The following is a 56,371-nucleotide window of genomic DNA, read 5'->3' as shown; positions in this document are numbered from 1 at the left end:
CTGTCAACGGTCATGACATAAGTCCAGTTCAGAGGTGGACCGAAGGCTGCGAAAAGGTTTTCGTGATCTTGCGAAGCGTTGGGACGCAGGGCGGTCAGGGCAGCCGGCCCGCGATGCCGTCGAGGACGAAGTCGAGCCCGATCGCGAAGCGTTCCTCCGGCGTGGGACCGGCCGGATGGGTGAGCCATTCCGTGAGGTGGGGCAGGTGGCCGTCGGCGGCGGCCAGTTCGCGGAGCGCCGCGATGGCGGCGTACAGCCGGGCGTCGTCGTCCAGGCCGTGGCGCCGCTCCTGGCGGGCCTCCTCGCTCTCCTGCAGGGCGCTGCCGAAGACGTGCCTGTCGATCAGCGCCGCGTAGGTCATGGCCTCGCCGACGGTCGCCCCCTGCCGTACGAGGACGGTGAGCATGAATTCCAGCCTGCGCATCATGTGCGGACCGGCCGGAGGGCGGGCGTGGACCAGCACGGAGAACCATGGGTGCCGCGATGTCATCCTCCGGGTCTCCAGGGCGAGCGTGCGCAGGTCGCCGCGCCAGTCGCCGTCGGGCTCACCGGGCAGCGGGATCTCGGCCGTGGCCGCGTCGAGCATGAGGTCGAACAGGCCCTCTTTGTTGTGCACGTGGCGATAGAGAGCCATCGGCGAGTACGGCCCGAGGTGTGCGGCGACCGCCTTCATCGTCAGGCCGTCCAGTCCTGCCTCGTCGGCGACACGGATCGCCGCCGCCGTGATCTTCTCCCGGTCCAGCCCGCGCCTGCGCGGCGGCGGCTGCCGGCATCGTGCGGGCGTACGTGTACTGGAGCCAGGTCGAGCCCGAGCCGGGCCGCTACCGCTGGGAGGTGGTCGACGCGTTGCTCGGCCAGCTCGACGGCGACGAGGAGGTGTGGATCACCCTGTGCTCCAGCTCCCCGTGGGCGACCCGGACGCCGACCGACTTCCTGCCGCCCTCCCCCGCGAACGACCTGAACGCCTACGCGGAGTTCGTACGCCGGGTGGTGGGCCGCTGCGCCGGCCGGGTGCGCTACTGGCAGTGCGACAACGAGCCGAGCAACACCGACCTGCTGTGGGCCGGGACCGCCGACGAGTACGTCGCGCAGCTCAGGGTCATGTACGCCGCGGTCAAGAAGGCCGACCCCGCGGCCGCCGTGGTGCTCGGCGGGTGCGGCTACGACGTGCTCTCCGGCGGGGCGGGAAGCGAGCCGTGGCGCTTCTTCGAGCAGGTGCTGTCCGGCGGCCGTGACGCCTTCGACCTGTTCGACGTGCACCTGTACGGCGACGCCGCCGCGGTCCCCGCCCACATCGAGGCGGTGCGGGAGCTGATGCGCGCGCACGGCTGTCTCAGGCCGGTGGTGGTGGGCGAGTACGGCGCGCCCGTGCCGTTCGAGTTCCCCGACGCCCAGGCCGTCATGTACGAGGTGTTCGCCGAGGCCTTCGCGGGTCAGCCGGCCGTGCAGAGCACGAGTGAACTGGCCGCCAGGGCGCGGCAGGACACGCCCGAGCGACGGGCCATGGCCGCGTTGTACGCGCGGATGCCGCAGCTGCCGCCCCGGCTGGGGATGTTCATGGAGGGGTGTTCCCCCGAGCTGGAGGCCAGACGACACCGGATCAACTGCCGCCAGCTCGTCGCGTGCACCCTGCAGGCGCTCGCCGCCGGGGTCCGCCGCACCCTCTACTGGAACCTCGCGCCCGAGGTCCCCGGACCGGCCGATCCCCTGCAGATCATGCATCTGATGTTCGGCAAGCTCGCCATGCTCGGCTACCGGGACGGCGAACTCGCGGTCCGGCATCCGGCGGCGGACACCTTCGCCCTTCTCGCCGCGCAGCTCGCGGGGGCCCACCGGGCGACCCGGGTGCGCCCCGACGATCCGCCCGGCCTGTACGCGTTCGAGGTCGAGCGTGCCGAACGGGGGCCGCTCCTGGTGCTTTGGGACCGGCGCGACACGGCCGACGACACGGCCGACGGGGAGGCCCGGCCGCCCGTCGCCGTCTCCTGGCCCTGGCCCGCCTCCACCGCGACCGCCGTGGACGCGTTCGGCGAGCCGCACGCCGTCGAGGTCCGCGACCGGCGGCTGCGCGTGGCCGTCTCCGGCACGCCGGTGTTCGTCAGCAGAACCTGATCATGACGAAATCGGGGCGACGGACTCCCGTTCGACCAGCGTGACGTCCATGAACAGGGTGGCGGGCGGTGCGGGCTCCGGGTCCCGCAGCCGCCGGATCAGGCGCCGGGCCGCTTCCGCGCCCATCTCGTAGACCGGCTGGGCGATGACGCTCAGGGCCGGGGAGACCAGCACGGTCCAGTCCAGGTCGTCGAACGCCACCACCGAGAGCCGGTCGGGCACCACGACGCCGAGGTCGCGGATCGCGCGATAGGCGCCGACCGTCATCAGGTTGTCCACCGTGAAGATCGCCGTCGGCGGGTTCTTCAGCGCGAGGACGCGCTTGGTCTGCTGGTAGGCGGCCTCGGCGGCGTAGGTGCCGGTGCGCCGGACCAGCTCGCGGCGCACCGGGACCCCGGCGTCCCAGTGGGCCCGCAGGTAGCCGAGCAGCCGGGCCTCGCTCGGGCTGAGCTCGCCCAGCGACACCTCGGCCTCCGGGGTGAGGAACCTCGCCCAGTCCTGCTCCCGGGGCTGGCGCAGCTCCGTGACGATCGCGACGCGCCGGTGGCCGAGGTCGAGCAGCCGGCGTACGGCCTGGTAGGCGGCCTTCATGCCGTCCACGATGACGGCGTCGGCCTCCAGCCGGTCGCTCACGCGGTCGAACAGGACGACGGGCGTGCCGCCGCTCTGCGCCTGTGCCAGATGCTCAACCTGCTTGACGTCGGCGGGCGCGCAGATGATGCCGTCCACCTGCTTGTGCAGGAGCAACTGCACCGCCTCACGCTCGCTGGCGAGGTCCTCGTCGCTGTTGGTGACGAGGGTGCTGAAGCCGTTCTCGTGCGCGACGTCGGAGATCCCCCGCAGCGCGCGGGCGAAGAAGGGACTCTCGATGTCCGCGCACACGACCCCGATGGTGTCGGTCCTGCCGGTGCGGACGCTGGCGGCGAGGCGGTTGGCGCGGTAGTTGAGCTGCCGCGCCGCCTCCGTCACCCGCCGCCGGACGTCCTCGCTGACACTTCCGTAACCTCCCAGCGCGCGCCCCGCGGCGGCCGTGGAGACACCGGCCAGCGCCGCCACGTCCGGGAGCGTCGCCCGCCGCGGCCTGCTGGATGCGGTCACGGATCCTCCTCTTCCCGGTCTCGGTCGCCGCCGGCGGGATCCCGGCCGTCATCGCGTTCGCGGGCGCGCCCGGGAAGCGCCGGCGGCTCGCCCATCAGCGATCGGCCGCAGCGAGATTGTAGTGATCCCGCGCGGCGCGGGCGGTGATCCGCCCGCTGCGCAGGTCGGCCTCCACGGCCTCCCTCGGGCGCAGCGCCGGGTCGCCGAACCCGGCCCCCCCGCCGGCCCGCAGGCTCACCACCTCGCCCGGTGCGGCGACGTGCTGCCCCTTCGCCGGCAGCGGGGTCTCCTCGCCGTCCTCGCGGATGAGGACGATCGAGGCGGCGGTGCCGGGCAGGCCGCCGTCGAGCCCCTGCGGAACGTGACCGGGGTCGCTCTGTTCGGCCTCGGAGAGGAACTGCATGGGCCCGTCGGAGATGTTCCGGTAGTCGGCGCGGATGCCCAGGCCGCCCCGTGTGCGCCCCGCGCCGCCGCTGTCGGGCCTCAGCTCGTAGCGCTCGACGCGCAGGAGGTAGCTCGACTCGATCACCTCCGCCGGGATGATCGCGCAGTTGGCCATGTGGACGTCGACCGCGTCCGCGCCGTCGTGCGAGGCGGTGGCGCCCGCGCCGCCCGCGACGTTGGCGAGCAGCACGACGCCGTCCCCGGTCTTCGGCGAGGCCGACTCGCAGATCAGCACCGGCCAGCCGACGAACCACTCCGCCGACGCCCGGTGCGGGGCCGCCGGGGCCAGCGCCCGGGTCATGACGGACGCCAGCCGCTGGGAGGCCAGGTGCCGGTCGCCGACCGCGGCGGGGAAGATCGGGTTGACCGCCGAGCCCTCCGGGGCGTGGATGGTCACCGGCTCCATCGACCCCTCGTTGAACGGCACGTCGTCGGGCAGCAGGCACTTGATCGCGTAGTGCACGACCGACCGCGTCGTGGACGTGGGAATGTTCATGCCGCCGGGCATTTGCGGATCGCAGCCGGAGAAGTCGACGTGCGCGCCGTCGCCCTCGATGGTGACCGTGACGGCGAGGCGGACGGACGCCCCGGGGTTGATGCCGTCGTCGTCCAGCCACCCCTCGGCCCGGTACGTCCCGTCGGGCAGGGCCGCCAGCTCGGCCCGGGTGCGCTCGGCCGTGTAGCCGATCAGGTCGTCGATCGCCGTGACCAGCGTGTCGGTGCCGTACCGCTCGGCCAGGCGGGCGAAGCGGCGGGCGCCCGAACGGGCGGCGGCGACCTGGGCACGCAGGTCGCCGTGGTTCTGCTTCGGGTGGCGGGTGTTGGCCGTGATGATGTCGCGGACGTTCGGCTCGGGGACGCCGCGCACCTCCAGCTTCACCGCCGGCAGCATGACGCCCTCGTAGAACGCGCTGCGGCTGGTGGCCGCCGCCGTGCCGGGCACGACCCCGCCCCAGTCGGCGTGGTGCGCGATGGCGCCGGTGAAGCCGATGAGCCGCTCGTCGCCGTCGAAGACCGGGACGAACAGGTTGAGGTCGTTGGTCTGGCAGGCCCCCAGGTAGGGATGGTTGCTGAGGAAGACGTCGCCGGGGTGAATGTCGTCGTCCCACTTGTCGAGGCAGGCCCGCAGCGCGGGGGACATCGAGGCGAGCAGTGTCGGGATGTCCAGCGCGGCGGCGAGCAGCCGGCCCGACCGGTCGAACACCGCGCAACTGTAGTCGCGCATGTCCTTCACCACGACGCTGAGCGCGGTGCGGCGCAGCGCGGTGCCCATCTCCTCCGCGACGGTCTCCAGGGCGTGCCGGATGACCTCCGTGGTGATCGGGTCGGTTCGTCTCATGCGGAGGTTCCCTTCACAGTCAGGACGAGGTTGCCGTCGCCGTCCACGCGCACCCGCGCGCCGGGCGGCACGACCGTGGTCGCCTCGCGCTCCTCGATGATCGCCGGGCCGCTGAACGCCGCCCCCGGCGTCAGGTCCGCCCGCTCATACACGTCGGTGTCGACCCATCCGGCCCCGCGGAAGCAGACCCGCCGTACGGAGGCCGGGGCGGGGGTGGAGGGCGCCTCCTCCGAAGAAGCGGCGGCCGTGCGCGGCAGCACGCCGTACACCTCGACGCCGACGGCGACGAGCTCGACGCGGGCCTCCTTGTCGCTGTGCCCGAACTCGAACTCGTGCTGGGCGTGGAAGCGGTCGAGCGCCTCGGCCAGGCTCTGCGCGTCCACGGCCCCGGGCCGCAGCAGCACCTCCACGTCGTTGTCCTGCCAGGCGTAGCGGAAGCGGGCCAGCCGGTTCTCGGTCCGTCCCGTGGTGAGCGACTCGACCCGGGAGAGCCGGTCGCGGGCCCGGTCGAGCAGGCCGGTGAACAGCCCCTCGATCTCCTCCGGGCTCAGCGTGTCCACCGGCGTGTCCACGGTGAGCGAGAAGTCGTACTTCAGGTCACTGGTGGCCAGGCCCAGCGCCGAGAACGTGCCGGGGTGGCGCGGCACCAGCACGGTCCTGATGTCGACCATCTCGGCGACCGACAGCGCGTGCATGGGACCGGCCCCGCCGAAGGGCAGCAGCACGAAGTCGCGCGGGTCGTAGCCGCGGTTGACGCTGACCACCCGCACGCCCCTGGCCATGATGGCGTCGGCGACGTCGAGGATGCCCAGCGCGGCCTCCTCCAGGCCGATCCCGAGCGGCTCCGCGACGTGCGTCAGCACCGCCTGCCTGGCGGCCTCCACGTCGAGGGCCATCTCCCCGCCGAGGAACCGCGCGGGGTCCACCCGGCCGAGCACTACCTGGGCGTCGGTCGTCGTGGGCCGGGTGCCGCCGCGTCCGTAGCAGGCGGGCCCGGGGACGGCGCCCGCGCTCTCCGGTCCCACCCGCAGCAGCCCGGCCGCGTCCACCCGGGCCAGCGACCCTCCGCCGGACCCGATGGTGTGGATGTCGAACTGCGCGACCTGCAGGGGCCGCCCCTCGAACTGCGACGACCGGTCCAGGCGCGGCCGGCCCTCGTGGATCAGGCAGATGTCGGTGGACGTGCCGCCCATGTCGAAGGTGATCTGGTTGGCGTACGCCGGGTTCTCCGCCACCCGGGCGGCGGCGAGCACCCCCGCCGCGGGGCCGGACAGCACCATCTTGTGCGCGGCGGCCGACGCCTCGGCGGCCGACATCACGCCGCCCGAGGACTGCATCACGAAGAACGGGCAGGTGACCTTCTCGCTGTCCAGTCCGGCCTCGACCGCCGACAGGTAGCGCGCCACCAGCGGCTGCAGCGCCGCGCTGATCGCGGTGGTCGACGCCCGGGGATACTCCTTGATCTCGGGCGCGACCTCGGAGGAGACGGCCACGTGCAGGCCGGGCAGCGCGGCGGCCAGCCGCTCGGCCACCCGGCGCTCGTGGGCGGGGTTGCGGAAGGAGAACAGCAGCGTGATCGCGCACGCCTCGGCGCCGCTCGCCGCGACCTGGGCCACGACGCGGTCGATCTCCTCGTCGGTGAGCGGGGTGACGACCCCGCCCAGCCGGTCGAGCCGCTCGCCGATCTCGAAGACCATGTCGCGCGGGATCACCGGTTCCGGCTTGACGACCCCGAGGTCGAACAGCGCGGGCCGAAGCTGCGTGCCGATCTCCAGGACGTCCCGGAAGCCGCGGGTCACGATCAGCGCGGTGGGCGGGAGCTTGAACTCCAGGAGGGCGTTGGTGGCGACGGTGGACCCGTGCGCGAACATCCGCAGCGCGCCGGTGTCGACGCCGCGGGTGCCGCGCGCGGCGCGGACGCCGTCGAGCACGCCGCCCGCCTGGTTCTCCGGTGTGCTGGGGACCTTCTCGACGAGGACGCGTCCGTCGTCCCCGATGACCACGACGTCGGTGAAGGTCCCGCCGACGTCGATTCCGAGGCGTTGGCTCACTTCTTTCCTGCCCTGTAGAAGTACGCGCTGACGGCGGGGTCGTTCATGTTCTCCTGGGTGGCCACGACCGCGTCGAGGCTGACCGACTGCGGCTTGGTGCCGTCCTTGAGGTAGGCGGCGAGGTCGGAGACCGCCCTGCTGCCCATGTCGCCGGGCTTCTGGATGATCAGCGCCGCGACCAGGCCGCGCTTGAGCAGGCTCACCTCGTCGGGCGAGGCGTCGAATCCGACGATCTTGACCTTGTCGCTCCTGCCCGCGGCCTGTACGGCCTGGGCGGCGCCGAGGGTGGGGTTCGTCCAGTTCGTGAAGATGCCGGCGAGGTCGGGGTAGCGCTTGAGCACCGCGCTCACGGTTCCGGCGATGGTGGTGAGGTCGGTTGCGTCGTAGCGCTCGGCGACGTACTCGAGTCCGGTCTGCTTCAGCCCCTCCTGCCAGCCCTTGAGGCGGGCGTCGGTGCTGGAGGTGCCCGGGGTGTAGCCCTCGAAGGCCACCTTGCCCTTGCCGCCCAGCAGCTTGTCCATCGTCTGGGCGGCCAGGCGGCCGGCGGCCTCGCCGTCGGAGGTGACGGTGGCGAGGCGGGCCGACGGGTCGGCGACGTCGGCGTCCACCGTGATGATCGGGATGCCCTGCGCCATGACCTGCTTCATCGGCGCGATCATCGCCTTGGCGTCCAGGGCGGACATGATGATCCCGTCCGGCTTGCGGGCGGCGACGGACTGCAGGAGCTGGGTCTGCGAGGCCACGTCGAGCGTGGACGGCGCCTGCCAGCTGAAGTCGAAGCCCTGCTTCCTCGCCTCGGCCTCGGCTCCGGCGACCAGGGTGAGGTAGTAGGGGTCGAACTGGTCGTTCAGCAGCATGACGATCTTCTTGCCGGCGGCGCTCCCGCCTCCGGCGCCGTCGGCGGACGAGGTTCCGCCGCAGCCGGCCAGCAGGCAGACCGCCAGCGCGCTCGCGGCCAGGGCGGGGATGGTTCGCTTCATCGGGTTCCTTCGGGATGAGGGGTGGGTGCGAGCGAGGAAGCTCATGTGCGCTCCTGAGCGCGGATCTTGACCTGGTCCACGTAGACGGCCACGAGCAGGACGACGCCGACGGCGACGTTCTGCCAGAACGGCTGGACGTCCATGATCACGAAGCCGCTCTGCAGGACCGCCGGAATGAGCGCGCCCACCACGGTGCCGGAGATCCGGCCCCGTCCCCCGAACAGGCTCGTCCCGCCGATGACGACGGCGGCGATGGCCGACAGCGCGTCCCCGGAATGGCTGGTGATCGACGCCGTGCTGAACCGCGCGACGTCGAGGACGGCCACGATCCCGCACAGGGCGCCGGTGCCGACGTAGAGCAGGACCATGTGCCGCCTGACGTTGACGCCGGCGCGGCGGGCCGCCTCCAGGTTGGCGCCCATCGCGTAGGTGTGCAGGCCGAAGCGGGTCTTGGACAGCACGACCCAGAAGACCGCGGTGACCACGGCCGCGATCACGATGGACCACGGGATGACCCCGAACAGCTTGCCGAGGCCGAACGACGACTGGAAGGGCAGCGGCACGTTCTGCACGTTCTGGCCGTTCGTCCAGACGCTCGCCAGGCCGAGCACGATGCCGCCGGTCGCGAGCGTGGCGATGAACGGGGGGATGCGGAGCTTCACGGCGAGCAGGCCGTTGACGGCTCCCCAGCCGGCGCCCACCAGCAGGCCGCAGACGATCGCCACGGTGATCGCGACGCCGAGGTTCGGATAGTGGAAGTCCGCCGCCTGCGCCGCCGTCCCGGCGAGCGCCCCCATCACCTTCGCGACGACGACGGCGGAGAAGATCGTGATCGAGCCGATGGACAGGTCGAGCCCGCCGGCGATGAGCAGGAACGTGATGCCGCACGAGAGGATGAGCAACTGCGAGGCCGTGAGCAGGATGGACTCTGCGTTGCTCAGCGACAGGAACGTGCCCGCCGGAGTGACGATCGAGAAGACCGCCACGATGGCGATCAGCAGCAGCAGGATCGTCGCGTCGGACAGCCACTGGGGGCGCGGCACGGCCCTCCTGCGCGGCGCGCCCGGCGGCGTGGTCTGCGGTGTGGCCGGCGGTGTGGTCTGCGAAGCGAGGTCGGTCATCGCGGTTCTGCCGCCCTTTCCTCGGTCGGGCTGAGGGTGTCGGCGCCCGTCATCGCCCTGATCAGATCGGTCGAGGTGACGTCGGACATGCGCGCGGTCAGGACCCGCCTGCCGAGCCGCAGGACCGTGCAGCGGTCCGCGACGCGGAAGACGTCGGGCAGGTTGTGGGAGATGAGCAGCACCGGCAGGCCCTTCTCGTCCCGGATCCGCCGGATGAGCTCGAGGACCGATTCGGTCTGCGCCACGCCGAGCGCCGCGGTCGGCTCGTCCATCATGATCAGGGCCGAGCCCCACATCGCCGCCCTGGCCACCGCGACGGCCTGCTTCTGCCCGCCCGACATCGAGCCGACCTCGGCGCCCAGGTCCTGGATCTTGGAGTTGAGCTGCCGCAGGTGGGTGGCGGCCTCGGCCCGCATGGCCTTGCGGTCGACGAACCCCAGCCGGCCGAGCAGCCCCGGCCGGGAGGGCTCGCGGCCGAGGAAGAGGTTGGCGTCCGGCGGCAGCGTCGGCGCGAGGGCCAGGTCCTGGTAGACCGTCTCGATGCCGGCCGCCTGGGCGTCCCTCGGGCCGGTGAACCGGTGCGGCACGCCATTGATCTCGACGGTGCCCTCGTCCGGCGTCACCGCTCCCGCGAGCACCTTGACCAGCGTCGACTTGCCCGCGCCGTTGTCGCCGAGCAGGGCGTGGATCTCCCCGGGGGCGATGTCCAGGTCGACGCCGCGCAGCGCCTCGACGTGGCCGTACCGCTTGCGAACGCCGCGCACGCGCACCGCGAGGTCGGCGCTGTCGTCGGCGCTGTCTTTCATGGGGTCTCCTCCGGTGGATAGAGGGCGTCGAGATCGGCGGGGTAGCCGTAACCGCCGTGGTGACGGCAGACCGAGGCGGCGTACGCGGCCGCCCGCGCCATGGCGACCTCGGCCGGGGCCGCGGGCAGCGCGACCAGCAGCTGCGCCGCGAAGGCGTCGCCGGCGCCCAGCGTGTCCACCACCTCGGTGGGGACCGCCGGCTGCCACACTGTACGTCCCTCCGCGGCCAGCAACGCGCCCTGATCTCCGCAGGTCACGACGGCGAACCGGGGTCCGAGCGCGAGGACCGACGCGGCGAACTCCGCGCACTCACGCCGGTCGAGCCGGGGCCGGGAGAAGAAGGCGATGCCGACCGAGGGCAGCAGGTCCCGCGCGTACTCCATGTCCTTGTACGAGAAGTCGAAGGAGACCTTCGTGGCACGGGCGATGTCGGGGAGCTGCTCCTCGACCAGGCTGGTGTGTCCCGTGTGGACGAGGTCGAACGACGACAGGTAGTCGAGGTCCGCCGAGCTCAGCCGCAGGCCCTCCGTCGGCGGGACGTAGTCGACGAAGGTCCGGTTGCCGTCGGCGTCGAGCTTGACGTCGGCCCGCGGGGTGGGGTGACCGCCGTACCGGGACCATCTGGCCTCGACCCCCTCGGCGGCCAGGCTGTGCCGTACGAGGTCGCCCGCCGGGTCGGCCCCGATCGAGCCGAGGTAGGCGGTCTCCGCGCCGAGGCGCCCGGCGTGGACCGCGACGTTGCAGGCGCTGCCGCCGGGGAAGACGAGGCCGAGGTCGAGATATCTGTCGACGACGTTGTCGCCGACTCCGCACAGCCGCATCTCAGTACGCCATCTTGTGCATGTAGCGCCGCTCGTCGAGCGAGTGACCGGTGACGGACTCGTAGTGGTCGGCCAGCCGGGTGGCGACGTTGGCCAGGACCGGGGCCGACAGCTCCGGCCGGGCCGCCGCGGGCACGCCGGGCAGTTCGAGAGCGGCCGAGTCGAGCGTGAAGACCCGGGAGGTCACCGTGGGGGCGAAGGCGGCGACCCGGTCGGCCATCGCCTGGGTGCGGTCCTCGCTGCGCAGGAGGATGAGCGGCGCGTCGCCGACCACCATCTCGAACGCCCCGTGGAAGAAGTCGCCGGACGCCACGCAGACCGACTTCTTCCACTGCATCTCCATCAGGTAGCAGACCGAGAGCAGGAAGGCGACGCCGTACGCGTTGCCCCCGCCGACCACGAAGGTCAGGTCGGCGTCGGCGGTCTCCCGCGCGATCGTGGCCGACAGCTCCTCGTGCGCCTCGGTGGCGGCGGCGAGCGCGTCGGGCAGCGCCGCGTAGCCGCGTTCGAGGGTCTCGTAGTCGAGGTCCGCGCCCTCGATCCGGAGCAGTTCCTGCACGAGCTGCCCCAGCAGGACGTGCTTGGCCGCCGTGATCGTCTTCTCGCTGTGGTAGGTGAACGCGGCGTCCCCCAGCTCGGCGAGCGGGTTGTCGTCGTCGGTCGCCACCGCCACCACGTACGCGCCCGCCTCCTTGGCCAGGCGCGCGGCGGCCACCGTCTCGGGGGTCGCGCCGGAGTGGGAGGAGGCCACCACAAGCGAGCGCTCCGACAGCCGGGGCGAGGGGGAGGCCAGGAACTCGGCGGCGTTGATGTTGTGGCTGACCAGCCCGGTCGCCGAGGCGGACAACGAGGCGTGCGCCGGCACCGAGGAGGCCCAGGAGCCGCCGCAGCCGAGGAAGAACACGTCCGTCACTCCGCGCGAGGCCGCCTGCGCCGCCACCTTCGCGGCGACGCCGCGCTGGTCGACCGCTCCCCCGATGACCTCCCTGAGCTGGGGGTCGACGGGTCGCAGGCCGGGTTTGGAAGTCATGGGGACACTCCGCAAGTAGAACGTTCTCACTGACCGGTACGCGAACGTGTAGAACGTTCTCACCGGGATGGTGAGAAGGTTCTCAACACCGCCGGGGAGCAGTCAAGGGTTCACCGCGTTTTTTGACCCCGGAAACGGAGGCCGCGTGCGGAACGTGCCGTCCCGCCGGCCGGCCCACCTGGGGCTCCCCCGCCCACGCCGCACTGCGACGCCTCATCGCGACGACCCGCTGAGCGTCCGGGCCGTGTCACATAGCAGGACCAAGGTGATGTCGATCACATAAAGGGATCTTGTCGGCATACGGGCATGCATGGTGATTTACGGAGGGTTTCCACACCCCCCTCTGGAGGCTCTCCGTGCTGTTACGAGCAGCCATCGCCGCGGTCGCCGTGACCGCGATCGGCGCGGTCCCGGCCCGCGCGGCCACCGGCCCGGCCATCACCGTCGACCAGGGACGGACCCAGCCGGTCTTCTCCTACGCCGACGCCGTCCGCGAGCACGTCTACGTCGAGTCGAGCGTCGACAGCGACTCCGACGGCCGCCTCGACCGGGTCAGGGTCGACATCATCAGGCCCAGGGAGTCGGGGCCCGGGCTCAAGGTGCCGTCGATCATCGACGAGAGCCCCTACTACGACAACTCCGGACGCGGCAACGAGTCCGAGCGCAAGGTGTACGACGCGGCGGGCGAGCCCGCCAAGTTCCCGCTGTTCTACGACAACTACTTCGTGCCACGCGGGTACGCCGTCCTCAACGTCGACATGGTCGGCACCACGAAGTCCGACGGCTGCCCGGACGTGGGCGGCAAGGCCGACGTGCTGGGCGGCAAGGCGGTCGTCGACTGGCTGAACGGCCGCGCCCCCGCCTACCACGACGACGGCTCCCCCGCGCCGGCCGACTGGAGCACCGGCAAGGCCGGCATGATCGGCAAGTCGTACGACGGCACGCTGGCCAACGCGGTGGCGGCGACGGGGGTCGAGGGCCTGGAGACGATCGTCCCGATCTCCGCCATCAGCTCCTGGTACAAGTACCAGCGCTCCAACGGCGTGATCTACAACTACAACTACATGTCGTACCTGTCCCGCGTGATCGACACCGACCCGGCCGCCAAGTGCGCGGCGAAGCGGGCTCGACTGGACGTCGACGCCGACGACGCCACGGGGAACTACAACGGCTTCTGGGCCGAGCGCGACTACGTCGCCGGGTCGCTCGGCGACGCGTCGAAAGTGCACGCGAGCGTCTTCGTCGTGCACACGGTCAACGACCTGAACGTCAAGCCCGACAACTTCTCGGTGTGGTGGCAGGCGCTCGCCGACCGGAACGTGCCGCGCAAGATCTGGGTCGGCCAGTATCAGCACGTGGACCCCTTCGACTTCGAGGGGCGCCGCGACCTGTGGGTCGACACGCTGCACCGCTGGTTCGACCGCTGGCTGCTCGGCGTGGACAACGGGATCATGCAGGAGCCGCGCGCGGACGTGCAGGTCGGCCCGGCCGAGTGGATCACGCAGCGCGACTGGCCGACGCCGGCCGCCTCGACCCACTTCTTCCGCCCGTCCGCCGACGGTTCGCTGAACCTCAACCCCGGCAAGAACAGCGAGACCGCGAGCTTCACCGACATCCGCCAGTCGGAGGACGCGATGGTCGCCGACGTCGGCACGGCCAAGCCCGGACGGGTCTCCTTCACCACCGGTGAACTGCCGCGCGACCTGCGCATGTCGGGCACGCCCGAGGTGGACCTGCGGGTCTCGCTCGACAAGCCGACCTCGAACCTGACCGCGCTTCTCGTCGACTTCGGCGAGGACACCCGGGTCGACTGGCGCCGTGGGCAGGGCATCACCACCCTCACCCAGGAGGACTGCCACGGCGACAGCACCGCCGCCGACGACGCCTGCTACCGGAAGGTCGTCACCAACCTGGCCACGCGGCCGCTGGAGGTCGTGGCCCGCGGCTGGATCGACCCGCAGAACCGCGACTCGCTCTCCGAGTCCTCGCCGCTGACCCCCGGCACGTACGCGCAGGTCAAGTGGAAGACGCTGCCGCAGGAGTACGTCTTCAAGAAGGGCCACAGGATCGGGCTGGTGATCGCCGGCACCGACTCGAACTACAGCGGCGAGCGGGCCACCGGCACGACCGTCACCATCGACCTGCACAAGAGCCGGGTGGAGATTCCGCTCGTGCTCGGTGTCGGCCACGCGCTGAACGGCGGCGACATTCCCACGGACAAGGGCACCTGGCACGGGCCCCAGCAGATCGACCTGCCGGTGCCGGACAACACGCTCTACTGATCCCCTTCCCCTGACCGTCCTCTGACGCCGGCGCCGGGACCCTCGTCCCGGCGCCGGCGTCGAGCGGTTCAGTGGTTCCCGCCAACGTCGTAGTGTCATGACATGACCGAGATCGTCGTGGAAGACGGCTCATGGACGGTCGATGTCGAGGCGGTGCGGATCACCCCCGGCAGCGGCCGCGACGTCCACGAGGTGCGCAAGGCCCTCGGGGACCTGGCGGTGCCGTTGGAGGCCGTGGCGGGAGCCGTGTTCGAGCCCTCGCGCAAAGGCGGGCACCTGCGGCTGCGGCTGCGGCCCGGGGCGGACCCGCTGACCGAGGTGGGCGCCGGGCTGCTGGCCGCTCCCGCCGACCCCTACCGGCTGGCGGTCCCCAAGGAGCGCAGGGCCGCGGCGGAGTACATGGCCGGCGAGATCCGCGATCTGGTGCAGCTGGCCCAGGTGCCGGAGCAGCCCTGTCCCGAGTTCCTGTTGCCCGGCCCGGCCGTGCCGATCAGCGCCACGGCCGGTGACGGCACCGTGAGCTTCGACGGCGTACGGGTCCGCCTGGAGTGGACGGGATTCGCCAAGTCGATCAAACAGGCGGCCGGCGCGCAGGAGTTCCGGCTGTCGGATCTGACCGGCGTCGAGTGGAAGCCGCAGTCGGGCCTGGCCTACGGGAGCCTGCGTTTCCATGTACGCGGCGAGGGGCCGACCGGCCGGCCGGAGGAGGACCCGCGCTGCCTGTCCTGGGGGGTGCAGCGTTTCGGAGGGACCAGCGTGCTCGTCGGGGCCGCCGTGCTGGCGCGGCTGGCCCGCCACACTCCGGAACCGCCCGCCGCGCTCTCACCCTCCGAGCCCGACGGCCGCGACCTGCCGAGCCGTGACCTGTTGATTCGGCGGCTCGCCGACCTGGGCGAACTGCACCGCAGCGGAGTGCTGACCGACGAGGAGTTCAGCACGGCGAAGAAGGCGCTGCTGGACCGCATCGCCGAACTGTAGGGTCCGGTCGCCGCGCGGTCCGCCGGAACGGCGTTTCGACCTCTCCTGATCGGCAAGCTGGTAGATCCAGGGTCAAGCCGACGGGAGAGGTCACCGTGCGTTTCCACGCCGACCTGCACATGCACTCCAGGTACGCCTACGCGTGCAGCAAGAACAGCGACCTGGAGCAGCTGACCTGGTGGGCCCGGCGCAAGGGCGTCACGCTCATGGGCACGGGTGACTTCACCCACCCGGCCTGGCTCGACCGGCTGCGGACGGCTCTGGTGCCGGCCGAGCCGGGGCTGTTCCGGCTGCGCGACGACCTCGACCGCGAAGTGGCGTCGACGCTGCCGGGCAGCGTGGCCGATGCCCCCGTGCGGTACATGCTGTCGGTCGAGATCTCCACCGTCTACTCCCAGGGCGGCCGCTCCCGGAAGATCCACCACCTCGTCTACCTGCCCGGATTCGACCAGGTCGAGGAGTTCGACCGCGGCCTCGCCAAGGTCGCCGACCTCGGCGTGGACGGCCGGCCCACCGTACGCATGAGCTCCCGCGACCTGCTGGAGGCCGTCCTGACCTGCGGCGAGGGCGCCTACCTGGTGCCGGCGCACGTCTGGACGCCGTGGTTCGGCGTGCTCGGCTCGAAGTCGGGGTTCGACAGCCTCGAGGAGTGCTTCGGCGACCTCACCGAGCACGTCTTCGCGCTGGAGACCGGCCTGTCCGCCGACCCCGCGATGATGCGGCAGGTCTCCGGACTCGACGGTTATCGGCTGGTCAGCTACTCGGACGCCCACTCACCGCCCATCGTCGGCCGGGAGACCACGATCTTCGAGACCGACCTGGACTACTTCGCGATCGAGCGGGCTCTGCGCACCGGCGCCGGCCTGTGCGGCACGACCGAGTTCTTCCCCGAGGCGGGCAAGTACCACGTCGACGGCCACCGCAAGTGCGGCGTCCGGCTCGACCCGGAGCAGACGCGCAAGCTCGGCGGCGTCTGCCCGGTGTGCGGCAGGAAGCTCACGGTCGGCGTGCTGAGCAGGGTCGAGGACCTCGCGGACCGCCCGGCGGGCAGGAGCCCAGGAGGCGCGGCGGGCTTCCGCAACCTCGTCCCGCTCCCGGATCTCGTGGCCGAGACCCTGGGGGTGGGCCCGAAGAGCAAGAAGGTGGGCGTGGAGACCGACAGGCTCGTGGCCGCGCTCGGACCCGAACTCGCGATACTCGGCGACCTCCCCCTGGCCGACATCGCCGCCTGCTCGCCGCGGCTCGCCGAGGCGATCGGCCGCCTGCGGAACGGCGAAGTGACCAAGGACCCCGGCTACGACGGCGAGTTCGGCCAGATCCGCACCCTCGGCTCCCCCACCTGATACGGCCGCCAAACGCACACGGGCAGGGCCCGCGAAGACGGTCATCGCCGCGCACTCGCCGCGCGGCGGGGTCAGAGGTAGGTGATGCCGGTCAGCTCCTCGGCGGCGGTCCACAGGCGCCGCCCGACACTCGGGTCTGCCGCCTCCGTGCTGGGGCGGACCTCCACGACCCGGCCACGCATCTCCCAGAGGCCGGACGGTCCGAAGAACTGGCCGCCGCGCACCCCGGGCGCGGTCGCGGCGAAGAGCTGGGGCAGCGCTCCCCGCTCGGCCGGCTGCGTCGCCAGCAGCCCGCCTCGGGCGAAGATCCGCCCGAGCCGGCCGCGGTGCTCCCAGGCCCGGGGGGTGAGGTTGCTTCTGGACAGCCCGGGGTGGGCGACGACGCTGACGACCGGTGAGCCCGCGGCGCGCAGGCGGCGGTCGAGTTCGAGACCGAAGACGGTGGTGGCGAGCTTGGAACGGCCGTACGCGCGACTGGCGTTGAAGTCGCGCCGCGACATCAGGTCGTCGAAGTCGAGGTGGGCGTTCTTGTGGGTGATCGAGCTGAGGCTGACCACCCGTGCGGCGTCCGCCCGGCCGAGGTTGTCGAGCAGCAGGCCGGTGAGGGCGAAGTGGCCCAGCATGTTGGTGCCGAACTGAAGCTCGAACCCGTCGGCCGTCGTGCGGGCGGGGCCGAGGAGGACCACGCCGGCGTTGTTGACCAGCAGATCGACCGCCGGGAAGTCGGCGGTCAGGTCCTTCGCGAACGCGTGCACCGACGCGAGCGAGGCCAGGTCGAGCTCCCGCACCTCGATCTCGGCCCGTGGCGCGGAGCGCCGGATCGCCTCGGCCTCCCGCTCGCCGGCGGCGGTGTTGCGCACGGCCATCACGACGTGTGCCCCGTGCCGGGCGAGTTCGGTCGCGGTGACCAGGCCGAGTCCCGAGTTCGCGCCGGTGACGACGGCGACCCGGCCGTGCTGATCGGGGATGTGATTGGCGTTCCATTCGGTCATGGGGACGACGCTAGGACGGGGCCGCCGGGATTCGGTCGTACGCGTTTCCCTGGGAACGCCAGACCTACCTTCGGCACGGACCGCACCGGCAGACTGTCGCTATGGCTGTCGACCACCCGTACGCCCGTGAGCTCGGTGACTTCCTGCGTGCCCGGCGCGGCCGGTTGCGCCCGCAGGACGTCGGGCTGGAGCCGGGGCCCCGGCGCAAGGTGGCCGGCCTGCGGCGCGAGGAGGTCGCGCTGCTGGCCGGGCTGAGCACCGATTACTACCAGCGCATGGAGCAGGGCCGCGAGGTGCGGCCCTCTGACCAGGTGCTCGACGCCATCGCCTCCGCGCTCGACCTCGACGACGAGGAACGCCGGCATCTGTTCACCCTCGCGCGGGCGGCACGCCGTCCGGCCGCCGTCCGCACACGCCGGACCCCGGACCGCGTGCCGGACAGCACCCGGCGCCTGCTGCACGTCATGAATACTCCCGCGGTCGTGCTCGGCCGGCACCTCGACGTGCTCGCGTGGAACACGCTCGCCGAGGCGCTGCTCGGCGATCCGGACACCCTGCCGCCGGGGCGGCGGAACATGCTCATGGCGCTGTTCGAGGATCCCGGGACCCGTGCACGCTGCCCCGACTGGGAGACGACCGCCTTGCAGTACATCGGCATGTTGCGCGCCGCCGTCGCGACCGATCCGACCCACCCGCGCGCCACCACGATCATCGGCGAGCTGAGCATCCGCAGCGCGGACTTCCGCCGGCTCTGGGCCCGGCACGAGGTGCGTGAGACGGTCCACGGGACGAAGCTGTTCCGGCACCCTCAGGTCGGGGAGCTCACCCTCGACTGGGACGTCTATCCCCTGCCCGGCAATCCCGGACCGGTCCTGCTCGTCTACACGGCCGAGCCCGGCACCGCCGACGACGAACGAATCCGGCTGCTCGCGTCCCTGCACGCCACCCGGGTAGCGCGGAAAGCCCAGGCCGAACGGCCTGGGCTTTCGGATGTGGTGCGCCGCCAGGGACTCGAACCCCGGACCCGCTGATTAAGAGTCAGCTGCTCTAACCAACTGAGCTAGCGGCGCAGAGCTCTTAGAGGTTATCGCAGCCCTCACAGCGAGTCCAAATCAGAGCAGCACAGTCCAAATCAGAACGGCAAGGATCGGGCTAGAGTAGAACAACATTCGGTAGCAGCGGTTGGGAGCGCACATGTGGTTCGCCTCGCCTGACGAGGTCCGGGGGCGGCTGGCGGCCGTCGACTACCTTGCCGACGACGGCATCGCGACATCGGTGTTCCTGGCCGGGGCGCTGGGCAAGCCGCTGCTGGCCGAGGGACCGGCGGGAGTGGGCAAGACCCAGCTCGCCAAGGCCGTGGCGGAGGCCACCGGCGCGCGGCTGATCCGCCTGCAGTGCTACGAGGGCCTGGACGAGGCGCGGGCGCTGTACGAGTGGAACTACAAGAAGCAGCTGCTGCGCATCCAGGCCGACGACGGCGCCTGGGACGACATCTTCTCCGAGGAGTTCCTGCTGGAGCGCCCCCTCCTGAAGGCGATCAGGAGCGAGGAGCCCACCGTGCTGCTCATCGACGAGACCGACAAGGCCGACGTCGAGGTCGAGGGACTGCTGCTGGAGATCCTGTCCGACTACCAGATCACGATCCCCGAGCTCGGCACGATCACCGCCGCGCGCCGGCCATACGTCGTGCTGACCTCGAACGCGACCCGGGAGCTGTCGGAGGCGCTCAAGCGGCGCTGCCTCTACCTCCACCTCGACTACCCCACGCCGGAACGGGAGCGTGACATCCTGCTCGCGCAGGTGCCCACGCTGCCCGCGGGCATCGCCGACCAGCTCGCCCGTACGGTGGCCACGCTGCGGGCGCTGGAGCTGAAGAAGTCGCCGTCGATCGCCGAGACCGTCGACTGGGCGCACACCCTGCTCGCGCTGGGCCGTACGGAGCTGGACGAGGCGCTGATCGGCGAGACGCTGGGCGTGGTGCTCAAGCACAACTCCGACCAGGTGCGGGCCGCCAAGGAGCTCGGCCTGCCGTCCCGATGACGACGACTCCGGCGTCCCTCGTGGATCGGCACGTGGGGTTCGTCCACGCCCTGCGGGAGGCCGGGCTGCCGGTCTCCCCGGCCGAGGGGCTGGACGCGGCCCACGCGCTCATGGTGATCGACCTGGCCGAGCGGGAGACGCTTCGTGAGGCGTACGCCGCGACGCTGGTGAAGCGGCGCGCGCACCGGCCGGGCTTCGACCTGCTCTTCGACCTGTGGTTCCCGCCGGTGATCAGCGGCACCGACGGCACCGCCGCCGAGGACGCCGAGCTGCCCGAGTTGCGCGAGCGGCTGGCGGAGCTGCTGACGGGCGATCCGGCCGATCCCGCGTTCCGGGAGTTCGCCCGGGCGATGGTCGGGCGGTTCGGGCAGGTCCAGGCGGCCCCCGGCAGGCAGTCGTGGTTCTCCTTCCCGGTGCTGCGCGCGCTGTCGCCGGAGACGCTGGTGGCCCGGATGCTGACGGCCATGCTCGACGAGCGCGGCGGCCTGCCGGAGAAGGTCGCCCGGCGGCACATCGCGCGGACCACCGAGGCGTTCACGGAGGCGGTCGCCTCCGACGTACGCCGCAGGATCGCCGAGGAGTCGGGCGTCGAGAAGATCGCCAGGTCGGCGGTCCGGCCGCCGATCGACCAGGTCGACTTCCTGCGCGCGACCAAAGAGGAGCTGGCCCGGCTGCGCCGGGAGGTCTATCCCCTGGCCCGCCGCCTGGCCACCCGGCTGTCGATCCGGCAGAAGCGGGGGCGGCGCGGGCGGCTCGACTTCCGGCGCACCGTGCGGGCCTCGCTGTCCACGGGCGGAGTGCCGCTCACCACCCACCTGCGCCCGCCCCGCCCGCATCGGCCCGAGCTGGTCGTGTTGTGCGACGCCAGCGACTCGGTCTCCACGTTCTCGCACTTCACGCTGTTGCTGACGTTCGCGCTGCGGGAGCAGTTCACCAAGGTGCGGGCGTTCGCGTTCGTGGACACGGTGGACGAGATCACCGGTTTGTTCGCCCCGGGCGCGGACGTGCTGGACGCCATCGCACGCCTGACGGAGGAGGCCGACATCGTCAGGTTCGGCCGCACCGACTACGGCCACGTCTTCGAGCGCTTCGCCGAACGCTTCCCGGACGCGGTCGGTCCCCGGACGTCGCTGCTGATCCTGGGCGACGCCAGGTCCAACTACCAGACCCCGGCGCTGGGCAGGCTGAAGCGGTTGGCCGGCCAGGCCAGGCACGCCTACTGGCTCAACCCCGAGCCCCGGGCCCAGTGGGACACCGGGGACTCCCTCGCCACGTCGTACGGCTCGGTCGTCCCCATGCACGAGTGCCGCAACGTCGCCCAGCTCGCCGCGTTCGTCGAGACGCTGGCTTGAATCGAGACCCTTCGCCCGAATCGATTCCGGCCCGCGTCCGCGTGCTCAGCTCATGCGGCGCAGGATGCGGGCCGCCGTACGGGCCAGCAGTTCGATCTGCGCCTCGGTGAACTCGGCGGAACCGTGGGTGCGGATCCAGCGGGCCACCCTGCCCGGGTAGGCGACGGTCAGCCCCTCCCCGTACAGCACGCCTCCCCTGGCCTTGATCTTCCCGCCGTGCACGGCGAGCACCGGGGCGATGGAGACCTCGATGCCGGTCTCCTTGGTCAGCAACGCGGCCATCGACCCGGCGGCGGAGATGAGCCCCTTGGCGACCGAGGTGCCGAACTTCTCGTCGAAGAACAGGCGCTCGCCGTACCGCGCGATCAGGGTGTCGGGCGACCACGCCTCGTTGTCCACGATCCAGACGCCGCCCGGCCCGATGACGAGGTGGTCGATCGACGCCTCGCCGGGCACGGCCCGGCCGTCCATCACCCGGTAGCCGTGCCGGCGCAGCCCGAGACGCAGCAGCCGTCCGGTGCGCACCTCGCCGCGGCGCTTGCCCCGCCACACCGCCGTACGCTCGTGCAGGCGCCAGGCGATGAACAGGTCCGTGCCGCCCGCGAGGGCGGCCAGCCCGAGGCCGGCGGCGAACATGTTCAGCCCAAGCCGCGGGCCCACCAGGTTGCCGACGACGAACCCCGCGAAGGTGATCGCGGCCCGCACCCGGATCCGGTTCTTGCGTCCGGCGAACCAGAACGTCTCGTACAGGTTCTGCGGCGAGGCGCCGGTGAACTTCTCGTCCCTCGGGACGTAAATGGACCCATTGGGCACGCGAACCCCCCACACTAGGCATGCGCTTTCTCCGGGATACCCGAGCGGGAATCCCAACCCTCCTAAGGTGAGGGAAGTAGCGCAATTACGCCAGTGCCGACGCTTGACCGACCAGTCGGTATGCTTGACCCGAGAGACGAAGGAGGTCGGCATGACCCGCCGCGCAGCTGGAGAGCATCGCGTAGCCGGAGAGCGCCGCGCAACGGGGGATCGCGTGAACGGGGAGCGCCCCGGCAACGGGTCCCTGGAGGAGCCGGTGCGGCAGCGCCTGCTCGCCGAGGCCACCCGGCTGTTCGCCGAGCGGGGTTTCGAGAGCACGTCGGTGCAGGAGATCGTGGCGGCGGCCGGCGTCACCAAGGGCGCCATGTACCACTACTTCGATTCCAAGGACGACCTGCTCCACGAGATCTACGCCCGGGTGCTGCGCCTGCAGATGGAGCGCCTCAACCGGTTCGCCGACGCGGAGGGCCCGGTGGCCGACCGGCTGCACGCGGCGGCGATGGACGTGGTGGTGACCACGGTCGACAACCTGGACGACTCCAAGATCTTCTTCAGGTCGATGCACCAGCTCGCGCCGGAGACGTACAAGAGCGTGCGGGCCGAGCGGCGGCGCTACCACGAGCGGTTCCGCGACCTCGTCGTCGAGGGGCAGCGCGACGGCGTCTTCCGCGACGACATCCCCGCCGAGATGGTGGTCGACTTCTTCTTCGGCTCGGTCCACCACCTCGGCACCTGGTATCACCCCGACGGCCCGCTGACCGGCCAGGAGGTCGGCCGCCACTTCGCCGACCTCCTGCTCAACTCCCTGCGCCCCTGATTAGGGGACTTTGATCACGCGGGCGCCGGGAGGTCCGCAGGGCCGGCCAGCGCCTCACGGTGGTCGCCCGGCGTGCCCAGCGCGATCTGGTCGGCCTTGGCCCGCTTGAGATACAGGTGCGCCGGGTGCTCCCAGGTCATCCCGATGCCGCCGTGCAGCTGCACGCACTCCTCGGCGGCGTGCACCGCCACCGCCCCGCAGTGGGCCTGCGCCACCGCGACGGCCACCGCCGCGTCGTCGCCGAGCGGTCCCGCCGCGGGCGCCTCCGCCAGCCGGGCGGCCGCGTTGCGGGCCGCCGCCCTGGCCCCGACGACCTCCAGCCACAGGTCGGCCAGCCGGTGCTTGACCGCCTGGAACGACCCCACCGGCCGGGCGAACTGCCGGCGTTCCTTCACGTACGCGACCGTCGTGGTGAGGCACCACTCGGCGACGCCGAGCTGTTCCGAGGCGAGGAGCCCGGCGCCGCGCACCAGGGCCTCCCACACCCACGGCACCTCCAGCCCGTCGGCGCGGGCGACGATCCGCGCCGGCGCCGACGCGAACGACACGGTCGCGATGGGCCGGGTCAGGTCGAGCGAGGTGACCGGCGTGACCCGGACCTCCGGGGACGCCTCCACCGCGCACAGCCCGGTGCCCTGTGCCAGCCGTACGGGGACGAGCAGGACGTCGGCGACCTCCGCGCCGATCACCCCGGTGACCGTGCCGGTCACCGTGCCGTCCTCTCCGAGGGTCGCCAGCGGAGCCGGCGGCGCGTACGGCGAGGCGGCGAACGACACGGCGAGCGCGGCCGTCGCCTCCCCGGCGGCCAGGCGTCCCAGCAGTTCGCCCGCCGCCTCTCCGCCCGTTCCTTGTCCGGCGGCTACCAGCAGGGCCTGGGTGGCGAGCACGGCGCTGCTCAGGAACGGCACGGGCGCCACGGCGCGGCCCAGCTCCTCGAGCACGACGGCGGCCTCGCGGGCCGAGGCGCCGCCTTCATCGGAGGCAGCGCCGCCGAGCTCCTCGGGGATCAGCAGCCCGGCCACACCGATGTCGCGGGCCAGCGCCTTCCACAGCTCCGCGTCGTACGGCGTGCCGGACTCCGCGCGGTCGAGCACGGCGGACGGGGAGCACTTGTCGGCGAGCAGGTCGCGCACGGCGGCCCGCAGCTCCTCCTCCACCTCCGTGTACAGCAGCGTCATCGGGGGAGGTCCTTCCAGGCGACGTCCTTGTCGGCGCGCGGCTCGGCGGGCAGGCCGAGGACGCGTTCGGCGATGATGTTGCGCAGGATCTCGGAGGTGCCGCCCTCGATCGAGTTGCCCTTGGCACGCAGGTAGCGGTAGCCCGCCTCGCGGCCGATGAAGTCGACCTTGTCGGGGCGGCGGAACGTCCAGTCGTCATAGGCCAGGCCGTCCTCGCGAAGCATCTCGACCTCGATGCCGGACAGCTCCTGGTGCAGCCGGGCGAAGGCCAGCTTCATCCCCGACCCCTCCGGCCCCGGATGCCCGGCGGCGAGCTGCTCGCGCAGCCGTACGGCTGTCAGGCGCATGACCTCCGAGTCGACCCAGAGCTTGAGCAGCCGCTGGTGCAGGTCGTGGGTGCGCAGCTCGGGCCGGGAACGCCAGGTCTCGGCGACGACGCCCATCATCGTGCGGCGGGCGGGAGTCCCGCCGATCGCCACCCGCTCGTTCATCAGCGTGGTCTGCGCGACCCGCCAGCCGTCGCCCACCTCGCCCAGCCGCAGCGCGTCGGGCAGCCGCACCGCGGTGAGGAAGACCTCGTTGAACTCGGCCTCCCCGGTGATCTGGCGCAGCGGGCGCACCTCGACGCCTGGGGCGTGCATGTCGCACACGAAGTAGGTCAGCCCGCGGTGCTTGGGCACGCCCGGGTCGGTGCGGGCCACGAGGATGCCCCAGCGGGCGGTGTGGGCGCTCGACGTCCACACCTTCTGGCCGTCCACCACCCACTCGTCGCCCTCGCGTACGGCGCGAGTGGCCAGCGTGGCGAGGTCGGAGCCGGCGCCGGGCTCGCTGAACAGCTGGCACCACACCTCCTCGCCCGTCCACAGCGGCCGCAGGAAGCGCTTCTTCTGCTCCTCGGTGCCGAAGGCGAGGATCGTCGGGGCGGCCATGCCGAGGCCGATGCCGATCCGGCCCGGCTGGTTGTCGGGCGTGCCCTTCAGCTCCCGGTCGGCCACGGCCTGCAGCTCCCGGGGCGCGCCGAGCCCGCCGAGGCCCTCGGGGAAGTGCACCCAGGCCAGCCCGGCGTCGAACCGGGCGCGCAGGAACTCCAGGCGGTCCATGGCCGCCGGGTCGTGCTCCGCGAGGAAGGCTCTGGCGCGCTCGGCGACCGACGCCTCATCCCATGCCACGAAATATCAACCCCCACCACATATCAGCGCATGTATTTCTTGAGCTCGCGGTAGGCCAGCGACCGCTTGTGGACCTCGTCGGGGCCGTCGGCGAACCGCAGCGAGCGCGCGCCCGCCCACAGCGCCGCCAGCGGGAAGTCCTGGCTGACACCGCCGGCGCCGTGCGCCTGGATGGCCTTGTCCAGGATCCACTCCACGGTCGCCGGACCGGCGATCTTGATGGCCTGAATCTCGGTGTGCGCGCCCTTGTTGCCGACCGTGTCCATCAGCCAGGCCGTCTTCAGCACCAGCAGGCGCAGTTGCTCGATGCGCACCCGCGACTCGGCGATCCAGTCCTGGATCACCCCCTGCCGGGCCAGCGGCTTGCCGAACGCCTCCCGCGTCAGCACCCGGCGGCACATCAGCTCCACGGCCCGCTCGGCCATGCCGATGAGCCGCATGCAGTGGTGGATGCGGCCCGGCCCGAGCCGCGCCTGGGCGATGGCGAACCCGCCGCCCTCCTCGCCGATCAGGTTGTCCACCGGCACCCGTACGTCCTCGAACACCACCTCGGCGTGGCCGCCGTGGTCGGCGTCGTCGTAGCCGAAGACGGTCATGCCGCGCCGTACGGTGAGACCGGGCGTGTCGCGCGGGACGAGCACCATGCTCTGCTGACGGTGCTTGGGCGCCTCGGGATCGGTCTTGCCCATCACGATGAAGACCCGGCAGCCGGGGTTCATCGCGCCGGTGATGAACCACTTGCGGCCGTTGATGACGTACTCGCCGCCGTCCCTCCTGATGGAGGTCGCGATGTTCGTCGCGTCGGAGGAGGCCACCTCGGGCTCGGTCATCGCGAAGGCCGACCTGATCTCGCCGGCGAGCAGCGGCTCCAGGTATTCCTTGCGCTGCCACTCGCTGCCGAACTCCGCCAGCACCTCCATGTTGCCGGTGTCGGGGGCGGCGCAGTTGGTGGCGGGCGGCGCGATGGCGGGCGACCTGCCCATGATCTCCGCGAGCGGCGCGTACTGCAGGTTGGTCAGCCCCGCGCCCTGCTCGTCCCGGGTATCGGACCGCGGAAGGAAGAGGTTCCACAGGCCGCGCGAGCGAGCCTCGGCCTTGAGGTCCTCCAGCATCGGCGGCGGGCTCCATCCGCTGCCGGCCGCCTGTTCGTGGAAGGCGTGCTCGGCCGGGTAGACGCACTCGTCCATGAACTCCAGCAGCCGTTCCCGGTAGCGGTTCGTGGTCGCGTCGAACCCGAAGTCCATCAGACCTCCATGAGCCCGCGGGCGACGATCGGGGCGACCTGGTCGCCGACCTCGGCGAAGCCCTCCCCCACCGTGAGCCCCTTCGTGTATCGGAAATGGATGCCCTCGGCGATCACCGCGAGCTTGAAGCAGGCGAGGCCGACGTACCAGCCGAGCCGGGACAGGTCGCGACCGGACGCCTCCCCGTAGTGGGCGGCCAGCTCGGCGCTGGGCGGCACCTCTCCGGCCGATCCTCGGTCGAGCGAGGAGACCTCGCCGTACAAGAGGAACAGCGCCAGGTCGGTGAGCGGGTCGCCGAGCGTGGACATCTCCCAGTCGAGCACGGCCCGCACCTCGCCGTCGGCGACGAGCGTGTTGCCCAGCTTGAAGTCGCCGTGCACGATCGCCGGCTCGCCGGAGGCGGGCACGTCGCGGGCGAGCCGCTCGTAAAGGTCGTCGATGCCGGGCACCTCCCGGCTGCGCGAGGCGTCGAGCTGCCGCTTCCAGCGGGCGACCTGTCGCTCCAGGAAGCCGTCGGGCTTGCCGAAGTCGCCGAGTCCCACGCGCTCGGGGGTGATCGAGTGCAGCGCGGCCAGCACGTCCACCAGCCCGTGGGCGAGGGCGGGGGTGAGCGGCGGCTGCCCGCCCTCGACGTGCTCCATCACGTAGAAGGACGCGCCGACGACCTCGGGGTCCCGGCACAGATGGTAGGTGCGCGGCACCGGGACGCCCGTTTCCTGGAGCGCGCTCATGACCCGGTATTCGCGGCCCATGTCGTGCGCCGTCGCCAGGACGTGTCCGAGCGGCGGCCGCCGCACGACGTAGGTGCTCGTGCCGTCCCTGACGACGTACGTCAGATTGGACTTGCCGCCCACGATCAGCTCCGCGGTGAGCGGCCCTTCGGTCAGGCCCTCGCGCTGGAGGTGCTCGGCGAGGCGGGTGAGGTCGAGGCCGGGCGGGTCAGCGTTCACGCCGTCAGCGTACCGACCAGACGGTATGCATGTCGACATGGTCACGGCGAAGTGGTCCTCGCCGTTCCGCCCCAAGTGGCCATCCGCTCTCGGCGCAGGTCGGCGATAACGTCGGGCGCATGACCGCGAAGATGCCCGCGCCGGCCGTGCTCGACGGCCGCGTCGTACGCCTTGAGCCGCTCGCCCCCGGCCACGTGCCCGACCTGTTCCTCGCCGCGCAGGACGAGGAGGTCTGGCGGCACCGGCCGGAACCCGTGCCGCAGACCGAGGAGGACATGCGCCGCCTGGTGGACAATCTGCTCGCCGACCCGCGCACCACCCAGTTCGCGGTGGTCCTCAAGGAGACCGGCCGGGCGATCGGCTCGACCGGCTACTGGGACGTCGGCGGCTTCAACGAGAGCGTGGAGATCGGCTCCACCTGGTATGGCCGGGCCTACTGGCGCAGCGCCGTCAACACCGAGTGCAAGGTCCTGCTGCTCGACCACGCCTTCGCTCTCGGCTTCGTCCGCGTGGTGCTGAAGACCGACATCCGCAACCTGCGGTCGCAGGCGGCCATCGAGCGCATCGGCGGCGTGCGGGAGGGCGTGCTCCGGAGGCAGTACCGCCGCCAGGACGGCACCTGGCGCGACAGCCCCCTCTACTCGATCCTCGACGACGAGTGGCCGGCCCACCGCGCCCGTCTGCTGGCCGCCCGGCACTGACGGTCACGTCATGACCGGCGGGGCTCACGTTCCTGTGGCGATGCGGAGGAGCTCCCGGAAGGCGGCGTCGAGCTCTTCGAGGGTCGGCACGTCCCCCGCCCCCACGACCGCGTCGAACAGCAGCCCTTCGACGTAGGCGACCATCTGCCGGCCGTGCCGCACCGGATCGGGCGAGCCGGCGGCGGCCAGCGCCGCGACGGCCTGCTCCCGGAACCGGCGCCCCATCTCGTCGTATACCTTGCGCAGTTCGGGGCGCCGGCTCGCCTCCAGCGCCAGCTCGTATCGCGCGATCGTCGTCTCGCGGTGCACGGTGATCGCCGCGTGCATCGTCGTCGCCATGAGTCCCGCCAGCCGCGCCACGTCGCCCGCGCCCTCGGGCATCCCGCCATCGGCCGGCATCGCGGCGGTGAACACGGCCTCCTCACGCTCGGCGAGCCGGGCCAGCGTGAGCTCCAGCAGCGCCGCCCGCGTGCGCGCGTGGTTCGAGGTGGAGCCCGGCGGCAGCCCTGCGGCCTCGTCCACCGCTCGATGGGTGAGGCCGCGCATCCCCCGCTCGGCCAGGATCGCGATGGCCGCGTCCGCGACGGCGACGGCCCGCTGACTGCTCACCCCCTCATCGTAGAGGCGGACTACAGGTGTAGTACGCTCACTACAGGTGTAGTGACGAGGAGGCGGGCATGGCGCACGCGGTGGTGATCGGGGCGGGCATCGGCGGGCTGACGGCGGCCCTCGCCCTGGCGCGCAAGGACTGGTCGGTGACGGTCCTGGAAAAGGCGGCCTCGATCGAGCCGGTGGGCGCCGGGCTGGCGGTCGCGCCCAACGCGCTCCGGGCGCTCGACGTGATCGGCCTCGGGGACGAGGTCAGAAAGCTTTCCGCCATCCAGGGCCAGAGCGGCATCCGGGTGCCGGACGGCCGCTGGCTGTCGCGGACCACCGCCGAGAACGCCGCCGCCCGGTATGGCGACCCCATCGTGCTGCTCACCCGGTCGGCGCTGGTCGGCATCCTCGCCGGACGCCTGCCGCAGGGCGCCCTGCGGGTGAACACGCGCGTCGCCTCGGTGGACCCGGCGACCGGACGCGTCACCGTGCCGGGAGCGGAGACGATCGAGGCCGACCTGGTCGTGGCGGCCGACGGCATCTGGTCCCGGACCCGCTCGGCCCTGTTCCCCGGGCATCCCGCGCCGGTCTACGCGGGCGTGACGAGCTGGCGGGCGATCGTGCCGCTGCCCGTCGTGACCGGCGCGTCGGAAACTGTGCTTGCCTCCGAGACCTGGGGGCGCGGGCTGATCTTCGGGGTCATGCCGCTCGCGGGCGGGCAGGTGTACTGCTACGCCACCGCGAAGGTTTCCGCGGGTTTGCGCGCTGCGGACGAGAGGGACGAACTGCTCCGGTTGTTCGGCCGCTGGCACGACCCGATCCCGGCGCTGCTGGACGCCGCCGACCCGGCCGCCGTGCTGCGCCACGACATCCACTGCCTCGACACCCCGCTGCCCGCCTTCCACGCCGGGCGGGTCGCGCTGTTGGGCGACGCGGCCCATCCCATGACGCCCAACCTCGGGCAGGGGGCCTGCCAGGCCATGGAGGACGCCGTCGTGCTCGCCGACCGCGTTTCGCCCGGGAAGGGCCTGTCCGCCGGCCTGGCCGCCTACAGCCGGGAACGGCTGGCACGGACGACGCCGATCGTCCGGCGGTCGCGGGCGATCGGCCGGCTCACCCGGTGGAGCAACCCGCCGGCGGTCGCCCTGCGCGACGGCGCGATGCGCGCGGCGGGCCGGCTCGGGCCCGGCGTCGCCTTGCGGCAGGGCGACAAGATCTTCGTCTGGTCGCCCTGAACGGGCCGAGGAGCTTGGCGGTCGAGGAGGTCAGGCCGCCTCGGACGCGCCCACCGGGGCGCCGATCCTGTCCGGCTCGGCCGGTACGGCCGCGTGCTTGGAATGGTCGGGAGCGAGGCGGCCGAGCGTGATCGTCCCGGCGATCAGCAGGCCGGCCGCGAGCAGCGCGGGGATCACCTTGCCCACTTCGGTGGGCAGCGACTCGCCCAGCAGCACGGCCCCGGCGGTGACCGAGGTGATGGGGTCGACGACCTGGACCCCGGCGTAGGCGATGCCGAAGTAGCCCACGGCGTACGACTTCTGCAGCAGCACCACGGCGCAGACCAGCAGCACCGGGATGGCCAGGGTGAACCAGTGGACCAGGCGGCCGAGGTCTCCTTCGAGCCCGCCGCCGACGACCCGGACGAACGTGGACACGGTCGCGGTGACCGCTCCGGCGCCGACCGCCATCAGCAGCGCCTTCGCCGGGCCCCTCAGCCAGCGCGCCGCGGTGAACGTGACGGCGACCACCAGGGCGACGCAGCCGATCAGCTCCAGTGCGTGCGCGTCCGACAGGACCGGGGTCACGTTGTGCGCCGGGACCAGCAACATCAGGCCGAGCAGGCCGACCGCCACCGCGATCGACCCGGCGATCTCGGCCCGGCGCGGGCGTCTGCCGTGCAGCGTCGCGGCGAGCGGCACCGCGAAGACGAGGGTCGCCACGCTCACGGGCTGGACGACGACCAGCGGAGCGAGGCTGAGCGCCACCGCGTGCAGTGACGCCCCGGTGAAACCGATGACCCCGCCGATCCACCAGCGGGGCCTTCTGACGAGAGCGAGGGTCGCCCCCTCGCTCACCGCCTCGAACTGCTGCAGCGCCGCGCCGAGGGCGTATCCCAGCGCGCCGACGAGGGCGATGGCCACTCCCACCCAGATCATGCGCGCCCGCCGGTGTGTCGAGAAATCACCACGCAAGCTTAGTTGTACCTGGCACGCGCCAAGGGAGCCCGCGACACAAGTGCGGCTTTCCGGGCAGCTCCCCGGGGACCGCTCCCCGGGATCCGCGACGGGCGCGGATCCCGGGAACGAGCGGTGTGCGCCTCAGGACACGACCTAGTCGGTGCCGCTGGACAGGGCGATGTCGATGACCCCGGCGTTCTCGGTCACCCAGGTGGCTGACAGGCCGCCCTCCTTCACCAGGGCCTCGCCGGTGACCTTGACCACGCCGATCCGCTTGCCCGCGAGCGCGAGTTCGAGGACGTTGAGGTTCTCGGTCACCCAGGTGGCCGACAGGCCCCCCTCCTTCACCAATGCCGCCCCGCCGCTCCGGACGACCCCGATGCGGTCGCCGGCCAGGACGAGCTGCTTCACGGCCGTGTTCTCGGTCACCCAGGTGGCGGACAGTCCGCCCTCCTTGACCAGCGCGACGCCGTCCGCCCGGACCACGCCGATCCGGTCGCCGGCCAGCGCGAGCTGCTTGGCGCTGTCGTGTTCCAGCACCCAGTCGGCGGACAGCCCGCCCTCCTTGACCCAGGCCCTGCCGTCGGCCGTCAGCACCCCGATGCGGTCACCCGACAGCGCGAGCTGCTTGACCCGGCCATCGTGCTCCAGCACCCAGTTCGCCGACAGGCCCCCCTCCTTCACCCATGCCTTGCCGTCCCCGGTGAGGACGCCGATCCGGTTGCCCGACAGCGCGAGCTGCTTGACGCCGCCGTCGTGCTCCAGGACCCAGTTGGTGGACAGGCCCCCCTCCTTCACCCAGGCCCTGCCGTCTCCGGTGAGGACGCCGATACGGTCACCGGCCAGCGCGATCTGGATGACTCCGTCGTGCTCCAGCACCCAGCTCGCCGACAGCCCGCCCTCCTTGACCAGGGCGTCGCCGCCGACCTTGAGCACGCCGATCCGGGGCGGGGCGACGGCCGCCTGCACGGGCCCGCGGCCCTGCGACTGCGCGCTCGACTGTGTGCCCGACCGTGTGGCCGACTGGGCGCTCGCCGAGGTCGTGCCCAACCCGGCCGGCAGCAGGCCCGCCGCACAGGCGAGTCCCGCTCCGAGGAGAACCAGGCCGGGGCGGATCGCTGATCGAGTCGTCATGAGTGCCTCCGCGTCGCATCGGGCGGGCCCCCTGCCCGCCGAAATCGATCACGGAGAGACTAGATTCAATCACGCGATGTAATCACGCTTCTTGCATCGTCAGGAGAGTCAGCCACACTGTGCCCCGCTTCAGGACCACTGGGCCCGCTTCAGGACCTCTCCGGACACACGCAGAAAAGGTGACCCTCCGGATCGGCGAGCACCACCCAGTCGCCCGGCTGGAACTCCGGCTTGGACGCCCCGAGCGCGATGTACTCCTCCACCGCCTCGGCCACGTCGGGCACCCGGAAGTCGAGGTGGAACTGCTTGTCCGGGCCAGGCCAGGAGGGAGCCTTCCGGTCGGGCACGCGCTGGAAATAGATGCTCGTCGTGCCGTCGCCGATCCCCGCGTACTCCTCCTCGGCGTACTGCACCTCGAATCCGGTGATCTGGGAGTAGAACTCGGCGAGCTTCTTCGGCTCGGCGCAGTCGATGGTCACGGCGATGAGCTTCGCGATCGTTGTCATGACGGCCATCCTTCCGCGTATACCTGTCAGGGAGTGTCAGGTAGGTGCGCCACGGAAATCGGCATCGATAGTGGGACCATGAACCGGGCATGTGGAACCAGTCCGGCAAGCGAGTCGTTGGAGCGGATGTGGCACGGGTAGGCGAATGGATCAGGCGGTTTCTGGACAAACCGGGAAGCGTCGATCTGGCCCCCTTCCAGCGGATCGTGGCCGAGGCGGGCGAGCTGGAGGACGAGGTCACCCGACGTGCCGACCTGCGCCCCGCCACCCTCGATCCCGCCTGGGTCGGCTCCGCCGACTTCTGCGCCGTGATGCGGGAGGCCGCCCGCCGGGCGCTCGGCCAGCGGCCGTACGACGTGCAGCTCGTGGGCATGCTCGCCATGCTGGAGGGCCACGTCGTGCAGATGGCCACCGGTGAGGGCAAGACGCTCGTCGGCGCGCTGACGGCGGCCGGGTTCGCGTTGCGCGGCGCCCGGGTCCACGCGGTCTCGGTCAACGACTACCTCGCCCGCCGGGACGCCGAGTGGATGGGCCCGCTGTACGAGACGCTCGGCCTCACGGCCGGATGGATCGCCGAGACCTCCGCCTCCGAGGAGCGCCGGGCGGCGTACGCGTGCGACGTCACGTACGGAGCCGTCAGCGAGCTGGGGTTCGACGTGCTGCGCGACCGCCTGTGCACCGACCCGGCCGAACCGGTCGTGCCCGCCCCCGAGGTGGCGCTGGTGGACGAGGCCGACTCGGTCCTGGTGGACGAGGCTCGCGTGCCGCTCGTGCTGGCCGGCACGGCCGACCCCGGCACGGCGCTGCCCGAGATGGCGGCCCTGGTGCGGCGGCTGTCGCGCGGCTACCACTACACGATCGACGAGGAGGGGCGCGCCGTCTTCCTCACCCCCAAGGGCACCGACACCGTCGAGAAGGCCCTCGGGATCGACCTCTACGAGCACCCCGGCGTGGTGACCCAGGTCAACCTCGCCCTGCACGCCCACGCGCTGCTGACCAGGGACGTGGACTACATCGTGAGGGACGGCCGGGTCCACCTGATCAACACCTCGCGCGGCCGGGTCGCCGTGCTGCAGCGCTGGCCGGACGGGCTGCAGGCGGCCGTGGAGGCCAAGGAGCACCTGCCGGCGTCGGAGACGGGCGAGATCCTCGACTCGCTCACCGTGCAGAGCCTCATCCGCCGCTACCCGCAGGTGTGCGGCATGACCGGCACCGCGATCGCCGTGGCCGAGCAGCTACGCGAGTTCTACGACCTCAGGGTCGCGGTCATCCCGCCCAACAAGCCGTGCGTACGAGTGGACGAGCCCGACCGGATCTTCGCCACGCTGGAGGACAAGGAGCGGGCGCTGCTGGAGGAGATCGAGACCCGGCACGCCGCCGGGCAGCCGATCCTCGTCGGCACGCTCGACGTCGCCGAGTCCGAGCGTCTGGCCGAGGCCCTGGAGACCATGGGGCTGAGCGCGGCCGTGCTCAACGCGAAGAACGACGCCGAGGAGGCGCAGATCATCGCGAAGGCCGGCCGGCGCGGCGTGATCACGGTCTCCACGCAGATGGCCGGGCGCGGCACCGACATCCGCCTGGGCGCGGGCGATCCGGACGAGGAGCAGGAGGTCGCCGCGCTCGGCGGGCTCTACGTCATCGGCACCGGCAGGCACGAGAGCAGCAGGCTGGACGACCAGCTGCGGGGCCGCGCCGGACGGCAGGGCGACCCCGGCGGCTCGGTGTTCTTCGTCAGCGGCGAGGACACCCTCCTCACCGCGTACGTGCCGGACCAGTCGCTGCCCGCGGCCGGCCACGACGGCGTCGTACGCGACGCGGACGCCGCCGGGCTGGTGGCACACGCCCAGCGTGTGGCGGAGGGCGTCAACCTGGAGATCCACCGCAACACCTGGCGCTACACCCGGCTGCAGGAGCGCCAGCGGGCGGAGGTGCTGGAGCAGCGCGACCGCGTCCTGCACGGCGACACCGGGGCGCGGGCCCTGGAGCAGGCCTGCCCGGAGCGCTACCGCGAGCTGTGCGAGACGGCGGGCGAGGAGACGGTCGAGCGGGCCGCCCGGCAGATCGTGCTGTATCACCTCGACCGCTGCTGGACCGAGCACCTCGGCTTCCTCGCCGACCTCCGCGAGGGCATCCACCTGCGGGCGCTCGGGCGGCTGAACCCGCTCGACGAGTTCAACCGCGAGGCCGTTCCGGCCTACCGGGCGATGCTCGACGAGGTCGAGCGGCGTTCCAAGGAGACCTTCGAGAAGGCCGACGTCACCCGCGACCTCGCGGAGCAGGGCCTCAAGCGGCCCACGGCCACCTGGACCTATCTGGTGCAGGACAACCCGTTCGGCTCGGAGTGGGACCGCGTGCTCAAGCGCGTGGCCGGAGCGCTCAAGCGCCGCAAACGGTAGAGGTCCGCAGGGCCTCGCCCAGGCAGACGGCCGCGGCCCTACCGCTTGCGGTGGCGGCCCTCCTGGTGTGCGGTTGCGTGGGCGGGACGGCTCAGCACGGCCTTGACGCCCACGGCGACGAGCGCGCACACCACGATCGCGACCGAGAAGGCGGGAACGGCCGCCTCTTCCGGTTGTCCGTCCACGGCCGACGCGGGGGTGAATGCCGGGGAGGCCGTCGCCTCGCCGGTCCTCGCCCCCTTCACGGTCTCCGTGGCGGTCTTCGCGCCGGCCTTCTCCGTGGTCTTCGCGGTCTTCTGCGCGGTCTCCGTGGCGGTCTTCGCCCCTGCGGCGCCGGAGAGCGGGGACATCCCGGCCGAGGCGGCCTCGGCCTGCGTGTCCGGCGAGGCAGGCGAGGTGGGCACTGCGGGCGCCGCGGACGGGGAGGCCACAGGGGCCGGGTTCTCCTTCACGCCGGGCGTGGACGTGGGAGCGGAGTCCTGCGGGGCGGCGGGAGATGCGGAGGGAGCGGGAGACTCGGTCGGGCAGGGCGGCGGGGGCTCCGGGTGGTCCTTGACCCCGTACGCGCCCGTCGAGAACGGCTTGGGCGCTCCCGTCTTGCCGAGGCCCTCGCCCCACTGGGTGATCACGTACTTCACGGGGATGTGGCCGAGCCCGCCCGCGTCCTCAACGGTGAGCGAGTCGGTGTTCCAGGTGCCGCCGGTCAGCTCGGCGAACGTCTTGCCGTCGAGGTCGAGCATGACCCCGCTGCTGGAGGGAACGCCGGGGCCGCGGTCGCCGACGAAGAAGTCGGCCTTCTTTCCCTTGTAGACGACGTAGCCCTTGGTGCCCATCGGCCAGCTCGGGCTGGCGGCCAGGCCCTTCTGCATCGGCTTGCCCGACGCGGGGGCGCCGGTGTCGCCGTTGACGCCCGACCCGTCGTCCCAGAAGTACGACGCGGTCGTCTTGCCGGCGTACAGGACGATCTGGCCTTCGGCGGTCGGGCAGCCGACCTCGGGAATGGCGGGCGCGGTGGCCGCGTCGGCGGCCTCGGGCTCCGGAGCGGCCTCCTGCGGGTGCGGGGCCGTCGCGTCGTCCGCGTCCAGGAGCCACCCGGTGGCGACGAGCGTGGCGCCGTCGGTGGGCGTGTGCTGGGAGCCCGCCGGGGCGGGGCGGGCGGAGGCGTCCTGCCGGTGCGGGGGCACGGCGGTCGCGTGGTGCGTCTCGCCCTTCGCCGGGCTCGTCTGCTCCCGGGGGGCGTCGGTGTGGGGGTCCGCGTAGCTGGAAATGGGGGATCTCCTGACTGGTCACGGTTGGGTAACCGGACACTAAGCCAAGAACACCCCAAATCTCGACATGTTGGGCGAAAGTTTTACTTTCTGGACGAATCTCCCATGAAGTGGCAAAGTCAGATGTGACGCGCCCCCCTTCCCGGGGGCTGAAGGAAAGGAGGGGCCCACCACGTATCGGGATCAGGACGACAGCAGGCGAGCCCCGCAGCCCGGCCCCGAAGGCGGTCGGCGTGCCGCTGTAGTCGCTGATCAGCGACGGGCCGGTGGAGCAGTCCCAGGTGTTCCAGGTCCAGCCGGCCGACCTGGCCGTACGGGCCGTGGACAGGTGAAATTCTCGGCCGCTACGCCTGCTCGCCGCGCAGGACCGCGGCGGGGATCGGGATGGCCGGGAACGGGTTGTCCGGCAGGAGGATCAACCGGCGCGGCGTGCCGGTGCGCTCCGCGGCGTCCAGATGCAGCAGGGCCGTCCCGATGCCCGCGGCTCCCACCATGTATCCGGTGTCGGCCGTGACCTCCCCGGGGCGCAGCCGCCGATACGCCTGATACCAGCGAAAGCCGGCCTCGTCGCCCGCGGTCGCGCGCCCGATCAGGTCGATCGCGAGCGTGCGCGCGAAGTCGAGGTACGGCTCGCGCCCCGTGGCGGCGTACAGGCCCACGAAGCACTCGATCAGCCCCGCCGTGCCACAGCACAGGCAGGCCACGTCCCAGTGACCCGAGGGACGCGACCCGGGCACGCCGCTCTGCATGATTCCGTGCGCGAGCCGTTCCACCCAGTCGAGATCGCCCGGGTCGCCGGTGACCCGATGCAGTTCGTGGAACATGCGGGCCACCCCGGCGGATCCCGAGCAGAAGCCGAGGTAGTGGAGGCGGCGGCCCTGCGGCAGGTGGTGCGGCACGAGCGCGCACCTGTCGGTGACCACGCTGACCGTCCGGACGAAGTCGGCCCCCCTGCGGGCCGCCGAGAGGAACCGCTCGTCGCGGGTCACGCCGTACAGGCGGGCGAGCAGGAACGCCGTGCCCGCCGTCCCGGACAGGAACCCGGGGGAGACGGCGTCCACGGGAAGGTCGGGGGCGGCGTCGCCGCCGAAGCGGTGCCCGGGGACGGCGAGGCCCGCGATGCGCTCCCCCGCCTCGATCGCCACCTCCTCGTACGCGGGGACGCCGAGGATGCCGGCCGCGTGCAGCAGTGCGAGCACGATCCCCCCGTCACCACGCTGCGCCGGGTCTCCGGTCCAGCCGATGCCGTCCCCGAACGGGCGGGCGTCGCGGACGAGGCGGTCGGCGGCGGCGCGGGCCGCCCCGAAGACCTCCTCGTCGCCCGTCGCCCACCCCGTCTCCGCCATGGCGAAGACCAGGCCGGCGAGCCCGTGGTAGAAGGTCGGGTCACGCTGTTCCGGCCAGGTGACGGCGAGCCTGCGGGCGCCCGCGAGCGCGTCCTCCAGGTAGGCCTCGTGGCCGGTGGCGGCGGCGAGTTCGAGGAAGAACAGCACGACGCCGGCCGCGCCGGCGTAGAGGGACGAGACGTCACCGGCCCCGGCCGACCGCCCCCGGGGATCGGGGTTGGGCCGCCATCGCCGTCCCAGGTCGTCGTCGACCGCCGCCGACCGCACCCAGCGCGCGGCCGTGACGGCGGCGGTGACAGGTGTCTCGCGGGGCCAGGCGCTCATCACCCCAGTCTCCCACAAATCTGGTAGGAAATTAAGGCTACTGTCCTTCCATTCGGAAGCCTACGGGGAGTCGTGCGCCGATCACACCGTCCGCGCGGGAACGTCCGGGTGACGCGCCGTGAGAACCGGGGTCGGCGGCGGCGCGGGCGGGAGTCCGAGCAGCGTCCTGGCGTGGTCGATCGCGGCCGGCGTGTCCGGGAAGACGAGCCCTTCACGGCGGAGGTGGTCGGCCACCCCGAGCCCGCCGAGGACCTCGTCGTGGCCCGGCCGGATGCCCGACAGCAGCACGGTGATCCCCTTTCCTTCCAACCGCCTGATCGCGTCCCCGAGGACGCCCGCGCCGGTGGCGTCGATCGTGGACACGCGCGACATGCGCAGGATCACCACCCGCACGTCGGCGACCTCCGACAGCTCAAGCAGAAAGCGGTGGGCAGCACCGAAGAACAGCGGGCCGTCGAACCGGTAGGCCACGATGTGCTCGGCCAGCAGGCGCCGCTCCTCGTCGCCGTGGTCGCCGGTCTCCAGCGGGACCTGCTCGATCTGTGCGCTGCGCGCGACGGCCCGCAGCGCGAGCACGATCGCGACGCCGACGCCGACCGCGACCGCGGTGACGAGGTCGAAGACGACGGTGACGGCGAAGGTGAGGACCATCACCGCGGCGTCGCCCCGGGTGGCGCGGGCGACGGCGCGCAGCGAACCGACCTCGACCATGCGGACCGTCGTGGCCAGCAGCACCCCGGCCAGCACGACGGCGTGCGTGAGGGCGGCCAGGCGCGAGCGGGCGCCCGAGCGCACGTTGACGGCCGTACGGGCGATCGCGGCGGTGGCGGGGATGCCGCCGAAGAGCGGGGAGACGACGTTCGCCAGGCCCTGCCCGAACAGCTCGCGGTCGGGGTCGTGCCGCTCCCCCACGCTCATGCCGTCGGCGACCGAGGCGCACAGCAGGCTCTCGAGGGCCCCGAGGGCGGCCACGGCGAGGGCCGCGGGGAGCAGCGAGGTGACGGCGCCCGGATCGAGGAAGCCGATCGACGGCGCGGGCGGCAGCCCGTGACCCGGCCGTACAGCGCCTGGCCGCACCGGTCACTCGGCCGCCTCCGCCTGAAGCTCGGCCAGCAGCTCACCCTGGCCAGTGATCATGTCGGTGAGGATCCGCCGGGCCGCCGCGAGCAGGTCCACGACGTCGGGGGTGGCCAGCGAGTAGACCACCGTGTAGACCACCGTGCCGCCCTCCCTGACCGCGCTGACCAGGCCGGTACGGCGCAGCACGGCGAGCTGCTGGGACAGGTTCGACGCCTCCACAGATCTCGTTGAGTAATTCGCGGACCGGGCGGGGGCCGTCCCGCAGAAGTTCGAGCACGCGGATGCGCACCGGATGTCCCAGGGTCCGGAAGAAGTCGGCCTTCGCCTGGTAGAGCGGGACGGGCATCGGGCTCACTCCGCCTCTCCCGCCGCCTCCGGACTGATCCCGTGGTCGGCGGCCAGGCGGTTCAGGTTGTCAAGACGACCCGAGGCGTCAGCAGCGCCGCAACCACCCGGGGCGGCCGGAGACGGGCTCAGGCGGGGCGCGATGTGAAGGAACGCTGGTCGCGTCGCAGCGGGTGGCCCTCGGGGATCTCGACCAGCACGATCGGCAGGCCGTCGGGATCCTCGATCCACATCTCCACCAGCCCCCACGGCTCCAGCCGGGGCGGGCGGGACACTCGTACCCCGGCCTCCACCAGCCGGTCGTACTCTCTCTGGACGTCTCGCACCTGCAACCAGATCGCCGGGCCCTCCTGTTCGGCGCCGGAGCCACGCGGGGAGACCTCGAGGAGCCCCTGTCCCAGGAAGAACACCACCCCGGGGTCCTCGACCGGCCCGAACTCCCGGTTGACGGCCAGGCCCAGGACGTCCCGGTAGAAGCGGCGGCTCGCGGTCCGGTCGGCCGATCGCAGGAGTATGCGGCTGCTCAGCACTTCCATGTGACCGTGGTGCCCATCTGGGGCATGCGGTTAAAGGATGGATTACGGCAAGCGGCGGCCAAGGCTTCCGGGCCCTTCGTCCCTTCGTCGAGCGACGGACGTCGGTGCCGCCGGAGGGACGGGAACGGCAGACTGGCCGCGACGCCCGTTGAGATCATCGTGGAGGTCCAGATGACTGAAGACACCGCTCCCGCCGGCATGCCGCGGCTGGACAAGCTCGAGCGCGAGGAGTGCCTGCGGCTGATCTCGCCGGGCGGCGTGGGCAGGGTCGCCTTCAACAATCCGACCGGGCCCGTGATCCTGCCGGTGAACTACACGATCGAGCAGGGCGCCATCTTGTTCCGCACCGCTCTCGGCGGTCCGATGGACGCCGACCTGCGCACGGGGATCGAGGGGGCCGACTTCATGGTGGCCTTCGAGGTGGACCACATCGACGAGAGCACCAGGGAGGGCTGGAGCGTGCTCGTCCGCGGCGGGGCCCACCACATCACCGGCGACGTGAACAAGAACGCCGTGGAGTCGTGGGCGGGTGGCGACCGTCCGCTCTACATCCGGATCTCGCCCAACGAGGTCAGCGGCCGGCGCATCCAGCACGCGTGATGGACGCCTGGGTCGTGGCCCGGCCGGGGCCCGTCGCGACACGGCCGCTGGAGCGGGCCGTGCTGCCGGACCCCGTGCCGGGGCCCGGGGAGCTGCTGGTCCGCGTCGAGGCGTGCGCGGTCTGCCGTACCGACCTGCACCTCGCCGAGGGCGACCTCCCCCCGAGACACCCCCGTACGGTTCCCGGGCACGAGGTCGTGGGACGGGTGGCGGGACTCGGCCCGGACACGGCGGGACCGCCGGTCGGCACCCGCGTGGGAGTGGCCTGGCTGCGCTCGACCTGCGGCCGGTGCCGCTACTGCCTGCGCGGCGCGGAGAACCTGTGCCCCGCGTCCACCTACACGGGCTGGGACGCCGACGGCGGCTACGCGGAACTGCTGACCGCCCCCGCGGCGTATGTCTACCCGCTGCCCGAGGACACCCCGGCCGAGACGCTCGCCCCGCTGCTGTGCGCGGGGATCATCGGATATCGCGCGCTGGTCCGCGCCGACCTGCCCCCGGGCGGGCGGCTCGGCATCTACGGGTTCGGCGCCTCGGCCCATCTGACCGCCCAGATCGCGATCGCCGAGGGCGCGACCGTGCACGTGATGACGAGGTCGGCGGTGGCCAGGGAACTCGCGCTCCGGCTGGGCGCGGCCTCCGCCGCGGGCAGCGCCGACCCGCCGCCCGCACCCCTGGACGCGGCCATCCTGTTCGCCCCGGCCGGCGATCTCGTGCCGGTCGCGCTGGCCGCGCTCGACCGGGGCGGCACACTCGCGGTGGCGGGGATCCACCTCACCGACATCCCGGTGCTGAACTACCAGCGCCACCTGTTCCAGGAGCGGACGCTGCGCAGCGTCACGGCCAACACCCGCGACGACGGGCGGGAGTTCCTGCGGCTGGCGGCCCTCCACCACCCGCGGGTCACGACGACGCCCTACTCCTTCGACGCCGCCGACCAGGCGCTGGCCGACCTGGCCGCCGACCGCGTCGAGGGGGCCGCCGTCCTGCTCATGGACAGGTGACGGACGGCACCGGCTCCAGATGGAACAGGCCGCCCTTCACGTCCGTGGGGTCGCCGGCCGGACGCGCCGTCCTCCCGGCCAGCGCCATCAGCACGTCGGTGGTGGTGACCAGGCCCCGCAGGACGTCGTCCGGCCCGAGCACGGGGACCGCACCGCAGTCGGCGTCGGCCATCAGCGCGGCGACCTCGGACAACGGCGCGTCCGGGGCGACCCGGGGACAGCGCCGCCCCTGCACGAGCGTGCGCACCGCCGTCAGGGACTGCTCGGCGGGACCGCCCGACCAGTGCGCGGCGACGTCCTCCCGCCCGAGCACGCCGACGAGCCGGCAGCAGGCGTCCACGACCGGGAGGTGGTGGACGCCGGCCCGCCACATGAGCTCCCAGGCCATCAGCGGCGACTCCTCCGGCTCCACCGTGACGAGCGTCCGGGTCATCACCTCGGACGCGGTCATGGTCTCGACGCTCATCGATCCTGCCCGCCTTCCGCCGGGCCGGTCCGCCGGGGCGCGCCCGCGGGGACGGCCCGGTCCACGTCGTCCGTCTCGTAGGTGATGGAGGAGTCGACGTCCACCACGCCGTCCACCTGCCAGACCTCTTCGATCAGGGCGCAGACCTGGGAACGCCGCTCCACGCCGCCGTCGAGGTGGACGATCCCGTCCTCGACCCGTACGGCGCAGTGCCGGGAGTAGCGCGACGCCACTTCGACCACGTCGTCGCGGAGGTCCTCCGCAGGCCGGCAGAACGCTCTGATCAGGTCGGACTGTTTGACCAGCCCGGTGATGCGGCCGGTCTGCGCGTCCACGACCGGCAGCTCCTTGATCCTGTTGCGGTGCATCAGACAGGCCGCCCGCCGCAGCGGGGTGTCCTCGATGACCGTGATCGCCGGGCTGCTCATGATCTGGGCCGCGGTGCGGCCTCTCGCCTTCCTGCGCTCCCTGCGGCGGGACGGCCCCTCGATGATCAGGTCACCGGGCCGCCTGTCGAGTTCCTTGAGCAGCAGGTCGTCGTCGCTCACCATGCCGATCACGCGCCGGTCCCCGTCCACGACCGGGACGGCCCCGACGTGGAACCGGCACATCGCGGTGACCACGTCGGAGAACGAGGCCGTCGCCTCGACGGCGACGACGAACCTGTTCATGACGTCGCGGACGGTCATCGGCATGGCGTCCTCCTTCGTCTCCCCCAGCCTTCGCCAGGAACGGCGACGGGGCGACCGGCGAACGTCCCCCTACCGTGGGACCTATGTCCCGGGGGTGCCGTTCAGCGAAGTTCCGCCAGTACCGTGTGAGTTGTGCAGAATGCCGCGATCCTCACCGTCGATGACGACCCTTCCGTCTCCCGGGCTGTGGCTCGTGACGTACGCCGCCGATACGGCGACCGCTACCGGGTGATCCGGGCCGAGTCCGGCCCCAGCGCGCTCGACGCGCTGCGCGAGATCAAGCTGCGCGGCGAGCAGGTCGCCGTCATGCTGGCCGACTACCGGATGCCCCAGATGAACGGCATCGAGTTCCTCGAGGCCGCCATGGACATCTTCCCGCTGGCGCGCAGGGTCCTGCTGACCGCCTACGCGGACACCGACGCGGCCATCAACGCGATCAACATCGTCGACCTCGACCACTACCTGCTCAAGCCGTGGAATCCGCCGGAGGAGAAGCTCTACCCGGTGCTGGACGCGCTGCTGGAGGCATGGCTCGCCACCCCCGCCGTGACGATGCCGGAGACCAAGGTCGTGGGTCATCGCTGGTCGGCGCACTCGTTCACGGTGCGCGACTTCCTGGCCCGCAACCTCGTGCCGTACCGCTGGCTGCGGGCCGACGAGGCCGAGGGCGTACGCCTGCTGGCCGCCGCCGGGATGAGCGAGGCGGACGTGCCGGTGGTGATCACCACGGACGGCAAGGCCCTGGCGCGGCCCACGGAGGCCGATCTCGCCGCGCACGTCGGCATGGCCACCACACCGGCTCGGGATGTCTACGACCTCGCCGTGATCGGCGCGGGCCCGGCCGGCCTCGGCGCCGCGGTGTACGGCGCATCCGAGGGACTGCGCACCCTGCTCGTGGAGCAGCGGGCCACCGGCGGCCAGGCCGGGCAGAGCAGCCGGATCGAGAACTACCTGGGCTTCCCCGACGGGGTCTCCGGCGCCCAGCTCACCGACCGCGCCCGCAGGCAGGCGCTGAAGTTCAACACCGAACTGCTCACCACCCGCGAGGTCGTCGGTCTCGAACGGAGCGGTTCGGCCACCCTGCTGAACTTCGGCGACGGCACCGCCGTGACGGCGCACACGGTCGTACTGGCGACCGGCGTGTCCTACCGGCTCCTGGACGCGCCCGGCCTGGCCGGACTGACCGGCCGGGGCGTGTTCTACGGCGCCGCCGCCACCGAGGCCCCGAGCTGCGCCGGGGAAGAGGTCTACGTCGTCGGCGGGGCGAACTCGGCCGGCCAGGCGGCGGTGTACTTCTCCCGCTACGCCCGCAAGGTGCACATCCTCATCCGGGGGGAGGACCTCACCCGGTCGATGTCGCGGTATTTGATCGATCAGATCGAGGCCATTCCGTCGATCGAGGTCCATCCGCGCACGCAGGTGGTCGGCGGCGAGGGTCGCGACCACCTGGAGCGCCTGATCCTGTGCGACGGGCGGACCGGCCGGACGACCACCGTGCCGGCGTCGTGGCTGTTCGTCTTCATCGGGGCGGAACCGCGCACCGACTGGCTCGGCGACGTGGTCGCCCGCGACGGAGGCGGCTACGTGCTGACCGGTTCCGACCTGCTCGCCGACGGCCGCCGCCCGGCCGGGTGGACACTGTCCAGGGACCCTTATCACCTGGAGTCGAGCATGCCCGGCGTCTTCGCGGCGGGCGACGTGCGGGCCGGATCGGTCAAGCGCGTCGCCTCGGCCGTGGGCGAGGGCGCCATGGCGGTCTCGCTCGTCCACCGTTATCTGGAGGCTCCATGACCGACCATCCGAGCGAGCCGACGCTGTCGCCTGACGAGCTGCGCACGCTGTTCCTGTTCGAGGCGCTGGACGAAGCGCAGCTCGCCCGGTTGTCGGAGGCGGGCCGGGTGGAGCGACGGCTCCCCGGGACCCGCGTCTACCAGGAGGGCGACCCCGCCACCTGCTTCTTCGTGCTGCTGCGCGGCACGGTCGCGATGAGCAGGCGGGTGCAGGGCGACGAGGTCGAGGTGAGCCGCACCGACCAGCGCGGGGTGTACGGCGGCGCCACCCAGGCGTACATCACGGGGGAGTTCTCCCAGCTCTACATGAACACGCTGACCGCGGTCACCGACGCCGAGTTCTTCGTGCTGCCCGCCGAGGTGATCGGGGCCTGCGTGCGCGAGTGGTTCCCGATGGCGATGCACCTGCTCGAGGGGCTGTTCCTCGGCATGCGCGCCACCCAGACGATCGTCGGCGAACGGGAGCGGCTGCTCGCGCTCGGCTCGCTGTCGGCCGGCCTGACGCACGAGCTGAACAACCCGGCGGCCGCCGCCGTACGGGCGACGTCGGCGCTGCGCGAGCGGGTGGCGGGCATGCGGCACAAGCTCGCCATGATCGCCGACGGGCGGCTGGACGGCAGTCAGCTGCACGACCTGGTGGAACTCCAGGAGGACGCGGTCAAGCGGTCCGCCTCCGCCCCCGACCTCACGCCGCTGGCGCGCTCCGACGCCGAGGACGCGGTCGCCGACTGGCTGGACGACCACGACATCGTCGGCGGCTGGGACCTGGCGGCGACGCTGGTGGCCGGCGGCCTCGACGCGTCCTGGCTCGACCAGATCGCCGGGGCGGTGGGCGAGGAGAACCTGGAGGCCGCGGTCCGGTGGCTCACCTACACGGTGGACACCGAGCTGCTGATGTGCGAGATCGACGACGCGGTCAACCGGATCTCCGGCCTGGTCGCCGCCGCCAAGCAGTACTCCCAGCTCGACCGTGCCCCGCACCAGATCGTCGACGTGCACGATCTGCTCGACGCCACGCTGACCATGCTGCACGGCAAGATCCCCGAGGGCGTCCACACGGTCAAGGAGTACGACAGATCGCTGCCGCCCATTCCGGCGTACGCGGCGGAGCTGAACCAGGTGTGGACCAACCTCATCGACAACGCGCTCGGCGCGATGGACGGCACGGGCACGCTGACCCTCCGCACCCGGCGGAAGGACGGCCACCTGATCGTCGAGGTCGGCGACACCGGCCCCGGCATCCCGCCCGATGTCCGGCCCCGCATCTTCGAGCCGTTCTTCACCACCAAGCCCGTCGGGGAGGGCACCGGCCTGGGCCTGGACATCTCCTATCGGATAGTGGTCAACAAGCACCACGGGGACATCAGGGTGGATTCGCGTCCCGGCGACACCCGGTTCCGGGTCTACCTGCCGGTGGACCAGGCGACGCGGGAGCCCGTTCGATAAGGCCGCCCGTACGGCCTGGCCGTACAGTGTGGACATGGGCATGGTCAGCACCGTGGGTCTCGTCCTGCACCCGCAACGCGACTCCAAGGAGGCGATCGACACGATCGTCGAGTGGGCGCGCAAGCGGGACTGCACGGTGCTCGGGCTGCCCGACGAGGTCGGGCGCATCGACTGCAGCGCGATCGCGGTGGACGCCCCGACCCTGGTCAGGCGGTCCGACCTGCTCGTCAGCCTCGGCGGCGACGGCACGATGCTGCGCACGATGCGCCTGATCGCCGGGCGGCCGACCCCCGTCCTCGGAGTCAACCTGGGACGGCTCGGCTTCCTCGCCGAGATCGACGTGGACGAGCTGGCGCCCGCGCTGTCCGCCATCGACGAGCACAGATACACGGTCGAGCCGCGCATGGCGGTCCGGGCGACCAGCCACGACGGCCGGATGGTGACCGCGTTCAACGACATCGCCCTCGTCCGCATCCCCGGCGACGGGCTCGCGGCCGTCTCCGTCTCGGTCTACGGCGAGCCGTTCGTCCGGTACGCCGCCGACGCCGTGATCGTCTCCACCTCCACCGGGTCGACCGCGTACAGCTTCTCCGCGGGCGGCCCGATCGTCTCCCCCACCGTCGAGGGCTTCCTCGTCGTCCCGGCCGCCGCCCACTCGGCGTTCAACCGGGCGCTGGTCCTGTCGGCCGACGAGGAGGTGACGCTCGACGTGCTCCCGAGCAGCGGGCAGCTCGCCCTGGAGGTCGACGGGACCATCGGCGGCCACCTGTGTCCCGGCGACCGGCTCACGGTGACCGCGCTGCGCGCCGCCGCCCGCGTGGTGCGGCTCGGGACGACGACCTTCTACGAGCGGGCCCGCCGCAAGCTCCGCGTGAACGGCAGCGCCGAGGTCGACTGACCGCGGCGCCCCTCACGCCGCCGGATCACCGTGACGGCGTCGGCGACCAGAGTCCTGCCGCGGTCCCCTCGCGCAGGTGCCCGCGATAGGTGACCACCTTGTCGTGGATGACGGCGAGGCTCGCGTCGAGCTCGGCGATCCGTGCCCTGACGGTGCGCTCGTGCTCCTCCAGCAGGGCGAGGCGCTCGTGCTCGTTGCCCGGCCCCGACCGTACGAGCTCGGCGAACCTGCGCAGGGTGGCGATGGACATGCCGGAGTCGCGCAGCCGGTTGCACAGGACCAGCCACTGCACGTCCGCCGGGTCGTACACCCGCTGCCCGCCGGCCGATCGGGGAATCGGACGGAGGAAGAGCCCCTCACGCTCGAAGAACCGCAGCGCGTGCACGCTCAGCCCGGTCGCCTCCGAGACCTGCCCGATCGACAGGGCACCCGTATTCCCGCTCATGCGGCGGATCGTACAGCTTGACCTAGAGCACACTCTAGTTTCTAGCGTCCTCCTCATGACGACACAGCACAGGATCGGCAGTGGTTTCGGCGCCCGCAGCACCGCGCGCGAGGTGCTCGAGGGGATCGATCTGTCCGGGCGGACGGCCCTGGTCACCGGGGGGTACTCCGGGCTCGGCCTGGAGACGACGCGGGCGCTGAGCGCGGCGGGAGCTCAGGTGATCGTCCCCGCGCGCAGGCCGGCGGCGGCGAAGGAGGCGCTGCGCGACATCCCGGGCACGGAGACCCGCGAACTCGACCTGGCGGACCTGCACAGCGTTCGCGTGTTCGCGGAAACGCTCGTGGAGACCGGCAGGACCATCGACATCCTCATCGCCAACGCCGGCATCATGGCCTGCCCGGAGACCCGTGTCGGCCCGGGGTGGGAGGCCCACTTCGCGGTCAACCACCTCGGTCACTTCGCCCTCGTCAACCGCCTCCGCCCGGCCCTGACCGCCGGAGGGTCGCGGGTGGTGTCGGTGTCCTCCGCCGGCCACTTCGCGACCGGGATCCGATGGAACGACATCCACTTCCGGGACGGGTACGACAGGTGGCTGGCCTACGGCCAGTCGAAGACGGCGAACATCCTGTTCGCCGTGCGCCTCGACGCGCTCGGGGCCGCCGCCGGCGTACGGGCCTTCTCTCTGCATCCGGGCGAGATTCTCACTCCCCTCCAGCGGCACATCCCCCGCGAGGAGCAGATCGCCCTGGGCTGGATCTCTCCCGACGGCACGGCGGCGGAGGGCTTCAAGACTCCGGAGCAGGGCGCGGCCACGACGGTCTGGGCGGCGACCTCTCCCCTGCTCGCGGATCACGGCGGGGTTTACTGCCAGGACTGCGACGTCGCCGAGCTCGCCACGGCCGACGACATGGCCGGAGGGGTCAAGCCGTGGGCGATCGACCCCGAGGAGGCGTCCCGGCTCTGGGACCTGTCGTGCGAGCTCACCGGCGTCGACGCCTTCTCCTGAGGCGGACGGCCGGGGCGGCGCACGTGTGCCGGCCCCGGAACCGCGTCCGCATGGCCTACAGCAGGCTTTCGATCTCGGACAGCTCCTCGGCGGTGAGCGGGGGCGCGTCGAGGGCGGCGACGTTCTGTTCGAGCTGCTCGACCGAGCTCGCCCCGACCAGCACGGACGTGACCCGCCGGTCGCGCAGGATCCATGCCAGCGCGAGCTGCGCGAGCGACTGGCCGCGCTCCTGGGCGATCTTGTTCAGGCCGCGCAGGGTCTCCAGCAGTTCAGGGGTGAGCCGGTCGCGCTTCAGGAAGTGGCCGATCGCCATCCGCGAGTCGGCCGGCACCTCGCCGTCGAGGTAGCGCCCGGTGAGCAGGCCCTGCGCCAGCGGCGAGTAGGCGATGCACCCCGCCCCGGCCCGCTCCAGCGTGTCCAGCAGGCCGTCCTCCACCCAGCGGTCCAGCATGGAGTAGCGCGGCTGGTGGATCAGGAGCGGGGTGCCCAGCTCGCGCAGCACGGCGGCGGCCCGCTCGGTCTGCTCCGCTGAGTAGTTCGAGATTCCCACGTAGAGCGCCTTGCCGGAGCGCACCGCCGTGTCGAGGGCGCCCATCGTCTCCTCGATGGGGGTGTCCGGGTCGGGCCGGTGGGAGTAGAAGACGTCGACGTAGTCGAGGCCCATCCGGCTCAGCGACCGGTCGAGACTCGCCAGCAGATACTTGCGCGACCCCCACTCGCCGTACGGCCCGGGCCACATGTCGTAGCCCGCCTTCGTCGAGATGAACAGCTCGTCGCGGTAGGGCCGGAAGTCCGCGCGCAGGTGGCGGCCGAAGTTCTCCTCCGCGGAGCCGTACGGCGGGCCGTAGTTGTTGGCCAGGTCGAGATGGGTGATGCCGAGGTCGAAGGCCCGGCGCAGGACGGCGCGCTGCACGTCGAGCGGGTGGCCGTCGCCGAAGTTGTGCCACAGCCCGAGGGAGATCTCGGGAAGCAGCACGCCACTCCTTCCGCTGCGCCGATACCGCATGTCGTCGTATCGAGCGGGGGCGGGGACGTAGGGGTGCGGGATCATCCGTGGCCTTTCTTGCGCGACTGGGCCGGTCCTTTGCCGCGGCCTTACTCAAGGACTACCAGCAAACCGCACATGTCAACGGCCCGCCCACCGCCCTCGGCCCGGTGCGCAGTCAAGCGCTCAGGAGCTCAGCGCACGCCTCTCGGGCGGAACTGGACGCTGATGCGGGCGCCGACCACCTTGGCCGACTTCGGGATCGCGTGCTCCCAGGTGCGCTGGCAGCTCCCGCCCATGACGATGAGGTCGCCGTGGCCGAGCTCGTGCCGCAACGTCGGGCCGCCCCCGCCACGGGGGCGCAGCAGCAGCGGGCGCGGGGTGCCGACCGACACGATCGCGACCATCGTGTCCTGCGTGCTCCCCCGCCCGATGGTGTCGCCGTGCCAGGCGACGCTGTCCCTGCCGTCGCGGTAGAGGCACATCCCGGCCGTGCGGAAGGGCTCGCCGAGCTCCTCCTCGTAGTGGGCGTTGAGCGCGTCCCTCGCCTGGGCCAGCACCGGGTCGGGAAGCTCCTCGTCCTCGTCGTAGAACTTCAGCAGGCGGGGCACGTCCACGACCCGGTCGTACATGTGCCTGCGCTCGGCGTGCCAGGGCACCGCCTCAAGCAGGCGTTCGAAGAGCGCGTCGGCCCCCTCGATCCAGTGCGGCCGGACGTCGATCCAGGCGCCGCGCTCCAGGGGAGTGCGCCGCACCGACGAACCGAGCGGGCCGACGTGAACGTCCTCACCCCAGTCCAGGAGCGAAGCCTGAAAAGCCGTCATAGGCCCATCATATTAGAACATCTATTCGATCATGCTGCGGGCGAAAAGGAGCGCCGTCCCAGCCGCCACAGCGCCACGGTCAGCCACACCGCACCGAGTGCGATCAGCACGCCATGGGCGACGCGGATCGCGGGCGTGCCGAAGAACTGGGGGATGAAGAGCAGGAACCCCGCGGCGAGCGGAGCGGCGCTCCACCGGGGGAGCATCCCCGACCGCGCGGCGGCGATCGCGGCCAGCACCGCGCCGGCCCCGAGCAGCGCGAGCCCGATCAGGAACATCGCGCCCGCCACCGGGCCGTACCGGAACTCGTCGGCCAGCGCCAGCAGTGACGCGTCGTCGTCCCGCACCGCCCTCGCGGCGATGACGTTCAGCCCGAAGACCTCCGCACCGTAGTACGGCAGGGTCAGCCCGGCGCCGATCCACGTCACCACGGCGGCACGCAACGCGAGCGGACGGTCCAGCACCGGGTCCAGCAGCAGGTGCAGCCCGAGCACTCCCAGCGCGAGCAGGACGAACCCGGCCACCGCGAAAAGGTGCGCCGCCACCCAGGCCGGTGACGCCATCGCGGCGGCCCCGGACAGCGAGGTCTCGTCGGAGTACGGCCGGACCACGGGATACAGGACGAACGAGATCCCGGCCCCGAGAAAGGACAGGCCGGTCAGCCGGGCACGGGCAGGCAGGACGGAGGTCATGGCGGCTCCCATCGTCTGGACACGACAAACGGAGCCGGTCATCGCTCCGCTTCGAGAGCAATGCTCTCTTTGCGGAACAGCGATGTCAACAGGTTCGACCTCGTCAAGGTTCTCCGCTTACACGGTTCCCCGGTTCCGCCTGGCCGGCTACCGGCAGGGCCGTCTCACGCCGCGCGGGCCGCGAACGCGGCGCCGAGGCCAGGAGCCGGGGTCATCGCGGCCGGTGGACCATGATGACCAGATCCGTGGCCGTTCCGTCCGGCTCGCCGACGGCACCCGCGAGCACGTCGGTGACCGCGAAGCCCTCGGACTCGTAGAGCGCCCGCGCCCGCCGGTTGTGCGCCTTGACGTCCAGCCAGACGCGGCCGGCTCCGTGGTGCTCGTAGGCACAGGCCAGGGCCGCTCTCAACAGTGCCCGCCCACGGCCTGCACCCCGTTGGGCGGGACTCACCACCATCCGGCGAAGCTCCAGGACACGGTCTGTTCTGCGGATGCCCGCGAGCACGGCGAAGCCCGACAGGGCGCCGTCGCGCTCGGCAAGGATGTGATCTTGATTCGGATCGGCCAGCGCACGCTCGTGCCAGTCGCGGCCGGTCTCGCCGAGCCAGACCGAGGTGTCAGGGTCGGTCTCCCACTCGACGAGGCGGGCGAGGTCCTCGTGGACAGTGGGGCGAGTCCGCAGCATGCGGCCAGGCTATCTTCGGTTGATCGACCGAGCTCGTCACCGGACGTCGAGGTCGACACCCGGCGGCAGCCCGGTGACGGTGGCGCGACCCGACGCGTCCACGGCGACGCTCACCTCCGCGCCCGCCACCCGCAGCCCGCTGGCCGACAGCGCCCCGAGCGGCGCCCCGGCCATGGGCCGCAGCAGCACCCGCCCCGCCGGCACGTCGGGATACAGGCCGAGCGCGGCGTGGGCGATCGTCACGGCCGCGGCGGCCGACCACGCCTGGGGACGGCAGGCCGCCGGGTAGGGCATGGGCCTGCCGAGACCGGGGCGCGGACCGGCGCCGTCCCCGGCGTACAGCTCGGGCAGCCGGTAGCCGAACGCCTCCCCCGCCGCGAGCAGCCCTTCGGCGAGCCCGGCGGCCTGCGCGCCGAACCCGGCCCTGGCCAGCCCGGCGAGCACGATGGCGGTGTCGTGCGCCCAGATCGAGCCGCAGTGGTAAGACAGCGGGCTGAAGCCGCCGTCGCCGGACGACATCGTGCGCAGCCCGTAGCCGCCGCTCATCATCGGGGCGGCCAGCAGCTTCGCGACCTGGGCCGACTCCTCCTCCGACAGCAGGCCGGTGCCGAGCAGGTGGCCGATGTTGCTGGTGAGCGCGTCCACCGGCCGCTTGTCGGTGTCGAGCGCGAGCGCGGGGAAGCGCCCGTGCGGGCCGTCCACCCAGAACCGGGCGCGGAACCGCTCGGCCAGCGCGTCGGCGTGCTCGTTCCACCGGCCCGCGCCGGGCCGGCCGAACGCCTGCAGCAGCGACGCCGCGTTCCTGGCCGCCTCGTACGCGTAGCCCTGCACCTCCACGAGCGCGATCGGCGGCTTGGCCTGGCTGCCGTCATGGAAGCGGATGGAGTCGCCGGAGTCCTTCCAGCCCTGGTTGGCCAGACCGCTGCCGGAGGTGTCGATGTACTCCACGAACCCGTCGCCGTCGGGGTCGGCGAAGTCGGCGAGCCAGCCGAGCGCGGCCTCCATGTTCGGCAGCAGCGCCGCGACCTCACGCTCGGGCATCCCCCACCGCCAGGCGTCGTGCAGGAGGCTGATCCACAGAGGGGTGGCGTCGATCGTGCCGTAGTAGGCGGCGGGCAGCCGCAGGCCGTTGCCCTCGACGGTGAACTCGTGCCGCCGCAGCTCGTGCATGATCTTCCCCGGCGCCTCGCCCGAGGTGGGGTCCACCCGCGTGCCCTGCCGGCGCGCGAGCACCCGCAGTGTGCCGGCGGCGAGGTCGGTGCCGAGTGGCAGCAGCATCCGAGCGGCCCACAGGCTGTCGCGCCCGAAAAGCGTGAGGAACCAGGGCACGCCGGCGCCGAGGAAGGTGTCGCCGGGCGCGCCGGCCTCCGCCAGCCGCAGCGACCGCAGGTCTTCCAGCGACTGGTTCAGCAACCGGGTCAGCCGCCGGTCGGCGGCGGTGACCTCGGGCCTGGTCCACTCCAGCGTCCTGGCCGGCGTGACGACGACGGCGGCGGGGTCGTCCACGACGACCTCCCAGCGCAGCGTCGCCGACCCGCCCGGCGCCAGGCTCAGCTCCCAGCACAACCGGGCGCCGTCGCCGGTCTCCGCGCGGGCGTCCTCGCCCACGGCCGTGACCCGGATGCCGCCGTTCCGCCACGACACGCCGCCGGGACCCGGATCGGGGCCGCCAGGCTTCGCCGGCGCGGTGTCGCCACCCGACTTGACCACCTCGATCGGCGCGAAGTCGCAGGCCAGCTCGACCGTGACCGAGGCGGTCACGGCGACCGATGCGGTGGAGGTGATCTCCACGCGCTCGCTCATGCCGTACGCGCCGACCTCGCGGACGCGTTCGAGCCGGACGGTGGGGTCGGGGTGGGGGTCGCCGAGCCAGCGGGCGAGCGAGACGAACCGGGTGCGCCCGGCCTCCTCGTGGACGTGGCCGATCGCCTCGGGCTCGCGGCCGTTCACGAGCAGCGTCGCCTGCGACAACGCCCGGTGATCGGCGTGGAAGAGCCCCTGGACGCCGAAGGGGCGGATCTGGCCGTCAGCGCCGCTCAGCGCCCCGGTCGGCGCCATGACGGTGCTGACCAGCTCGTGCAGTGGCGGTTGCAGGCGGTACGCCTCGCCGGTGGCGAACTCGCCACCCGGACCGGGCGTGGCTCCGACGAGCACCGATGGGCCCTCCTGGATCGAATCGCCGGCCTTGACCTTGACATGTGGTCGCCGGGGGTGCACATTGCGAAACACTCAGTTTATTTTGATCGATCTAATCATGCCTTACTCCTCCTTGAACGTTCAAACCCCTAGAAGGGCAGGACATGACCGAAAAGGTGACGATCGCCGATGTGGCCCGGCTCGCCGGCGTGTCACGCCAGACGGTCTCGAACGTCCTGAACAGCCCCGACGTCGTGCGCGAGGAGACCAGGCAGCGGGTGCTGCGGGCGGTGGAGGAGCTGGGCTACCGGGTCAACCAGGCGGCCCGCCAGATGCGCACCGGCCGGTCCCGGCTGATCGCCATCCGGATCGAGCCCGACCGGGACGGCATCAACGGCTCGGTGCTCGACCGCTTCCTGCACGGCCTGACCGAGTCGGCGGCGCGGTCCGGCTACCGGGTGCTGCTCTACACGGCCGACGACGACCAGGCCGAGGTCGACACGTTCGAGGACCTGCTCGGCGCGTACGAGCCGGACGCGTTCGTGCTGACCAGCACCCACCACGGCGACCTGCGGACGGCCTGGCTGCTGGACCACAAGGTGCCGTTCGTCACCTTCGGACGACCCTGGAGCGCGAACTCCACGGGCACCTCCCATGCCTGGGTGGACGTGGACGGCGCGGCCGGCACTGCCGCGGCGACCCGCCACCTGCTCGACACCGGCCATCGCGTGATCGGCTTTCTCGGCTGGCCGTCCGGCTCCGGGGTCGGCGACGACCGCCGCGAGGGGTGGGCGCGCACGCTCGCCGCGGCGGGCGTGGACCCCGCCGGCCTGAGCCGGGCCACCAGCGACGGCGTGGCCGACGGCGAGAAGGCCGCCCACGACCTGCTGCGGTCGGACCTCGGGGTGACCGCGCTCGTCTGCGCCAGCGACTCGCTCGCGCTCGGCGCGCTGCACGCCGCCCGCTCCCCCGGCCTCGCCTGGCGGCCGGGCAGCGACGCGGCGGAACGGCCGGTCGCGGTGATCGGCTTCGACGACACGCCGGTGGCCAAGGCCGTCGGCCTGACCAGCCTGAGCCAGCCGCTGGCGCAGGCCGCCGCGCACTGCGTGGCGCTCCTCACCACACTTCTCGACGGCCAGACGGACCCCGGCGAACCGCCGGCGAACGTGCTGCTCGAACCCTCGCTGGTCGTCCGCCAGTCGGCGTGAACCGGCGCGTCCCCCTCAACGAAGATCGGGAATCCTCATGAAGAACAGAACCGTACGGACGGCGGCGCTCGGCGCCGCCTGCGCCGCCCTCCTTGCCTCGGCCGCCTGCGGCAGCGGTTTCGACGACGACAAGGCGGCCGCTCCCGCCCAGCAGAGCAGCGGCCCCGCCGAGCTGCAGATCCTCATCGGCTCCTCGGGCGACGCGGAGACCACCGCGGTGAAGGACGCCGCCGCGGCCTGGGCGACGAAATCGGGCTCGAAGGCGACCGTGACCCCGGCGCAGGACCTCGCCCAGCAGCTCGGCCAGGCGTTCGCGGGTGACAACCCGCCCGACGTGTTCTACGTGGACGCCTCCCGGTTCGCCGACTACGCCAGCGTGGGCGCGCTGGAGCCGTACGCCGACAAGCTGTCCGGGGCGTCGGACTTCTACCCGAGCCTGCGCACCACGTTCACCTACGACGGCAAGTTCTACTGCGCGCCGAAGGACTTCTCCACCCTCGCCCTGGTGATCAACGACGACCTGTGGGCCAAGGCCGGGCTGGGCGAGGGCGACGTGCCGACCACCTGGGACCAGCTCACGGCGGTGAGCGAGAAGCTCAAGGCCAAGGGCGTCACGCCGCTCGCGATCGGCGACACACGCGACCGGGTCGGCGCGTTCCTGGTGCAGGCGGGCGGCTGGATCACCAGCCCCGACGGCAAGCAGGCGACGGCGGACACCCCGGAGAACCTCAAGGCCCTCGAGTACGTCCAGTCGCTGCTCAAGGACAAGCTCGCCCAGTTCCCCAGCCAGCTCGACGCGGGCTGGGGCGGTGAGGCGTTCGGCAAGGGCAAGGCCGCGATGACCATCGAAGGCAACTGGATCAAGGGCGCCCTCAAGGCCGACTTCCCGGACGTGAAGTACAGCGTGCACGAGCTCCCGGCCGGGCCCAAGGGCAAGGGCACGCTGTCGTTCACCAACTGCTGGGGCATCTCGGCCAAGAGCAAGTACAAGCAGCAGGCGATCGACTTCGTCGAGGCGATGACCACCGTCGACCAGCAGATGGCCTTCGCCAAGGCCTTCGGCGTCATGCCCTCGCGGCAGTCGGCGAAGGGCGCCTACACCAAGGAGTTCCCCGCCGACGGCCCGTTCGTGAACGGCGCCGACTACGCCCAGGGCCCGGTCAACGCGCCGAAGATGGACAGCGTCCTGGCCGACTTCGACACCGGCATCCAGAAGCTCACCTCCAGCGACCCGAAGGCGCTGCTGGAGCGTCTGCAGAAGAACACCCAGGCCGCCCTCGGCTGACGCGAGAGCCGACGCGAGACGACGGGCCCCGGCCGGTGACGGCCGGGGCCCCGCCGACCGGAAGGAGTGACCGTGGCCGACACCGCACCCGCACGGGCCACGCGGCCCGGGCCCCGGCTGAGTGCCGCCGTGCGGGAGAACATCGCGGGCTGGCTGTTCGTGGCGCCGGTGGTGGTGATCCTGGGCCTGTTCATGCTGCTGCCGATCCTGATGGCGATGTGGGTCAGCCTCACCGACTGGAACGGCCAGGGCAGCCCGTTCCGCTCGGGCGTGCCGTTCGTGGGGACGGAGAACTACACCCGGCTGTTCACCGAGGACGGCCTGGCCCGCCAGGACTTCATGACGAGCGTGCGCAACAACTTCTACTACGTCGCGATCGTCGTGCCGGCCCAGACGGTCCTGGCGCTGGGCCTCGCCCTGATCGTGAACAGCCGGATGCTGAAGGGGAAGACGTTCTTCCGCGCCGCGTTCTTCTTCCCCTCGGTCACCAGTTCGGTGGCGATCAGCGTCGTGTTCCTGTTCATCTTCGCCAACTCGGGCGCCGTGACCAGCCTGCTGAAGCTGTTCGGGATCGACGGCCCGCAGTGGTTCTCCGACTCGCGGGGCGTGCTCCACCTGCTGCTCGGTGGGCTCGGCCTGGTCGACCCGGCCGACCCGCCGGCGGCGCTGACGGACGGCGGGCCGTTCGGGCTCTCGTGGTGGGAGTGGCTGTCCGGGCCCAGCGTGGCGATGTGCACGATCATCATGCTGGTCGTATGGACGACGTCTGGAACGTTCATGTTGATGTTCCTGGCCGCCCTCCAGGACATCCCGGTGACGCTGGAGGAGGCCGGCATGCTCGA

At 72.0% G+C, this 56,371-nt stretch carries 51 protein-coding genes, 1 tRNA gene and 1 pseudogene (1 of these 53 only partly in view); 20 read left to right on the top strand and 33 right to left on the bottom strand.

The window, feature by feature from the left end; genetic code table 11:
- Positions 1–94: 94 nt before the first annotated feature.
- Entirely contained in the window at positions 95–727 is a 633-nt protein-coding gene (locus tag IL992_RS01810) for a TetR/AcrR family transcriptional regulator (RefSeq protein WP_319018297.1), read from the bottom strand.
- Between the two features lie 47 nt (positions 728–774).
- Here IL992_RS01810 and IL992_RS01805 point away from each other — a divergent pair, with 47 nt between their 5' ends.
- Positions 775–2,112 (top strand): glycoside hydrolase 5 family protein, encoded by a 1,338-nt coding sequence (locus tag IL992_RS01805; RefSeq protein ID WP_193201529.1) that lies wholly within the window; start codon positions 775–777, stop codon positions 2,110–2,112.
- Here the strand turns inward: IL992_RS01805 and IL992_RS01800 are convergent, their stop codons facing one another.
- From IL992_RS01800 to IL992_RS01765, 8 genes are all read right to left on the bottom strand, one after another.
- Positions 2,113–3,210 carry a LacI family DNA-binding transcriptional regulator gene (locus IL992_RS01800; protein ID WP_193201528.1) on the bottom strand — a complete coding sequence of 366 codons (1,098 nt, stop codon included), beginning with the start codon at positions 3,208–3,210 and terminating at the stop codon, positions 2,113–2,115.
- Between the two features lie 94 nt (positions 3,211–3,304).
- Positions 3,305–4,993, bottom strand: coding sequence for a hydantoinase B/oxoprolinase family protein (locus tag IL992_RS01795; protein WP_193201527.1), 1,689 nt, complete (start codon positions 4,991–4,993; stop codon positions 3,305–3,307).
- Positions 4,990–7,044, bottom strand: coding sequence for a hydantoinase/oxoprolinase family protein (locus tag IL992_RS01790; protein ID WP_193201526.1), 2,055 nt, complete (start codon positions 7,042–7,044; stop codon positions 4,990–4,992). Before IL992_RS01790 ends, IL992_RS01795 begins: the two co-directional genes overlap by 4 nt.
- Positions 7,041–8,024: a substrate-binding domain-containing protein gene (locus IL992_RS01785; protein ID WP_193201525.1), complete on the bottom strand. Its 984-nt coding sequence runs from the start codon at positions 8,022–8,024 to the stop codon at positions 7,041–7,043. Before IL992_RS01785 ends, IL992_RS01790 begins: the two co-directional genes overlap by 4 nt.
- A 41-nt stretch (positions 8,025–8,065) precedes the next feature.
- Positions 8,066–9,145: an ABC transporter permease gene (locus IL992_RS01780; protein WP_193201524.1), complete on the bottom strand. Its 1,080-nt coding sequence runs from the start codon at positions 9,143–9,145 to the stop codon at positions 8,066–8,068.
- On the bottom strand, positions 9,142–9,951 hold the full coding sequence (locus IL992_RS01775) for an ATP-binding cassette domain-containing protein (protein WP_193201523.1): 810 nt from the start codon (positions 9,949–9,951) through the stop codon (positions 9,142–9,144). Before IL992_RS01775 ends, IL992_RS01780 begins: the two co-directional genes overlap by 4 nt.
- Positions 9,948–10,772, bottom strand: coding sequence for a PfkB family carbohydrate kinase (locus tag IL992_RS01770; RefSeq protein WP_193201522.1), 825 nt, complete (start codon positions 10,770–10,772; stop codon positions 9,948–9,950). Before IL992_RS01770 ends, IL992_RS01775 begins: the two co-directional genes overlap by 4 nt.
- Before the next feature lies 1 nt (position 10,773).
- Positions 10,774–11,802: an SIS domain-containing protein gene (locus tag IL992_RS01765; RefSeq protein WP_193201521.1), complete on the bottom strand. Its 1,029-nt coding sequence runs from the start codon at positions 11,800–11,802 to the stop codon at positions 10,774–10,776.
- 356 nt (positions 11,803–12,158) lie between these two features.
- On the opposite strand from IL992_RS01765, the gene IL992_RS01760 reads away from it, so the two are divergent.
- The 3 genes from IL992_RS01760 (at position 12,159) to IL992_RS01750 (ending at position 16,405) form a co-directional block, all read left to right on the top strand.
- The gene (locus tag IL992_RS01760; protein WP_193201520.1) at positions 12,159–14,084 is read left to right on the top strand and encodes a Xaa-Pro dipeptidyl-peptidase; all 1,926 of its coding nucleotides are present in this window, start codon (positions 12,159–12,161) and stop codon (positions 14,082–14,084) included.
- A 102-nt stretch (positions 14,085–14,186) separates the two neighbouring features.
- Complete coding sequence (locus IL992_RS01755; RefSeq protein WP_193201519.1) at positions 14,187–15,062, top strand: DUF4429 domain-containing protein; 876 nt, start codon at positions 14,187–14,189, stop codon at positions 15,060–15,062.
- 95 nt (positions 15,063–15,157) lie between these two features.
- Positions 15,158–16,405, top strand: coding sequence for an endonuclease Q family protein (locus IL992_RS01750; protein ID WP_193201518.1), 1,248 nt, complete (start codon positions 15,158–15,160; stop codon positions 16,403–16,405).
- Between the two features lie 71 nt (positions 16,406–16,476).
- Here IL992_RS01750 and IL992_RS01745 read toward each other — a convergent pair whose 3' ends face one another.
- Entirely contained in the window at positions 16,477–17,397 is a 921-nt protein-coding gene (locus IL992_RS01745) for an oxidoreductase (protein ID WP_193201517.1), read from the bottom strand.
- Between the two features lie 101 nt (positions 17,398–17,498).
- Between IL992_RS01745 and IL992_RS01740 the strand changes: the two genes are divergently transcribed.
- The gene (locus IL992_RS01740; protein WP_193201516.1) at positions 17,499–18,428 is read left to right on the top strand and encodes a helix-turn-helix transcriptional regulator; all 930 of its coding nucleotides are present in this window, start codon (positions 17,499–17,501) and stop codon (positions 18,426–18,428) included.
- Here the strand turns inward: IL992_RS01740 and IL992_RS01735 are convergent.
- Positions 18,391–18,467 (bottom strand) — tRNA-Lys (locus IL992_RS01735). The two genes, IL992_RS01740 and IL992_RS01735, sit on opposite strands and share 38 nt — an antisense overlap.
- 124 nt (positions 18,468–18,591) lie before the next feature.
- Between IL992_RS01735 and IL992_RS01730 the strand changes: the two genes are divergently transcribed.
- Entirely contained in the window at positions 18,592–19,437 is an 846-nt protein-coding gene (locus IL992_RS01730) for an AAA family ATPase (RefSeq protein ID WP_193201515.1), read from the top strand.
- Complete coding sequence (locus tag IL992_RS01725; RefSeq protein WP_193201514.1) at positions 19,434–20,789, top strand: vWA domain-containing protein; 1,356 nt, start codon at positions 19,434–19,436, stop codon at positions 20,787–20,789. The genes IL992_RS01730 and IL992_RS01725 overlap by 4 nt, the downstream gene beginning before the upstream one ends.
- Positions 20,790–20,834: 45 nt before the next feature.
- Here the strand turns inward: IL992_RS01725 and IL992_RS01720 are convergent, their stop codons facing one another.
- Positions 20,835–21,602, bottom strand: a complete 768-nt coding sequence (locus IL992_RS01720; protein WP_193201513.1) for a nuclease-related domain-containing protein — start codon at positions 21,600–21,602, stop codon at positions 20,835–20,837.
- A 151-nt stretch (positions 21,603–21,753) separates the two neighbouring features.
- Between IL992_RS01720 and IL992_RS01715 the strand changes: the two genes are divergently transcribed.
- A complete protein-coding gene (locus tag IL992_RS01715) occupies positions 21,754–22,419 on the top strand; it encodes a TetR/AcrR family transcriptional regulator (protein WP_193201512.1) in 666 nt (221 codons plus the stop codon).
- Positions 22,420–22,433: 14 nt separating this feature from the next.
- Here the strand turns inward: IL992_RS01715 and IL992_RS01710 are convergent, their stop codons facing one another.
- From IL992_RS01710 to IL992_RS01695, 4 genes are read right to left on the bottom strand one after another with little or no spacing between them, the layout of a single operon-like run.
- A complete protein-coding gene (locus tag IL992_RS01710; RefSeq protein WP_193201511.1) occupies positions 22,434–23,597 on the bottom strand; it encodes an acyl-CoA dehydrogenase family protein in 1,164 nt (387 codons plus the stop codon).
- Complete coding sequence (locus IL992_RS01705) at positions 23,594–24,766, bottom strand: acyl-CoA dehydrogenase family protein (RefSeq protein WP_193201510.1); 1,173 nt, start codon at positions 24,764–24,766, stop codon at positions 23,594–23,596. The genes IL992_RS01710 and IL992_RS01705 overlap by 4 nt, the downstream gene beginning before the upstream one ends.
- Before the next feature lie 23 nt (positions 24,767–24,789).
- Complete coding sequence (locus IL992_RS01700; RefSeq protein ID WP_193201509.1) at positions 24,790–26,010, bottom strand: acyl-CoA dehydrogenase family protein; 1,221 nt, start codon at positions 26,008–26,010, stop codon at positions 24,790–24,792.
- Positions 26,010–26,960 carry a phosphotransferase family protein gene (locus tag IL992_RS01695; RefSeq protein WP_193201508.1) on the bottom strand — a complete coding sequence of 317 codons (951 nt, stop codon included), beginning with the start codon at positions 26,958–26,960 and terminating at the stop codon, positions 26,010–26,012. Before IL992_RS01695 ends, IL992_RS01700 begins: the two co-directional genes overlap by 1 nt.
- Before the next feature lie 119 nt (positions 26,961–27,079).
- Between IL992_RS01695 and IL992_RS01690 the strand changes: the two genes are divergently transcribed.
- Positions 27,080–27,661 carry a GNAT family N-acetyltransferase gene (locus tag IL992_RS01690; RefSeq protein WP_193201507.1) on the top strand — a complete coding sequence of 194 codons (582 nt, stop codon included), beginning with the start codon at positions 27,080–27,082 and terminating at the stop codon, positions 27,659–27,661.
- Positions 27,662–27,685: 24 nt separating this feature from the next.
- On the opposite strand, the gene IL992_RS01685 is transcribed toward IL992_RS01690, so the two are convergent.
- Positions 27,686–28,270: a TetR/AcrR family transcriptional regulator gene (locus IL992_RS01685; RefSeq protein ID WP_193201506.1), complete on the bottom strand. Its 585-nt coding sequence runs from the start codon at positions 28,268–28,270 to the stop codon at positions 27,686–27,688.
- Between the two features lie 68 nt (positions 28,271–28,338).
- Between IL992_RS01685 and IL992_RS01680 the strand changes: the two genes are divergently transcribed.
- Positions 28,339–29,493, top strand: coding sequence for an FAD-dependent oxidoreductase (locus tag IL992_RS01680; protein ID WP_193201505.1), 1,155 nt, complete (start codon positions 28,339–28,341; stop codon positions 29,491–29,493).
- Between the two features lie 30 nt (positions 29,494–29,523).
- Here the strand turns inward: IL992_RS01680 and IL992_RS01675 are convergent, their stop codons facing one another.
- The 3 genes from IL992_RS01675 to IL992_RS01665 form a co-directional block, all read right to left on the bottom strand.
- Positions 29,524–30,411: a DMT family transporter gene (locus IL992_RS01675; protein WP_193201504.1), complete on the bottom strand. Its 888-nt coding sequence runs from the start codon at positions 30,409–30,411 to the stop codon at positions 29,524–29,526.
- A 174-nt stretch (positions 30,412–30,585) separates the two neighbouring features.
- Positions 30,586–31,566 (bottom strand): peptidase S1, encoded by a 981-nt coding sequence (locus IL992_RS01670; RefSeq protein WP_193201503.1) that lies wholly within the window; start codon positions 31,564–31,566, stop codon positions 30,586–30,588.
- A gap of 149 nt (positions 31,567–31,715) precedes the next feature.
- Positions 31,716–32,072, bottom strand: a complete 357-nt coding sequence (locus tag IL992_RS01665; RefSeq protein WP_193201502.1) for a VOC family protein — start codon at positions 32,070–32,072, stop codon at positions 31,716–31,718.
- Between the two features lie 128 nt (positions 32,073–32,200).
- On the opposite strand from IL992_RS01665, the gene secA2 reads away from it, so the two are divergent.
- The gene (secA2, locus tag IL992_RS01660) at positions 32,201–34,468 is read left to right on the top strand and encodes an accessory Sec system translocase SecA2 (RefSeq protein ID WP_319018260.1); all 2,268 of its coding nucleotides are present in this window, start codon (positions 32,201–32,203) and stop codon (positions 34,466–34,468) included.
- Between the two features lie 38 nt (positions 34,469–34,506).
- Here secA2 and IL992_RS45695 read toward each other — a convergent pair whose 3' ends face one another.
- The 5 genes and pseudogenes from IL992_RS45695 to IL992_RS01635 form a co-directional block, all read right to left on the bottom strand.
- Entirely contained in the window at positions 34,507–35,433 is a 927-nt protein-coding gene (locus tag IL992_RS45695; protein WP_319018296.1) for a hypothetical protein, read from the bottom strand.
- Between the two features lie 647 nt (positions 35,434–36,080).
- Positions 36,081–37,406 carry a lanthionine synthetase LanC family protein gene (locus IL992_RS01650; RefSeq protein WP_193201500.1) on the bottom strand — a complete coding sequence of 442 codons (1,326 nt, stop codon included), beginning with the start codon at positions 37,404–37,406 and terminating at the stop codon, positions 36,081–36,083.
- Positions 37,407–37,487: 81 nt separating this feature from the next.
- Complete coding sequence (locus tag IL992_RS01645) at positions 37,488–38,483, bottom strand: SulP family inorganic anion transporter (protein ID WP_319018259.1); 996 nt, start codon at positions 38,481–38,483, stop codon at positions 37,488–37,490.
- A 3-nt stretch (positions 38,484–38,486) separates the two neighbouring features.
- Positions 38,487–38,832, bottom strand: a pseudogene (locus IL992_RS01640) (ArsR/SmtB family transcription factor).
- Between the two features lie 127 nt (positions 38,833–38,959).
- A complete protein-coding gene (locus IL992_RS01635) occupies positions 38,960–39,367 on the bottom strand; it encodes a VOC family protein (RefSeq protein ID WP_193201499.1) in 408 nt (135 codons plus the stop codon).
- 171 nt (positions 39,368–39,538) lie between these two features.
- Here IL992_RS01635 and IL992_RS01630 point away from each other — a divergent pair, with 171 nt between their 5' ends.
- Positions 39,539–39,967, top strand: a complete 429-nt coding sequence (locus IL992_RS01630) for a pyridoxamine 5'-phosphate oxidase family protein (RefSeq protein WP_226872056.1) — start codon at positions 39,539–39,541, stop codon at positions 39,965–39,967.
- Complete coding sequence (locus IL992_RS01625; protein WP_193201780.1) at positions 39,967–40,971, top strand: zinc-binding alcohol dehydrogenase family protein; 1,005 nt, start codon at positions 39,967–39,969, stop codon at positions 40,969–40,971. The genes IL992_RS01630 and IL992_RS01625 overlap by 1 nt, the downstream gene beginning before the upstream one ends.
- Here the strand turns inward: IL992_RS01625 and IL992_RS01620 are convergent.
- Together IL992_RS01620 and IL992_RS01615 are read right to left on the bottom strand one after the other, a co-directional pair.
- Entirely contained in the window at positions 40,958–41,437 is a 480-nt protein-coding gene (locus IL992_RS01620; protein WP_193201497.1) for a CBS domain-containing protein, read from the bottom strand. The genes IL992_RS01625 and IL992_RS01620 overlap by 14 nt on opposite strands.
- Positions 41,434–42,132: a CBS domain-containing protein gene (locus tag IL992_RS01615; protein WP_193201496.1), complete on the bottom strand. Its 699-nt coding sequence runs from the start codon at positions 42,130–42,132 to the stop codon at positions 41,434–41,436. Before IL992_RS01615 ends, IL992_RS01620 begins: the two co-directional genes overlap by 4 nt.
- Before the next feature lie 129 nt (positions 42,133–42,261).
- Here IL992_RS01615 and IL992_RS48165 point away from each other — a divergent pair, with 129 nt between their 5' ends.
- Genes IL992_RS48165 through IL992_RS01600 form a run of 3 tightly spaced genes read left to right on the top strand, consistent with a single transcriptional unit; the run spans position 42,262 to position 46,263 of the window.
- Positions 42,262–43,920, top strand: coding sequence for an FAD-dependent oxidoreductase (locus IL992_RS48165; protein ID WP_193201495.1), 1,659 nt, complete (start codon positions 42,262–42,264; stop codon positions 43,918–43,920).
- Positions 43,917–45,365: an ATP-binding protein gene (locus tag IL992_RS01605; RefSeq protein WP_193201494.1), complete on the top strand. Its 1,449-nt coding sequence runs from the start codon at positions 43,917–43,919 to the stop codon at positions 45,363–45,365. Before IL992_RS48165 ends, IL992_RS01605 begins: the two co-directional genes overlap by 4 nt.
- Before the next feature lie 34 nt (positions 45,366–45,399).
- Positions 45,400–46,263 (top strand): NAD(+)/NADH kinase, encoded by an 864-nt coding sequence (locus IL992_RS01600; protein WP_193201493.1) that lies wholly within the window; start codon positions 45,400–45,402, stop codon positions 46,261–46,263.
- Between the two features lie 25 nt (positions 46,264–46,288).
- Here the strand turns inward: IL992_RS01600 and IL992_RS01595 are convergent, their stop codons facing one another.
- The gene (locus tag IL992_RS01595) at positions 46,289–46,708 is read right to left on the bottom strand and encodes a MerR family transcriptional regulator (RefSeq protein WP_193201492.1); all 420 of its coding nucleotides are present in this window, start codon (positions 46,706–46,708) and stop codon (positions 46,289–46,291) included.
- A 55-nt stretch (positions 46,709–46,763) separates the two neighbouring features.
- Here IL992_RS01595 and IL992_RS01590 point away from each other — a divergent pair, with 55 nt between their 5' ends.
- The gene (locus tag IL992_RS01590; protein ID WP_193201491.1) at positions 46,764–47,714 is read left to right on the top strand and encodes an SDR family NAD(P)-dependent oxidoreductase; all 951 of its coding nucleotides are present in this window, start codon (positions 46,764–46,766) and stop codon (positions 47,712–47,714) included.
- A 55-nt stretch (positions 47,715–47,769) separates the two neighbouring features.
- Here IL992_RS01590 and mgrA read toward each other — a convergent pair whose 3' ends face one another.
- The 5 genes from mgrA to IL992_RS01565 form a co-directional block, all read right to left on the bottom strand.
- Positions 47,770–48,765 carry an L-glyceraldehyde 3-phosphate reductase gene (mgrA, locus tag IL992_RS01585; RefSeq protein ID WP_193201490.1) on the bottom strand — a complete coding sequence of 332 codons (996 nt, stop codon included), beginning with the start codon at positions 48,763–48,765 and terminating at the stop codon, positions 47,770–47,772.
- Positions 48,766–48,893: 128 nt separating this feature from the next.
- Positions 48,894–49,523, bottom strand: coding sequence for an alpha-ketoglutarate-dependent dioxygenase AlkB (locus IL992_RS01580; RefSeq protein ID WP_193201489.1), 630 nt, complete (start codon positions 49,521–49,523; stop codon positions 48,894–48,896).
- A 29-nt stretch (positions 49,524–49,552) separates the two neighbouring features.
- Positions 49,553–50,215, bottom strand: a complete 663-nt coding sequence (locus tag IL992_RS01575; RefSeq protein ID WP_193201488.1) for a hypothetical protein — start codon at positions 50,213–50,215, stop codon at positions 49,553–49,555.
- Positions 50,216–50,426: 211 nt separating this feature from the next.
- Positions 50,427–50,900: a GNAT family N-acetyltransferase gene (locus tag IL992_RS01570; protein ID WP_193201487.1), complete on the bottom strand. Its 474-nt coding sequence runs from the start codon at positions 50,898–50,900 to the stop codon at positions 50,427–50,429.
- A 36-nt stretch (positions 50,901–50,936) separates the two neighbouring features.
- The gene (locus IL992_RS01565) at positions 50,937–53,054 is read right to left on the bottom strand and encodes an amylo-alpha-1,6-glucosidase (protein WP_319018258.1); all 2,118 of its coding nucleotides are present in this window, start codon (positions 53,052–53,054) and stop codon (positions 50,937–50,939) included.
- A 146-nt stretch (positions 53,055–53,200) separates the two neighbouring features.
- On the opposite strand from IL992_RS01565, the gene IL992_RS01560 reads away from it, so the two are divergent.
- The 3 genes from IL992_RS01560 to IL992_RS01550 all read left to right on the top strand — a co-directional run.
- A complete protein-coding gene (locus IL992_RS01560; RefSeq protein WP_193201486.1) occupies positions 53,201–54,244 on the top strand; it encodes a LacI family DNA-binding transcriptional regulator in 1,044 nt (347 codons plus the stop codon).
- A gap of 37 nt (positions 54,245–54,281) precedes the next feature.
- A complete protein-coding gene (locus IL992_RS01555; RefSeq protein WP_193201485.1) occupies positions 54,282–55,529 on the top strand; it encodes a sugar ABC transporter substrate-binding protein in 1,248 nt (415 codons plus the stop codon).
- A gap of 72 nt (positions 55,530–55,601) precedes the next feature.
- Positions 55,602–56,371, top strand: the 5' portion of a protein-coding gene (locus IL992_RS01550) for a carbohydrate ABC transporter permease (RefSeq protein WP_179154933.1). It continues 316 nt past the right edge of the window; the window shows 770 of its 1,086 coding nt (coding positions 1–770); it begins with the start codon at positions 55,602–55,604; the stop codon falls past the right edge of the window.

The organism is Microbispora sitophila (assembly GCF_014892245.1).
GTDB classification, from domain to species: Bacteria; Actinomycetota; Actinomycetes; order Streptosporangiales; family Streptosporangiaceae; genus Microbispora; species Microbispora siamensis.
Note: the sequence above shows the minus strand (reverse complement) of the source record. Positions and strands in the feature narration are given on the sequence as shown.

What these genes read in the sequence shown, in the direction of transcription:
- IL992_RS01775 (WP_193201523.1), bottom strand. Translation starts at nt 9,951, where the DNA reads ATGAAAGACAGCGCCGACGACAGCGCCGACCTCGCGGTGCGCGTGCGC.
- IL992_RS01715 (WP_193201512.1), top strand. Translation starts at nt 21,754, where the DNA reads ATGACCCGCCGCGCAGCTGGAGAGCATCGCGTAGCCGGAGAGCGCCGC.
- IL992_RS01605 (WP_193201494.1), top strand. Translation starts at nt 43,917, where the DNA reads ATGACCGACCATCCGAGCGAGCCGACGCTGTCGCCTGACGAGCTGCGC.
- IL992_RS01680 (WP_193201505.1), top strand. Translation starts at nt 28,339, where the DNA reads ATGGCGCACGCGGTGGTGATCGGGGCGGGCATCGGCGGGCTGACGGCG.
- IL992_RS01635 (WP_193201499.1), bottom strand. Translation starts at nt 39,367, where the DNA reads ATGGAAGTGCTGAGCAGCCGCATACTCCTGCGATCGGCCGACCGGACC.
- IL992_RS01670 (WP_193201503.1), bottom strand. Translation starts at nt 31,566, where the DNA reads ATGACGACTCGATCAGCGATCCGCCCCGGCCTGGTTCTCCTCGGAGCG.
- IL992_RS01580 (WP_193201489.1), bottom strand. Translation starts at nt 49,523, where the DNA reads ATGACGGCTTTTCAGGCTTCGCTCCTGGACTGGGGTGAGGACGTTCAC.
- IL992_RS01570 (WP_193201487.1), bottom strand. Translation starts at nt 50,900, where the DNA reads ATGCTGCGGACTCGCCCCACTGTCCACGAGGACCTCGCCCGCCTCGTC.
- IL992_RS01725 (WP_193201514.1), top strand. Translation starts at nt 19,434, where the DNA reads ATGACGACGACTCCGGCGTCCCTCGTGGATCGGCACGTGGGGTTCGTC.
- IL992_RS01710 (WP_193201511.1), bottom strand. Translation starts at nt 23,597, where the DNA reads ATGACGCTGCTGTACACGGAGGTGGAGGAGGAGCTGCGGGCCGCCGTG.
- IL992_RS01745 (WP_193201517.1), bottom strand. Translation starts at nt 17,397, where the DNA reads ATGACCGAATGGAACGCCAATCACATCCCCGATCAGCACGGCCGGGTC.
- IL992_RS01785 (WP_193201525.1), bottom strand. Translation starts at nt 8,024, where the DNA reads ATGAAGCGAACCATCCCCGCCCTGGCCGCGAGCGCGCTGGCGGTCTGC.
- IL992_RS01795 (WP_193201527.1), bottom strand. Translation starts at nt 4,993, where the DNA reads ATGAGACGAACCGACCCGATCACCACGGAGGTCATCCGGCACGCCCTG.
- IL992_RS01675 (WP_193201504.1), bottom strand. Translation starts at nt 30,411, where the DNA reads ATGATCTGGGTGGGAGTGGCCATCGCCCTCGTCGGCGCGCTGGGATAC.
- IL992_RS01600 (WP_193201493.1), top strand. Translation starts at nt 45,400, where the DNA reads ATGGGCATGGTCAGCACCGTGGGTCTCGTCCTGCACCCGCAACGCGAC.
- IL992_RS01765 (WP_193201521.1), bottom strand. Translation starts at nt 11,802, where the DNA reads ATGACTTCCAAACCCGGCCTGCGACCCGTCGACCCCCAGCTCAGGGAG.
- IL992_RS01630 (WP_226872056.1), top strand. Translation starts at nt 39,539, where the DNA reads ATGACTGAAGACACCGCTCCCGCCGGCATGCCGCGGCTGGACAAGCTC.
- IL992_RS01755 (WP_193201519.1), top strand. Translation starts at nt 14,187, where the DNA reads ATGACCGAGATCGTCGTGGAAGACGGCTCATGGACGGTCGATGTCGAG.
- IL992_RS01595 (WP_193201492.1), bottom strand. Translation starts at nt 46,708, where the DNA reads ATGAGCGGGAATACGGGTGCCCTGTCGATCGGGCAGGTCTCGGAGGCG.
- IL992_RS01620 (WP_193201497.1), bottom strand. Translation starts at nt 41,437, where the DNA reads ATGAGCGTCGAGACCATGACCGCGTCCGAGGTGATGACCCGGACGCTC.
- IL992_RS01665 (WP_193201502.1), bottom strand. Translation starts at nt 32,072, where the DNA reads ATGACAACGATCGCGAAGCTCATCGCCGTGACCATCGACTGCGCCGAG.
- IL992_RS01560 (WP_193201486.1), top strand. Translation starts at nt 53,201, where the DNA reads ATGACCGAAAAGGTGACGATCGCCGATGTGGCCCGGCTCGCCGGCGTG.
- IL992_RS01615 (WP_193201496.1), bottom strand. Translation starts at nt 42,132, where the DNA reads ATGCCGATGACCGTCCGCGACGTCATGAACAGGTTCGTCGTCGCCGTC.
- mgrA (WP_193201490.1), bottom strand. Translation starts at nt 48,765, where the DNA reads ATGATCCCGCACCCCTACGTCCCCGCCCCCGCTCGATACGACGACATG.
- IL992_RS01690 (WP_193201507.1), top strand. Translation starts at nt 27,080, where the DNA reads ATGACCGCGAAGATGCCCGCGCCGGCCGTGCTCGACGGCCGCGTCGTA.
- IL992_RS01770 (WP_193201522.1), bottom strand. Translation starts at nt 10,772, where the DNA reads ATGCGGCTGTGCGGAGTCGGCGACAACGTCGTCGACAGATATCTCGAC.
- IL992_RS01740 (WP_193201516.1), top strand. Translation starts at nt 17,499, where the DNA reads ATGGCTGTCGACCACCCGTACGCCCGTGAGCTCGGTGACTTCCTGCGT.
- IL992_RS01555 (WP_193201485.1), top strand. Translation starts at nt 54,282, where the DNA reads ATGAAGAACAGAACCGTACGGACGGCGGCGCTCGGCGCCGCCTGCGCC.
- IL992_RS01780 (WP_193201524.1), bottom strand. Translation starts at nt 9,145, where the DNA reads ATGACCGACCTCGCTTCGCAGACCACACCGCCGGCCACACCGCAGACC.
- IL992_RS01590 (WP_193201491.1), top strand. Translation starts at nt 46,764, where the DNA reads ATGACGACACAGCACAGGATCGGCAGTGGTTTCGGCGCCCGCAGCACC.
- IL992_RS01625 (WP_193201780.1), top strand. Translation starts at nt 39,967, where the DNA reads ATGGACGCCTGGGTCGTGGCCCGGCCGGGGCCCGTCGCGACACGGCCG.
- IL992_RS01575 (WP_193201488.1), bottom strand. Translation starts at nt 50,215, where the DNA reads ATGACCTCCGTCCTGCCTGCCCGTGCCCGGCTGACCGGCCTGTCCTTT.
- IL992_RS01700 (WP_193201509.1), bottom strand. Translation starts at nt 26,010, where the DNA reads ATGGACTTCGGGTTCGACGCGACCACGAACCGCTACCGGGAACGGCTG.
- IL992_RS01650 (WP_193201500.1), bottom strand. Translation starts at nt 37,406, where the DNA reads ATGAGCGCCTGGCCCCGCGAGACACCTGTCACCGCCGCCGTCACGGCC.
- IL992_RS01730 (WP_193201515.1), top strand. Translation starts at nt 18,592, where the DNA reads ATGTGGTTCGCCTCGCCTGACGAGGTCCGGGGGCGGCTGGCGGCCGTC.